37 protein-coding genes are annotated in these 52,905 nt (G+C 63.8%); 15 read left to right on the top strand and 22 right to left on the bottom strand.

From position 1 onward, the window contains the following. Positions 1-296: 296 nt before the first annotated feature. Positions 297-1,610 carry an NAD-dependent dihydropyrimidine dehydrogenase subunit PreA gene (preA, locus tag FJ958_RS27300; protein WP_140747862.1) on the bottom strand — a complete coding sequence of 438 codons (1,314 nt, stop codon included), beginning with the start codon at positions 1,608-1,610 and terminating at the stop codon, positions 297-299. Between the two features lie 2 nt (positions 1,611-1,612). After that, positions 1,613-2,977, bottom strand: coding sequence for an NAD(P)-dependent oxidoreductase (locus FJ958_RS27295; RefSeq protein WP_140747859.1), 1,365 nt, complete (start codon positions 2,975-2,977; stop codon positions 1,613-1,615). A 273-nt stretch (positions 2,978-3,250) separates the two neighbouring features. Here FJ958_RS27295 and FJ958_RS27290 point away from each other — a divergent pair, with 273 nt between their 5' ends. After that, positions 3,251-4,027, top strand: a complete 777-nt coding sequence (locus FJ958_RS27290) for a VOC family protein (protein WP_140747856.1) — start codon at positions 3,251-3,253, stop codon at positions 4,025-4,027. A gap of 75 nt (positions 4,028-4,102) precedes the next feature. On the opposite strand, the gene FJ958_RS27285 is transcribed toward FJ958_RS27290, so the two are convergent. Beyond that, positions 4,103-4,561: a hypothetical protein gene (locus tag FJ958_RS27285; protein ID WP_140747874.1), complete on the bottom strand. Its 459-nt coding sequence runs from the start codon at positions 4,559-4,561 to the stop codon at positions 4,103-4,105. Positions 4,562-4,813: 252 nt separating this feature from the next. Between FJ958_RS27285 and FJ958_RS27280 the strand changes: the two genes are divergently transcribed. Continuing rightward, positions 4,814-5,206 carry a DoxX family protein gene (locus FJ958_RS27280; RefSeq protein WP_140747853.1) on the top strand — a complete coding sequence of 131 codons (393 nt, stop codon included), beginning with the start codon at positions 4,814-4,816 and terminating at the stop codon, positions 5,204-5,206. A gap of 22 nt (positions 5,207-5,228) precedes the next feature. On the opposite strand, the gene FJ958_RS27275 is transcribed toward FJ958_RS27280, so the two are convergent. Next, entirely contained in the window at positions 5,229-7,655 is a 2,427-nt protein-coding gene (locus FJ958_RS27275; protein WP_140747850.1) for an FAD-dependent oxidoreductase, read from the bottom strand. 225 nt (positions 7,656-7,880) lie between these two features. After that, positions 7,881-9,419: a trimethylamine methyltransferase family protein gene (locus FJ958_RS27265; protein ID WP_140747844.1), complete on the bottom strand. Its 1,539-nt coding sequence runs from the start codon at positions 9,417-9,419 to the stop codon at positions 7,881-7,883. Between FJ958_RS27265 and FJ958_RS31715 the strand changes: the two genes are divergently transcribed. Both FJ958_RS31715 and FJ958_RS27260 read left to right on the top strand, forming a co-directional pair. Further along, complete coding sequence (locus FJ958_RS31715) at positions 9,358-9,588, top strand: hypothetical protein (protein WP_181176535.1); 231 nt, start codon at positions 9,358-9,360, stop codon at positions 9,586-9,588. The genes FJ958_RS27265 and FJ958_RS31715 overlap by 62 nt on opposite strands. A 47-nt stretch (positions 9,589-9,635) precedes the next feature. After that, the gene (locus tag FJ958_RS27260; protein WP_140747841.1) at positions 9,636-10,226 is read left to right on the top strand and encodes a transglycosylase SLT domain-containing protein; all 591 of its coding nucleotides are present in this window, start codon (positions 9,636-9,638) and stop codon (positions 10,224-10,226) included. Between the two features lie 112 nt (positions 10,227-10,338). Here the strand turns inward: FJ958_RS27260 and FJ958_RS27255 are convergent, their stop codons facing one another. From FJ958_RS27255 to FJ958_RS27230, 6 genes are all read right to left on the bottom strand, one after another. Further along, positions 10,339-12,684 (bottom strand): ABC transporter ATP-binding protein, encoded by a 2,346-nt coding sequence (locus FJ958_RS27255; protein ID WP_140747838.1) that lies wholly within the window; start codon positions 12,682-12,684, stop codon positions 10,339-10,341. Positions 12,685-12,786: 102 nt separating this feature from the next. Beyond that, positions 12,787-13,944, bottom strand: a complete 1,158-nt coding sequence (locus FJ958_RS27250) for an ABC transporter permease (protein ID WP_140747835.1) — start codon at positions 13,942-13,944, stop codon at positions 12,787-12,789. 12 nt (positions 13,945-13,956) lie between these two features. Continuing rightward, the gene (locus FJ958_RS27245) at positions 13,957-14,991 is read right to left on the bottom strand and encodes an ABC transporter permease (protein ID WP_140747832.1); all 1,035 of its coding nucleotides are present in this window, start codon (positions 14,989-14,991) and stop codon (positions 13,957-13,959) included. Positions 14,992-15,140: 149 nt separating this feature from the next. Next, on the bottom strand, positions 15,141-16,799 hold the full coding sequence (locus FJ958_RS27240; protein WP_140747828.1) for an ABC transporter substrate-binding protein: 1,659 nt from the start codon (positions 16,797-16,799) through the stop codon (positions 15,141-15,143). 252 nt (positions 16,800-17,051) lie between these two features. Beyond that, positions 17,052-23,108 carry a translocation/assembly module TamB domain-containing protein gene (locus FJ958_RS27235; protein ID WP_140747825.1) on the bottom strand — a complete coding sequence of 2,019 codons (6,057 nt, stop codon included), beginning with the start codon at positions 23,106-23,108 and terminating at the stop codon, positions 17,052-17,054. 1 nt (position 23,109) lies between these two features. Then, complete coding sequence (locus tag FJ958_RS27230) at positions 23,110-25,038, bottom strand: autotransporter assembly complex family protein (RefSeq protein WP_140747822.1); 1,929 nt, start codon at positions 25,036-25,038, stop codon at positions 23,110-23,112. 281 nt (positions 25,039-25,319) lie between these two features. Here FJ958_RS27230 and FJ958_RS27225 point away from each other — a divergent pair, with 281 nt between their 5' ends. The 6 genes from FJ958_RS27225 to FJ958_RS27200 all read left to right on the top strand — a co-directional run bounded on the left by FJ958_RS27225 (position 25,320) and on the right by FJ958_RS27200 (position 37,485). After that, on the top strand, positions 25,320-30,800 hold the full coding sequence (locus tag FJ958_RS27225; protein ID WP_140747819.1) for an alpha-2-macroglobulin family protein: 5,481 nt from the start codon (positions 25,320-25,322) through the stop codon (positions 30,798-30,800). Positions 30,801-30,989: 189 nt separating this feature from the next. Beyond that, positions 30,990-33,095, top strand: a complete 2,106-nt coding sequence (gene pbpC / locus FJ958_RS27220; protein WP_140747871.1) for a penicillin-binding protein 1C — start codon at positions 30,990-30,992, stop codon at positions 33,093-33,095. Between the two features lie 358 nt (positions 33,096-33,453). Beyond that, positions 33,454-34,479 carry a sulfate ABC transporter substrate-binding protein gene (locus FJ958_RS27215; RefSeq protein WP_140747816.1) on the top strand — a complete coding sequence of 342 codons (1,026 nt, stop codon included), beginning with the start codon at positions 33,454-33,456 and terminating at the stop codon, positions 34,477-34,479. 166 nt (positions 34,480-34,645) lie between these two features. Further along, complete coding sequence (gene cysT / locus FJ958_RS27210) at positions 34,646-35,497, top strand: sulfate ABC transporter permease subunit CysT (protein WP_140747813.1); 852 nt, start codon at positions 34,646-34,648, stop codon at positions 35,495-35,497. After that, positions 35,490-36,374, top strand: a complete 885-nt coding sequence (gene cysW, locus FJ958_RS27205; RefSeq protein ID WP_140747810.1) for a sulfate ABC transporter permease subunit CysW — start codon at positions 35,490-35,492, stop codon at positions 36,372-36,374. Before cysT ends, cysW begins: the two co-directional genes overlap by 8 nt. Positions 36,375-36,444: 70 nt before the next feature. Continuing rightward, a complete protein-coding gene (locus FJ958_RS27200; protein WP_140747807.1) occupies positions 36,445-37,485 on the top strand; it encodes a sulfate/molybdate ABC transporter ATP-binding protein in 1,041 nt (346 codons plus the stop codon). On the opposite strand, the gene FJ958_RS27195 is transcribed toward FJ958_RS27200, so the two are convergent. Then, positions 37,482-37,964 (bottom strand): GNAT family N-acetyltransferase, encoded by a 483-nt coding sequence (locus FJ958_RS27195; RefSeq protein WP_140747868.1) that lies wholly within the window; start codon positions 37,962-37,964, stop codon positions 37,482-37,484. The genes FJ958_RS27200 and FJ958_RS27195 overlap by 4 nt on opposite strands. Beyond that, complete coding sequence (locus FJ958_RS27190; RefSeq protein WP_140747804.1) at positions 37,964-38,248, bottom strand: DUF1778 domain-containing protein; 285 nt, start codon at positions 38,246-38,248, stop codon at positions 37,964-37,966. Before FJ958_RS27190 ends, FJ958_RS27195 begins: the two co-directional genes overlap by 1 nt. Positions 38,249-38,496: 248 nt before the next feature. Between FJ958_RS27190 and FJ958_RS27185 the strand changes: the two genes are divergently transcribed. The 3 genes from FJ958_RS27185 (at position 38,497) to FJ958_RS27175 (ending at position 41,339) form a co-directional block, all read left to right on the top strand. Continuing rightward, positions 38,497-39,483: a sulfate ABC transporter substrate-binding protein gene (locus FJ958_RS27185; RefSeq protein ID WP_140747801.1), complete on the top strand. Its 987-nt coding sequence runs from the start codon at positions 38,497-38,499 to the stop codon at positions 39,481-39,483. Between the two features lie 254 nt (positions 39,484-39,737). Further along, positions 39,738-40,187: an Rrf2 family transcriptional regulator gene (locus tag FJ958_RS27180; protein ID WP_023768256.1), complete on the top strand. Its 450-nt coding sequence runs from the start codon at positions 39,738-39,740 to the stop codon at positions 40,185-40,187. Between the two features lie 9 nt (positions 40,188-40,196). Beyond that, positions 40,197-41,339 carry a hypothetical protein gene (locus tag FJ958_RS27175; RefSeq protein WP_140747798.1) on the top strand — a complete coding sequence of 381 codons (1,143 nt, stop codon included), beginning with the start codon at positions 40,197-40,199 and terminating at the stop codon, positions 41,337-41,339. Here FJ958_RS27175 and FJ958_RS27170 read toward each other — a convergent pair. The 7 genes from FJ958_RS27170 to FJ958_RS27140 form a co-directional block, all read right to left on the bottom strand. Next, positions 41,334-41,882 (bottom strand): gluconokinase, encoded by a 549-nt coding sequence (locus FJ958_RS27170; RefSeq protein WP_140747795.1) that lies wholly within the window; start codon positions 41,880-41,882, stop codon positions 41,334-41,336. The two genes, FJ958_RS27175 and FJ958_RS27170, sit on opposite strands and share 6 nt — an antisense overlap. Before the next feature lie 2 nt (positions 41,883-41,884). Continuing rightward, complete coding sequence (locus FJ958_RS27165) at positions 41,885-42,871, bottom strand: ABC transporter permease (protein WP_140747792.1); 987 nt, start codon at positions 42,869-42,871, stop codon at positions 41,885-41,887. Continuing rightward, entirely contained in the window at positions 42,868-43,848 is a 981-nt protein-coding gene (locus FJ958_RS27160) for an ABC transporter permease (protein ID WP_140747789.1), read from the bottom strand. Before FJ958_RS27160 ends, FJ958_RS27165 begins: the two co-directional genes overlap by 4 nt. Then, positions 43,845-45,392, bottom strand: coding sequence for a sugar ABC transporter ATP-binding protein (locus FJ958_RS27155; protein ID WP_140747786.1), 1,548 nt, complete (start codon positions 45,390-45,392; stop codon positions 43,845-43,847). The genes FJ958_RS27160 and FJ958_RS27155 overlap by 4 nt, the downstream gene beginning before the upstream one ends. Positions 45,393-45,470: 78 nt before the next feature. Continuing rightward, entirely contained in the window at positions 45,471-46,598 is a 1,128-nt protein-coding gene (locus FJ958_RS27150; protein ID WP_140747783.1) for a sugar ABC transporter substrate-binding protein, read from the bottom strand. 298 nt (positions 46,599-46,896) lie between these two features. Next, the gene (locus FJ958_RS27145; protein ID WP_181176534.1) at positions 46,897-47,931 is read right to left on the bottom strand and encodes a LacI family DNA-binding transcriptional regulator; all 1,035 of its coding nucleotides are present in this window, start codon (positions 47,929-47,931) and stop codon (positions 46,897-46,899) included. A 158-nt stretch (positions 47,932-48,089) separates the two neighbouring features. Then, positions 48,090-49,319 (bottom strand): MFS transporter, encoded by a 1,230-nt coding sequence (locus tag FJ958_RS27140; protein WP_140747780.1) that lies wholly within the window; start codon positions 49,317-49,319, stop codon positions 48,090-48,092. 174 nt (positions 49,320-49,493) lie between these two features. On the opposite strand from FJ958_RS27140, the gene FJ958_RS27135 reads away from it, so the two are divergent. After that, on the top strand, positions 49,494-49,784 hold the full coding sequence (locus FJ958_RS27135; RefSeq protein ID WP_140747777.1) for a DUF3175 domain-containing protein: 291 nt from the start codon (positions 49,494-49,496) through the stop codon (positions 49,782-49,784). A gap of 14 nt (positions 49,785-49,798) precedes the next feature. On the opposite strand, the gene FJ958_RS27130 is transcribed toward FJ958_RS27135, so the two are convergent. Then, complete coding sequence (locus FJ958_RS27130; RefSeq protein ID WP_140747774.1) at positions 49,799-50,575, bottom strand: FadR/GntR family transcriptional regulator; 777 nt, start codon at positions 50,573-50,575, stop codon at positions 49,799-49,801. A gap of 102 nt (positions 50,576-50,677) precedes the next feature. Then, positions 50,678-51,574 (bottom strand): NAD(P)-dependent oxidoreductase, encoded by an 897-nt coding sequence (locus tag FJ958_RS27125; RefSeq protein ID WP_140747771.1) that lies wholly within the window; start codon positions 51,572-51,574, stop codon positions 50,678-50,680. Between the two features lie 118 nt (positions 51,575-51,692). On the opposite strand from FJ958_RS27125, the gene FJ958_RS27120 reads away from it, so the two are divergent. Beyond that, positions 51,693-52,631: an NAD(P)-dependent oxidoreductase gene (locus FJ958_RS27120; protein ID WP_140747769.1), complete on the top strand. Its 939-nt coding sequence runs from the start codon at positions 51,693-51,695 to the stop codon at positions 52,629-52,631. Positions 52,632-52,905 lie beyond the last annotated feature (274 nt).

The following is a 52,905-nucleotide window of genomic DNA, read 5'->3' as shown; positions in this document are numbered from 1 at the left end:
ATCCTCAACGCCATGATCAGGGACCAAAAACCATGGCAACCCGCTTGAAATCCAAGACAGTCGCTCTCCCCGTATAGAGACGGGGAGAGGGGTGCTGTCGCGAGAGCCTTCGCCAATCTCCGACGTTGAGGAAGAGGAGCCGGCGTCGCGGCCAGCCCTTTCTCCCCGTCTCTATACGGGGAGAAATGTCCGGCAGGACAATGAAGGGCGGCGCCAACCCGTGAATTGAAGCATTACGAAAATCGCCCCGTGCAAAAGACGGGGCGGTTGAACTCAACCGGCGTTATGACCAGCCGCTACTCCGCTGCCACCTTGGCCATCGGGTTGTTCGGGTGCGTGGTCCAGTTGGCGTAGATTGGAGACACCGGCTTGCCGGTGCGTTGGTCCATCGCGCCGGCTGCCAGCGGCTCCATGGTGATGCAGTTGTCGACCGGGCAGACATTGACGCACAGATTGCAGCCGACGCATTCGGCCTCGATCACCTCGAAATGCCTGACGCCGTTGACCATGCTGGTGATCGCCTGGTGCGAAGTGTCCTCACAGGCGATGTGGCAGCGGCCGCATTTGATGCAGGCATCCTGGTCGATATGCGCCTTGGCGACATAGTTGAGGTTGAGATATTGCCAGTCGGTGACATTGGGCGTGGCGCGGCCGATAATGTCGTCGAGCGAGCGGTGGCCCTTCTCGTCCATCCAGTTTTCGAGACCGGCGATCATCTCCTGGACGATCTTGAAACCGTAGGTCATCGCCGCCGTGCACACTTGCACATTGCCGGCGCCAAGCGCCATGAATTCGGCCGCATCGCGCCAAGTGGTGATGCCGCCGATGCCGGAGATCGGCAGGCCGCGTGTTTCGGGATCGCGCGCGATTTCGGCCACCATGTTCATGGCGATCGGCTTAACCGCCGGACCGCAATAGCCGCCATGCGAACCCTTGCCGTCGATGGTCGGCATCGGCGCGAAATTGTCGAGGTCGACACCAGTGATCGAATTGATGGTGTTGATCAGCGACACCGCGTCGGTGCCGCCGGCATGTGCCGCCCGCGCCGGCTTGCGGACGTCGGTGATGTTGGGCGTCAGCTTGGTGATGACCGGCATGCGCGTGTACTGTTTGCACCAGCGCACCACCATTTCGATATATTCCGGCACCTGGCCGACGGCGGCACCCATGCCGCGCTCCGACATGCCGTGCGGGCAGCCGAAATTGAGCTCGATACCGTCGGCACCGGTCTCCTCGACCAGAGGCAGGATGGACTTCCAGCTTTCCTCGACGCAAGGCACCATGATCGAAGCGATCAGTGCCCGGTCGGGCCAGTCCATCTTGACCTGCTTCATCTCGCGCAGATTGGTCTGCAAATCGCGGTCGGTGATCAGCTCGATATTGTTGAGGCCGAGCAGACGGCGGTCCGCACCCCAGATCGCGCCGTAGCGCGGGCCGTTGACGTTAACGACGGGCGGGCCTTCCTCGCCGAGCGTCTTCCAGACGACACCGCCCCAGCCGGCCTTGAAGGCGCGAATGACATTATAGGCCTTGTCCGTCGGCGGCGCCGAGGCCAACCAGAACGGATTGGGCGATTTGATGCCGACGAAAGTGTTGCGGATGTCTGCCATGCTCACGCCCTCCCGTTAAAGGTCAGTGCCCGGTGGATGGACTCCGCCGCATCGCGCCCCTGCGCCACGGCCGAGACGGTCAGGTCATCGCCGCCAAAAATACAGTCGCCGCCGGCCCAGACCTTGGCGAGCGAGGTGCGCCCTTCCGCATCGACCTTGATGCGGCCGGCTTCGAGGTCGATCGCAGCACTGCTGCCGTTGAGGGCGGCCGGCACAAAGCTCTGGCCGATGGCCTTGAACACCTGGTCGGCGACGAGCGTCAGCGTCTCGCCGGTGCCGGCAAGCATGTCGCCACGCAGCGCCGTGTATTCGAGTTCGATGGCCGACACCTTGCCGCCCTCGGCAATCACCCGCCTCGGCTGCAGCCAATGGCGGATGGTGACGCCGTTGGCGGCGGCCAGATCCTGTTCGAATTCGGAGGCGTTCATGTGCTCCTGGCCGCGCCGGTAGCAAATGGTCACCTCTTCCGCGCCAAGCAGTTTCGATTGCACGGCGGCGTCGATCGCCGTCATGCCGCCGCCGATGACGACGACACGCCGGCCGACCGGCAAACCGGAGAGGTCGCTGGCCTGGCGAAGTTCCGCAATGAACTCCACCGCATTGGTGACGCCGGCCGCATCCTCGCCATCGGCGCGCAGCGCGTTGACGCCGCCAAGCCCCATACCGAGGAACACAGCATCATAATTGCGGATCAGGTCGGAGAGCTGATAGTCGCGGCCGAGCGCCTTGCCGTTCTGGATGTCGATGCCGCCGATCGAGGTGACGTAGTCGACCTCGGCCTGGGCGAAATTGTCGACGCTCTTATAGGCGGCGATGCCGTATTCGTTGAGGCCGCCGGCCTTCGGGCGCGCTTCCAGGATGGTCACGTCATGGCCATGACGGGCGAGCCGGTGCGCGGCGGCAAGACCGGCCGGGCCGGCGCCGACAACGGCAACCGTCTTTCCTGATGGTTCGGCGCGCTTGTAAAATTGCTTGTTCTCGCCCATCGCGATATCGGTGGCGTAGCGCTGCAGCCGACCGATCTGCACCGGCTTGCCTTCCGCCACTTCGCGAACGCAGACCTCCTCGCACAGCGTCTCTGTCGGGCAAACGCGGGCGCACATGCCGCCAAGAATGTTTTGGTCGAAGATAGTCTTGGCCGACCCGATCGGGTTGCCGGTCGATATCTGGCGGATGAACATCGGGATGTCGATCGAGGTCGGGCATGCATTCATGCATGGCGCGTCGTAGCAGAAATAGCAGCGGTCGGATTCGACCAGCGCCTCGTGGTGATCGAGCGGCGGATGCAGGTCGGAAAAATTGTCCGCATACTGGTCGGGCGAAAGCCGTCCGCCGGCAATGCCTTCCTTGAACTGGCCTTCTGGCATTTTCAGTTCCCCATGTTTTCGTTTTGGGGAAGGCTAGCACGTTTTATTTTTTTATCAATTGGTCAATTTTCTGGATAAGCCGCTGAAAAACTTCGATAATAACATGAATTTTTTACTCATGTTATCGACTGAAATCGGGCTACCCGCGGCATCATGGACGAAACATCTTACTCGACGGCACATCTTTGCGCAAAGTTGTCGGATTTCCGTCTCGAAGATCGTCCTATGATGGATCGAAACACGATCGGTGCATAAAGGTGAGGAGACCGACAAATGCCGAAATCCCCAATGCCCTTCTTCTGGTACGAGCTGATGACCACGGACCTCGACGCCGCCGAGGCATTCTACACCAAGGTTGTCGGCTGGACGGCGCAGCCCTTTGAGAAGGCCCCCGGCATGCCACGCTACATCGTCATGAATGTCGGCGAGCGTGGCGTCGGCGGCCTGATGACGATGCCCGAGGATGCGGCCAAGATGGGCATGCCGCCCGCCTGGCTGGGTTATATCCATACCAGGGATGTCGATGCCGCCACGGCATCGCTGCAGAAAGCCGGCGGCACCGTTCATCGCCAGCCCGACGACATCCCAGGCGTCGGCCGCTTCGCCGTCGTCGCCGATCCGCAAGGCGCGACCTTCATGTTCCTGCAGCCGAACGGCCCGGACCAACCCGTCGTGCCGGCCGCGACGCCTGGCCATATCGGCTGGCATGAGCTCTACACGTCGGATTGGAAGGCCGCATTCGACTTCTATTCCAGCCAGTTCGGCTGGGCCAATGCCGGCGATTTCGATATGGGGCCGATGGGCATCTATCAGACCTTCACGGCCGGCCCCGAATCAGGCGGCGGCATCATGAACAAGCCGGAGCAGATCCCGGTGCCGGTCTGGCAGTTCTATTTCAACGTGCCAGCCATCGACGCGGCGGCCAAACGCGTGACCGACAATGGCGGCAAGGTCCTGATGGGACCGATGGATGTGCCCGGCGGCAGCTGGATCGTGCAGTGCCAGGATCCGCAGGGCGCCCATTTCGCGCTGATGGCGCCGGGACGTTAGGGTAACTGCGACGGCTCGCACGACAGGACGGCCATTCATCACGTCGCCGACGAACGGCGGTCCGGCTGGCGCCAGTTATTCCGGCGCCAGCACGGCGACCTTGAGATCAGCTTTCTTCGCACCGCTGAACTGGAGGGTGGCCTGGCCGGTCGCGAGCTTGAAGCGCACGCTCTTGCGGATACCCGGGCAAGTCTTGACGCCGCTGTAATCGGCCGATCTCACGGCCTTGCCATCCTGGATGACATCGATCCAGGCCTCGCCCGACAGGCTTATCTGGATGCTCCCCTCGGGCGGCACGGCCACACTTGCGACGGCGCCAAACGTGCCCGGCGCCGGCGCATGCTCGGGCCGCATCGCGAAGCCGGCCTTCTCGACCGGCACCAGTGCGAGATCCGCTGCCGCACCGACCGCCAGCGTTGCCCCCGACGGCATTGCTGGCGCCACGGGAAACAGTGCCTGTTCGCGCGTCACCGGCCATTTGAAGGCCTCACACCCCGCGTCCTCGGCCATGACGGCGGTCGTCGCCGCCAGCATGGCTGCAAAACCAAAAACGAGTGTCTTCACGGCGGGACTCCATAGGACCAAATGGCGGATCGGGAGAGATTTGCGCCAACTATAGCGCCACGAAGCAAGATGACCAGTGGAACCAATCGGTCCGCTTCGCCTTCTTTGTCTGCCCAATCATGTCCTCCTCACCGACAATTGATATCGGTGCGAACGTTGTGAATGGTCCGGCTTTCGGGGATGCTTTATGGCCGGGCCGGGAGGGACAAATCGGAGTTCTAGATGAAGCTTTTCGAAGGTCTTGCCAGATACCAGCCGCAGGCGCTCGGCGTGCTGCGCATCATGACCGCGCTGCAGTTCATCGAACATGGCAGCCAGAAGCTGTTCAACTTCCCGGAAAGCGCCCAAGCCCACGCCCTCACCGGACTGACCACCGCTGCCGGCATCCTTGAATTCGCCGGCGGCATCCTGCTGGCGCTTGGCCTGTTCACGCGCCCGGTCGCGTTCCTCCTGGCCGGCGAAATGGCAATCGCCTATTTCTCTGCGCACATGCCGCGCGACTTCTTCCCGGTCAACAACAGCGGCGACGCGGCGATCTCATTCTGCTTCATCTTCCTTTATCTGGTCTTTGCCGGCGCCGGAGCCTTCGCGCTCGACAACCAACACAACGCATGATGCCCCCGTGCGGGGGTGAACCTCACCCCCGCATCCGTTCGAAATTCGCATCGAACAGTGGCGTGGCCTGGATGCGCGCCGCATGCCGCTTGCCCAGCAACTCGATTTCAAACCCGTCGCTCTCGTCGGCGATCTCCTTCGGCACGTAACCGACGGCGACGGATTTTTTGGAATGATGCGCGAAGCCGCCCGACGTCACCCAGCCGCGCACCGCGCCGCCGAACCAGATCGGCTCGTCGCCGATGACATCGGCATCGTCTGTCTCGACGATGAAAGTGCGCAGGCGCAGCTTGCCGCCTTGCTTGCGCTCGGCGAGTGCCGCCGCCTTGCCGATGAAATCAACCTCCTTGCCATAGGCGACGAAACGGTCGAGCCCGGCTTCCAGCGGCCCGTAGATCGGCCTGTATTCGCGTCCCCACGAGCCGTAGTTCTTCTCCAGCCGCAGGGCGTTGAGGGCACGTGAACCGAACAGGCCGATGCCGAGTTCCGCACCCGCCGCCATCAGCGCCTGGAACGCCGCACGCTGATATTCCGGCGCCACCCAGATCTCGTAGCCGAGATCGCCGGTGTAGCTGACGCGGCCAACCAGGCACGGCGCCATGCCGATATCCATTCTCGCCACCGCCATGAACGGAAACGCTGCGTTGGAGACATCCGCTCGGCTGACCTTGGCCAACACATCCCGCGCTTCCGGCCCGGCGATCGCAAGGCCGGTGAGTTTCGCTCCCAGCGCTTCGATGCGCACCGAACCGTCCTTCGGCAGATGCGCCTCGAACCAGCGCATGTGGTATTCCTCGGCAATGCCGGAGCCAGCGAGGAACCAGCCATCGGCTCCGAGATTGGCCAGCGTGAAATCGCCGATCAGTCTGCCGTCCTCCTTCAGCATCGGCGCCAGCGTCATCCGGCCGGGCTTCGGCAGCTTGCAGGCAAGCATCTTGTCGAGCCAGGCCGCCGCCCCTTCGCCCGTCACCTTGTATTTGGCGAAGCTCGAAATCTCCGACAGGCCGACGCCGCTGCGGACCGTCGCGACCTCCCTCGCGACATGGGTGAAGTCGCTCGAACGGCGCCATGAGAACTCGTCTTTGACGCCCTCCGGCGCATACCAGAGCGGCACTTCCAACCCGTAGGCGACGCCCCATTGCGCGCCCCTGGCCGACAATAGGTCGTAGACCGGAGTTGTCTTCAGCGGCCGTCCGGCCGGCAATTCCTCATTGGGAAAGCGGATCGAGAAGCGCCTGGAATAGTTCTCCCGCACCTTGGCGTTGGTGTAGGCCATCGTCGCCCAATCGCCGTAGCGCGCCACATCCATCGCCCAGATATCGGCGCCGGGATCGCCCTCGATCATCCAGTTGGACAGCGCCAGGCCGACGCCACCGCCCTGACTGAAGCCCGCCATCACGCCGCAGGCGACCCAGAAGCCCGGCAGGCCGCGCACCGGCCCGACCAGCGGGTTGCCGTCAGGCGCGAAGGTGAAGGGCCCGTTGATGATCTGCTTGATGCCGGTGTTCTGGAAGGCCGGGAAATGCCGGAAGCCGACCTCCAGCGACGGTGCGATGCGGTCGATGTCCGGCGCCAGCAGTTCATGGCCGAAATTCCATGGCGTCTGGTATTCGGACCATGGCTTGTTGGCCTTCTCATAGGTCCCCATCAGCATGCCGCCGCGTTCCTGGCGCAGATAGAGCTCACCGTCGAAATCGACCGCGTGGATGATCTCGGTGCCGGTCTTGGCGTTCCAGTCGGCAACCTCCGGCATGTCCTCGGTGATCAGGTACATGTGCTCCATGGCCAGAACCGGCAGTTCCAGCCCGACCATGCGCCCGACCTCGCGCGCCCACAGGCCGCCGGCATTGACGACATGCTCGGCCACCACCTCGCCCTTGTTGGTGATGACGCGCCACATCCCGTCGGGCCGCCGCACGATGTCCTCGACCTTGGTAAAGCGCTCGACCTCGGCGCCGAGCTTGCGCGCGGCCTTTGCATAGGCGTGGGTGACGCCCGAGGGGTCGAGATGGCCGTCCTCCTTGTTGCGGACCGCGCCGACGAACTGCTTGGGATCGAGCAGCGGCATCAGTTCGGCCGCCTCTTTCGGCGAGATCACTTCCAGGTCGATGCCAAGATAGCGGCCCTTGGCGACGACACCGCGCAGCCAGTCCAGCCGCGCCTCGGTCGCCGCGAGAAGCACGCCGCCGGTCAGGTGCACGCCGGTCGCCTGGCCGGAGAGTTCCTCGATCTCCTTGTAGAGATTGATGGTGTATTTCTGCAGCTTGGCGACGTTGGGATCGCCATTGATCGTGTGCATGCCGCCCGCCGCGTGCCAGGTCGAGCCGGAGGTCAGCTCGTCGCGTTCCAGTAGCACCACGTCGGTCCAGCCGTGGCGGGCAAGATGGAACAGCACGGAACACCCGACGACACCGCCGCCAATGACCACGACCTTTGCATGCGATTTCATGGATTTTTCTCTGATATCAGTGAGTTGGATGGATGAGCGGATTCGGGATGGGAGGGATCTATTTGGGATTGCTAAAGGTTGGCGCCGCCCCTCATCCGCCTGCCGGCACCTTCTCCCCGTATAGTGACGGGGAGAAGGGAGAAGCTGCGACGTTAGCGCCCCCCTCTCCCCGTTCTTCACGGGGAGAGGGTAAGGGTGAGGGGCAGCGCCGACCTGTGAAAACCATCACGGCTCGCCCTGCCCGATAGCCTCGCGCCGCTTCGCCACATAGGCCTCCAACGCCTCGCGCACGGCGATATCCATCGCCGGCTCGGCATAATCCTCCAGCGCCTTCTTCCACAGCGGCGTCGCGCGCGCGGTCGCATCAAGCCCGCCGGCCTCCTGCCAGGCCTCGTAATTCTGCCAGTTGGACAGCATCGGCTGGTAGAAGGCGGTGGCATAACGCTCCAGCGTATGCGGCTCGCCGAAGAAATGGCCGCCGGTCGGCACTGCCCCCAGCGCCTCGACGGCAAGCTCGGCCTCGTCGACCACGATCGGGCGCAGGAACTCCATCATGTGCTGGATCATCTCGACATCGATGATGAACTTTTCGAAGGACGCCGTCAGCCCGCCCTCCTGCCAGCCTGCTGCATGGTAGACGAGATTGCCGTGGCCGAGCACCGCGCCCCAGAGCGCCATCAGCGTCTCGTAAGCGCCTTGCGCATCGGCGGCGTTGGAGGCCGATCCTGGTGTCGTCCGGTACGGCAGCCCGTAGCGCCGGGCCAGTTGTCCCGATGCAATATTGGCCTTGGTGTTCTCCGGCGTGCCGAAGGCCGGCGCACCCGACTTCATGTCGACATTGGAAGTGAAGGCGCCATACATGACCGGTGCGCCGGGCCGTACCAGCTGCGTCAACACCACGCCGAACAGCGCCTCGGCATTCTGCTGCGCCAGCGCGCCCGCCAGCGTCACCGGGCTCATCGCCCCCATCAGCGTGAAGGGCGTCACCGCCACCGACTGGCCGTACTCGGCCATCGTCATCAACCCCTCGGCCATCATCTCGTCGAAGCGGCGCGGCGAATTGACCGAGATGATGGTGGCGATGCCGGGATCGTCGCGCATCTGGTCCAGCGTCAGCCCGCGCGCGATCGCCATCATCTCGATGCCGTCCAGCGCCCTGCCCCGGCCGATCGCCGAGACATGGAAACTTTTGTCGGTCAGCGTCAGATTGGTGAAATAGGTATCGAGGTGGCGCGAATTGGCCGGCAGTTCGACCGGCGCGCAGACCTGGTTGCCGAGCATGTGGACGCAGTTGAAATGCTGCGCCAGCCGGGTGAGGTCGGCATAATCGCGCAGATTGCCGGCGCGCCGGCCACGCTCCATGTCGTGCACATTGGGCGGCCCGGCAACAAGCGTGAAATTGATGGTGTTGCCGCCAAGATGGACCGTATTTGCTGGGTTGCGCGGTGTTAGGCGGTAGTTGGGCCGCGTCGTCTTCAGCGCCTCGTCGACCATGCCGCGATCGATGCGGACATTGGCCGTTGCATGATCGACCTTGGCGCCGGCCTTCTCGAACAGCGACAGCGCCCGCGGGCTCATGACCTCGATGCCGAAATTCTCCAGGACGTGCATCGACGCCTGGTGGATTGCCTCGATCTGGTCGGCGGACAGCAACGCCATCGGTGGATAGGGATTCCTCACCCGCCGAGGTGGCAGTTGCAGAATGGGCGCTGGCCCCCTGTTGCTGGTGCGCTCGGCGCCGCGCTTGCGTCTAGGCTCGTTCATGCCCGACATCAAAGCCTCGGCAAACCGGGCGAGCTTTCAGAAATACGCCATTTACAGACGTGATTTTAGCCAAGGCGGCATCCATGCAGCATCGTTTTATAAAAAGCGACAACTGACGTCGGAATATCCCTACGGCGTTTTTCACGCGCCCGTGCCGACAAAGCATTAACGGACGCAGCAAGATTCCTTTTATGATTTCGGCCTATTGCTCATCCAATGCGCAGGTCGAGTTTTAGTAAAATTGTAGCGGTTGGTGTGTTGCTGGCACTTTCGGCCTGCGCGACCGCGCCCAGCCATATCAACAATGTGTGCGCCGTCTTCGACCAGAATGATGGCTGGTTCGACAATTGGCAGTCGGCCGCCGAGCGCACCTCGCAGAAATACGGCGTGCCGGTCCCTGTGCTGATGGCGACCGTGCGCAAGGAATCCGGCTTCAAGAGCAACGCAAGGCCGCCGCGCACCAAGCTGCTCGGCTTCATCCCGTGGAAGCACGTCTCGTCAGCCACCGGCTTCTCGCAGGCGCTGGACGGTACCTGGTCGCAATATCAGAACGAAACCGGCAATTGGGCGGCGCGGCGGACCAAGTTCGCCGATGCCGTCGATTTCGTCGGCTGGTACCACTCCAAGACAGCCGATAGCTACGGCGTCGCCCGCAACGACACCTACAACCTCTACCTCGCCTACTATCTCGGCTGGACCGCCTACGGTCGCGGCAACCGTGGCGACGCCGGTGTGCAGAGCTACGCCCGGGCCACCGACAAGATGGCCCGCGACTATGCCGAACAGCTGAGGCAATGCGGCAGCTGACGCGCCGCCAGGAGCAATTCCAGGAAAGTGCGCGGCGGTTTTCCGTCCGCAATTGCGTAAGACAAAGATCTCGAGCGGGTCAACATTCCATCAAACGCTGAACCGCTCTGGCTCAATGCCGCCTTGTCGTATCGTCAGGCTTTGAAACCCCGGTTTCCGAAACCTCGTCGCGGACTTCGTGACGACGGGCTCGCATGACAGCCTCGCTTTCCTCGACGGCCTCTCCGATTTGGTCAGCCTCCAAACTTCCCGTCTTGCCATGCGGCCGGCTGGGCTGGGTGCCGGCAAAGCCGGGGCCGGCACCATGCGGCGCATCATCCGGCACACCCTCCTGGGCGGCATGGTCCTTGTCGAACTTGATCACCGGCTCCATCTTCGCCAGCACGTCGTCGGAGAGCCAGCACAGGCTCATATGGCCGTCGCCGAGGTTTTTGACCGGCGGCACCTTGGTCTCGCACAGATTGTCCGGCACCAGCTTCTTGTAGCCGCAGCGTGTCTGGAAAGGACAGCCGGATGGCGGGTTCATCGCCGAGGGGATGTCGCCTTCGAGCACGATGTGCTTCTTGATCACGCTGGTGTCCGCGATCGGGATCGCCGACAGCAGCGCCTCGGTATAGGGGTGGTAAGGCGGCGCGAAGATCTGGTCGGTCGTGCCCTGCTCGACGATGTAGCCGAGATACATGACGACGACGCGGTCGGCGATGTAGCGCACGACGGACAGGTCGTGGCTGATGAACAGCATCGTCGTCTTGTTCTTGCGCTGGATGTCCATCAGCAGCTCGGTCACGGCCGCCTGCACCGACACGTCGAGCGCCGACACAGGCTCGTCCGCCACCACCACCTTGGCGTCGCCGGCAAAGGCGCGCGCCACGCCGATGCGCTGCTTCTGGCCGCCCGAAAGCTGGCGCGGCTTGCGCGTCTCGAAGGCACGCGGCAGCTTCACCAGGTCGAGCAGTTCCAGCATGCGCTTGCGCCGGTCGGCGACCGTCTTGCCGACCTTGAATTTCTCCAGCGTGCGGATGATCTGTGCTCCGACCGAATGGCTGGGGTTGAGCGTGTCGAACGGGTTCTGGAACACCATCTGGATCGACGACACCGTATCGACGCTGCGGCTCTCGATGCCGGTCGACTGGATTTCCTTGTTGCCGAGCTTGACACTGCCGGAGCTTGCCGTCTCAAGCCCGAGCAGCACCTTGGCCAGCGTCGATTTTCCGCAGCCGGATTCGCCGACAATGGCGACCGTTTCGGATTCACGCGCTGTGAACGAGATCGTCTCGTTGGCCTTCACGACGCGGCCTTCGCTCGAGCCGAACACCTCGCTGCCGCCAACCTTGTAGTATTTCCTGAGGTCCTCGATCTTGAGCACGGGGGCGCCGGGCACGACCTTTTCGTTGACCTTCTTGGCACCGGGCGGCAGCGCTTCCCAGTCGATCTCGTTGAAGCGCACGCAGCGCGAGAAATGGCCTTCATGTCCCGCGACCTCGACCATCGGGATTTCGGCGGCATTGCAGACGCCCTCGACGAAATGGTGGCAGCGCGGGCCGAAATTGCAGCCCTTCGGCCGCTCATGCGGCAGCGGCAACTGGCCGGGGATCGAGATAAGCGGCCGCGAGTTCTTGTCCGCGCCCGGCAGCGGGATCGAGCGGAACAGCCCTTGCGTGTAGGGATGGCGCATCCGGTCGAACACGTCCTTGATCTTGCCGGTCTCGACCGCCTCGCCCGAATACATCACCGTGATGCGGTCGCAGGTCTCGAGGATGAGCCCGAGATTGTGCGATACGAAGATCATCGAGGTGCCGAACTTCTCGCCAAGCCCCTTGACCAGTTCGACGATGCCCGCCTCCACCGTCACGTCGAGCGCCGTGGTCGGCTCGTCGAGGAGGAGCAGCGCCGGCTTCGACAGCAGCGCCATGGCGATGACGATGCGTTGCTGCTGGCCGCCTGACAGCTGGTGCGGATAGGAGCGCATCATGCGCTCAGGGTCGGGAAGTTTGACCGAGCGCACCATTTCGAGCGCGCGCCTATGGGCCTCTTCCTTCGACACCTTGTCGTGGATCAGGGGTACTTCCATCAGCTGCTGGCCGATCTTCATCGCCGGGTTGAGGCTGGCCATCGGCTCCTGGTAGATCATGGCGATCTTGTTGCCGCGGATCGAACGAAGTTCGTCCTCGGAGAGCTCGCCCATGTCCTTGCCCTGGAACTTGATCCTGCCGCCGACGATCCTCCCGATATTGGAGAGATCGCGCATGATGCCGAGCGACACGGTCGACTTGCCGCAGCCGGATTCGCCCACGATGCCCATCGCCTCGCCGGGCATGACCGTGCAGGAAAAGTCCATCACGGCCGGTATCTCGCCCTTGCGGGTGAAGAAGGAGATCGACAGGTTTTCGATCTCGATGATCGGCCCATTGGTCGGCCCATTGGTCGGCTTGGCCGGATTTCGAACTGCCTCGTTCATGGGTCGCTCCAATCCTTGGTTCTTCCGTTTAAGCATGATCCCGAAAACCGGATGCCACTTTCGGGATCATGCTCTGGGCAATTAGGGTCAAGAACCCCGCCATCAATCCTTCATCGATTGCTCACGCAGGGAATCGGCCAGCAAATTCAGCCCCAGCACGAACGACATCAGCGCGATCGTCGGCGGAAGTGCCGGGTGGATGAAGGAGCGCAGCAGCCGGCTGGCATCCTTGATCGCCGTGCCCCAGTCCGGGCTCTCGGGCGCCAGGCCCAGGCCGAAATAGCCCAGCGTACCGAGCAGGATCGTAGTGTAGCCGATGCGCAGGCAGGCGTCGACGATCAGCGGTCCGCGCGCATTGGGCAGGATCTCCCAAAGCATGATGTACCAGGGCGATTCACCGCGCGTCTGCGCCGCCGCCACATAGTCGCGCGTCTTGATGTCCATGGTCAGGCCGCGCACGATGCGGAACACGCCGGGGCTGGAGGCGAACACCACCGCCACGAAGATGTTGAGCTGGTTGGGATCGATATGGACGATCTTCAGTGGATCCCTGTCGAAGACAAGGCCGATATAGATCCAGCCACCAATGATAAGCGTAAGCCCGAGCAGGATGTAGATCCGGTCCGGCCGGTTCTTGAAGCGTGTCCAGAACAGCACGCAGAAGAAGATGATCGGGAACAGGAAGAAGACGCCGGCGAGCGCATAGGGGATCGGGGTGTCCATGATGCCCGGCGTCACCAGCAGGTAGAACAGCAGGATCACCGGGAAGGCCAGCACGAGATTGGCCAGGAACGACAGGATCGAATCGATCTTGCCGCCGTAGTAGCCGGCCGGCAGGCCGAGCGTGATGCCGACCATGAGCGCGAAGCCGGTCGCCGCGGGCGCGATGATCAGCACGATCTGGCTGCCATAGACCATTCGCGAAAAGACGTCGCGCGCCAGCTTGTCGCCGCCGAACAGATAGACGAGCCCCGATTGCGGTTCGATGGCGCCCGGCAGCGTGTCCTTCATGATCGGGATCTGGCCGAGGGGATCGAAAGGCGAGATGGTCGAGGCGAAGATCGCGGTGAACAGCCAGAACAGGCAGATAAAGACGCCCGCCATGCCGACGCCGCTGTCGAACAATTGGCCGTAGAGCGCCAGCTTCTTCTTGTAGAGGAAGCTCGCGCCCATGACGATGGCGAGCGCGACCCAGACCGGCCAGAAGCGCCAGAGCACTTCGAGGATGATGGCGGAGCCGCTGATGTATTGGGTTTGCATGCGCCGTCTCCCCTACTGAACCCGGATGCGCGGATTGAGGAACGCGTAGCCGACGTCGGAAATAAGCTGCGTGATCAGGACGATGAAGACCGAGACCAGCGAGCAGCCGAGCAGAAGATCGATGTCGTTGTTGCCGGCGGCCTCGACCAGCGTGTAGCCGAAGCCCTGGTAGCGGAACATCACCTCGACGATGACAACGCCGGTGAGCAGCCACGGGAACTGCAACATGATGACGGTGAAGGGTGCGATCAGCGCATTGCGCAGCGCGTGCTTGACCACCACGCTGCCGAACGAAAGGCCCTTCAATCGTGCGGTGCGGATATATTGCTGCGTCATCACCTCGACCATCGAGGCGCGCGTCATGCGGGCGATGTAGCCGATGCCGTAGATGGCGAGCGTGATCACCGGGAGCGTGAAGTTATAGAAGGTGATGCCTTGGCTCGCTGACGCTGCCGACCCGTTCAGCCAGCCGAGCCAGGAGGCAAAGATGACGGTGAAGATGACGCCAGACACATATTCAGGCGTCGCCGTCGAGGCGATCGAGGCGACCGACAGCGCACGATCGGTGCGCGACCCCTCCCGCATGCCGGCAAGGATGCCGACCAGCAGCGAGACTGGCACCATCACACCCAGCACGCAGAGCATCAGAATGCCGGTGGCGCCGAGCGCCGGGAACAGCTTGGCCGCCACGGTGGTCTTGAACTTTGTCGAGCAACCGAAATCACCTTCGATCACGCCGGATAATGTCGGCACGGCCGGGTCATTGCAGAAGGAGAAACGCTGCGTGGTCTTTCCGGTCGCCGGATCGGTGATCGGCTGCTTGGGTACGATGCCAAGCCACTGGCCGTAGCGCACGAAGAAGTTCTGGCGGTAGCCATGGTTGACCAGCCAGCTCTCGAGCTGCTCGGCCGATGTGTGCATTTCAGTCTGGCTGATCGCCAGCTTCTTCAGGTTGGGTTCGAGATTGACGAGGAAGAAGACGACCAGCGTCAGGCACAGCATCGTGAGCAGAATCGTACCGATGCGTCTGGCGATGAATGAGAACATTGTGCCCCCCTGCCGGCCGGGTTGGGGTCAGATATGGTCAACCCTGTGTCGAAAACCTTGTGACGTCACGTCGCCGCTGCAGCCAATGCAACGGCGACGATCCTGCGGAAACGAGGGGCGGTCGCCCCTCGCATTCCTCAAGCCGTGGGTCACGCCTGATCGAGCCAGACCTTGCCGAAATCGTGCTCGTAGGTGGGGTGCATCGAGTGGTTCTTAACTTCGGGCTTGATGTTGATGTAGAGCTTACGCCAGTACGGCTGGATGATGATGCCGGAATCCTGCAGCGTCTGCTCGATGTCCTTCATCACCACCTTGCGCTTTTCTGCATCGGCGATGCCAAGCGCCTCGCCCACCTTTTTGTCGAACTCCGGATTGGCATAGGCCGTCTCGTTCCAGGCCTCGCCAGAGCGGTAGGCGATGGCGATGACCTGGATGCCCAGCGGGCGCATGTTCCAGTTGGTTTCCGAGAACGGGTATTTCGTCCAGTCGTTCCAGAAGGTCGAGCTCGGCAGCACGGTGCGCTTCACCTTGATGCCGGCTTCGCGCAGCTGGGCCGCGATCGCGTCGGTGGTGTTCTTGTGGTAGTCCTCGTCGTTGCTGATCAGCTCGTGCTCGAAATCGATCACGCCGGCTTCCGTCAGCATCTGCTTGGCCTTGGCGATATCGCGCTTGATCTCCGGCAGCTTGACATATTCCGGATGGATCGGTGCGACATGGTGGTTTTCAGCCGGCGTGCCGGCATTGCCGTAGCCGAGCTGCAGCACCACGGAATTGTCGACGGCCAGGCACATCGCCTGACGCACCTTCTGGTCGCCATAGGGCTTGGCGTTGACGTTGAAGCGCGACACCACGGTCGCCGCCGTCACCACTTCCGAAACCGGAGCGCCGACGCCTTCGATGATCTTGACGTAGTCGGCGGTCGTCTCGTGGTTGGTCTGCACTTCGCCCGACTCAAAGGCCGAAACCGTCGCGGCCGGATCGGTGCCGTAGTCGATGAACTCGACGCCGTCGAGGAAGACTTCGCCCTGCCACCACTTGCCGGTCTCGCGGCGCTTGTAGACCACCTTCTGGCCGACATCGTAGGACACGAGCTCAAACGGGCCGGTGCCGATCGGGCAGTTCTTGAAGTTGGCGCCCTTCGCATCGAAGGTCTTGTGCACGACGAGTGCCGGATAGTCGGTCAGGTTGGCGATAAGCGCGATGTCGGGCTTGCTGAGCTTCAGCTTGATGGTCATGTCGTCGACCTTGACGATCGATCCTTCGCTCAGCTTCTTGGTCTTCTCGTCGACGAGGCTGCCGAGGCGGCCCGGCATCGAATTGCCTTCCGCGGCCTTGTCGGCCCAGCGGGTGAAATTGTAGATGACGTCGTCGGCGGTGAACTTGTCGCCATTGTTCCACTCGACACCAGGCCGCACATGCAGCGTGTACTCGGTGGCGTCGTCATTGATGTCCCAGCTTGCCAGCAGATACGGCGCGAACGTGTACTGGTGAGTGTACTTCACCAGTGGCTCGAGCGCCTGGCGTTGGGCATTGGCGATCTCCGACCAGTCGGCCGTGCGCGGATCCTTGGGATCCTTGACGGACATGGCGACCTTGATCACGCCGCCCTTTTTGCCCTGCACGTCCTCGGCCTTGGCCGGTGTCGGCGCGGCAAGGCCGAGCAGGCCATAGGCCATGGCGGTCGAAGCGCCGAAGATGCTGGCGAGCGCCAGGAATTCGCGGCGGTCCACCTTGCCCGATTTGGCTTCTTCGGCCATCGCCAGGATGTGGTCCGGAACGCTGTCGCCGTTGCTCTTATAGATTGTCATGATTAACTCCCATTGTTGGCTTTCCGCCGATTAACATTCCGCATCCGGGCCGTGATGTCAAAGACGGCATGGAATGGGAACATGTTAGCGAATGTGCAACTTTGGAAAGAGAGCGGTTCGCGCGATAACGACAGTCTTGGCGCAAAATTGCTAGTGCGCCCAGATTTCGCCAAAATCTCTTCGGGCCATTAAACTGAGACATTTACACAGGTTACGACAGCGCCAGTCCCGGCCATGGTGAGGGCCAGACCCTCAATATTCCTTTTCGTAGAAGATGCCGCCCTTGGCCTCGCCGGCATCCGTCGCCTCGCCCCGCAATTTGACGCCGCGCCCGACATTGAGGTCGATGGCCGCCTTGCCCGATCCCGGCTTGTCGCCCTTCTGGATGGTCACATAGGTGCGGTCGTTCAGGTACTTACCGGCCGAGACCGCCGTGCCGCCCTTGTCGTCGGTGGTGACGTCGAGATCGTCGACGCCGATGGCGCTGCGCAGATTCTCCAGCAACGACGTCGAACCGCCGACACCGGCCAGTTGCCCCGCCGCTTCGGCCAGTTGCGCGATCTGCAGCGGCGACAGGTTCGACATCGAACGGCCGAAGATCAGTTGCGCCAGCACCTCGTCCTCGGGCAGCGCCGGCACCGAAGTGAAGGTGAATTTCGGATTTGTCGCCTCGCCCGACACCACGATGGTGACTGTGGCGCTGGCGGTGGTTGTTGTCGCGGTCAGGTTGAGATAAGGCACCAGCGATCCGGAAAAGCCAACCGTGCCCTCGGTGAAGGTCAGCCGCTTGCCGAGGATCGACAGCCGGCCGCGCTGCAGGGTGAAGGTACCGACCGCTTGCGGCGACGAAGCCGGGCCGGTCAACCTCAGCGAGCCGCCGAGCTCGGCGTCGACACCCCTGCCCTGGATGAAGATCTGATTCGGCGCGTTGACCGTGACGTCCAGTGCGAGGCCGCTGCCGCCGCTCTTACCGCTCGTCGTCGCCGGCCGCAGCGCCTTGTCCTGCGCCCTGACCGCGCCCGGCGCGTTCTTGTGCTTGACATCGAGCGCCGAAAGCGAGCCCGGCAGCTTGTCGGGAACGGTGATGACGGTCTTGCCCAGGTTGACGGTGCCGGCAATCGCCGGCGCCGACGTCAGCGGGCCCTTGATCGTCAGGTCGCCGCCAAGATTGGCGGTCACCACACGCCCGTCCGTATAGCGGCCGTCGGTGAGCTTTATCGACAGGTCGGCCGGGAAGCCTTGCGCCGGATTGATGCCGACCGTGCCGCTGGCCGACAGGCTGCCGCGCGTCGACAGCGTTCCGGTCAGCCGGTTGATCCTGGCGACGCCGCCGCCGATCGAGACATTGGCGGCGATATCATTGACCGCGAGGCCCGAGCGCGCATCGACGAGCCGCGCGCCGGAAGTGTTGACGCTGCCGCCGATGACCGGCGACGTCGTGGGACCGCGCACTTGAACATTGACATTGGCGGTTCCCGTCAGCGACAGGCCTTGCGCGGCAAGCTTCTGGCTGAGGATGCCGAAGGGCACGCCGCCATTGAAGTCGAGCGCCAGCGCCGGCGTGCCCGCCGTCGTCACCGTGCCGCCGCCCTTGAGGCCAAGGCCGGCTCCGTCGCTGACATTGGCGTTGAAGGTCAGCTTGTTGGCGGCAAAGGTGCCGGACGAGGAAACGCTCACCGCGCCGACACCGGCGCCGCGGGTCTGCGACGTCTGCACGCCAGCCGCGTCAATGTTGAAAGCAACCGCCGGGCTCGCCGGCGCACCGGTCACCTTCACCGTGCCCGAAATCGAACCCGCCGCATCGAGGCCGCGCGAAAAACTGTTGGCGAGCGACATCGGCACCTTGGCCAGCGTGGCATTGATGTCGAGCGTCTGCCCGACCTTGCCCGTCACCGTCGCCGTGCCGCCGCCAAGGTTTAGCACCAGCCTGTCCAGCGTCGTGATGCCATTGGCGATGCTGACGGTGGACGCTTGGGCGATGGCGGCCTGGATTCCCTGGACAGTCGCCTGGCCGGAAGCAAGTTCGATGGTCGTCGTGCCGTTGGCGGCTTTCACCCGCCCGGCCGCCTTGGCCGGAATGCCCTTGACCGTGGCGCCGCCGGAGAAGCCGGTCCAGTCGCCGTCGCGCTTCAGATCGACGTCGATGCCGCTGATCACCGTGCCGCCCGATATGACGGTGTCGGCATGGATCTTTCCCGAGATCACCGGCGCCGCGAGATAGTTGGCGATCAGCGCATCGATGGAAACGGTTTTCGCCTGGAGGTCGCCGCGCGTGATCGAGGCGCTGGCCGCCTTGATGGCGAGTTGGGGTGCCGTGCCGTTCTTCGAAAAGGCGATCGTGCCGCGCACGTCGCCTTCGGCCCTTTCCAGCGCCAGCGCGGCCAGTGGCCCGATGTCGGGCAGGTCGAGCGAGATCGTGCCTTCAGGCACGAACTTGTCGTCCAGCGCCAGATCGCCGGAGATCTTGTTCTGACCCAGCGACAGAAGCAGGCCGTTGACGGCGCTCCTGCCGTCCGCGGTCGCGAGCACGGCGCTGCCTTGCAAGGCCTGTCCCGCGACATTGCCGGTCAGCCGCACATTCGCCGCCGGGTTGGCGGCATCCGCCTTGCCGGTGGCGGTCAGCCTCAGCCCGGTGATGTCGCGCGACGCCACCGACAGCTTGTCGCTGTCGACGGTCAGCGACAGGTCGGGGGCGGTGGCCGGCCCCTGTGCATTCAACGCGAAGGCAATGGCGCCCCTGGCATCCTTCGACAGCAGCGAGATGTCGCTCAACGCGCCCTTGATGCCGGCGGCCACCTTGTTGTCGGCTAGGCTTGCCTGTCCCTCGGCGCTCAGCGCGCCAGAGATCAGCTTCAATCCATCGACGTCAATAGCACCATTGGGATCGCGCTTCAGCGTGGCGCTCAACTGCGCGCGTTCGCCGAGCATGCCGCGTGCCGCCGCCGGCAAGGCCGATGATGGGGCATCCGCATTCAGCTTGAGATCGATGGCACCGTCACGCAGCGATACCTGGCCAGCGACCTGGCTGTTGAGCGCCTCGCTTTTGAGAGAGCCGCTGTCGATGGCCACGGCATCGGCTGTCAGGCGCCCGCTGAGCGCGGCAGTAACCTTGCCGGCGATCAGCGGTGCGATCGTGGCATTCTCGAGACCCACCTTGTCCACCGATACCGTGCCGGAAACCGGTCCGGCGCGGTTCTTGAGATCGAACGCATCCGAATGCAGTGCCACCCCAAGCCCGTCCACTTTCGCCGGGCTGGTCGTGACCGAGGGCAGGATCGCGGAAAGGTCCAGCCGGGCATGCGTGCTTTCGCCCGCGATTTTGGCCGACAATGACCGGACCTCGATCTTGACCGGACTCTGCGCGCTTCCAACCGTCAGCGGCAGGCTGGGGCCGGATGAGGTGAGATCGAGCGCGAAATCGCTGGCCCCGTTCGGATTGATGGTGCCGGCGGCCTGGCCGGAAATCTTGTCGCCGGAGAGCGTGCCATGGTCGAGGACGACACCGCCGGCCATCGTGTAGCCACCCGCCGCATCGACGGCGAGCGGCCCGAGCCCGGCCTGGCGCGTCTGGCTGGATTCAACACCGGCGAGTTGCGCGTTGAACCGGACCTCCGGAGCAGCCGGCGTTCCGGTCACTTGCGCGATGCCACTGAGCGTGCCCGCGGCATCGAGGCCGGGCGAAAATTCATTGGCAAGGGCCGCCGGCAGCGCCGAGAATTGTGCCGCGAGATCGAGCGTCTGGCCGGCGCTGCCCGACAGCGTCACCGAGCCGCCGCCGATATCGAGCGCGAGCTTCTCGATGTTGGTCGTACCATTGGCGATGGTCAGCGACGAGGGCTTGGCGATCGCCGTCTTGATGCCGCGAACCGTGGCCTCGCCCGAGGCGATCTCCACACTGGTGGTCCCATCGGCGATCTTCACCCGCCCGGCGGCGGTCGCCGGAATGCCCGCTATGGTGGCGCCGCCGGTGAAATTGGTCCAGTCGCCGTCGCGTTTCAGGTCGACGCCGAGGCCACTGATTTCGGTGGTGCCCGAAGTGACCGTATTGGCCTTGATGGTGCCCGAGATCGCCGGCGCCTCGAGATAGTTGGCAATGAGCGCATTGACGGCGATCGTCTTGGCCGTCACCTCGCCGCGCGCGATCGATGTACTCTTGGCGTCTATGGCCACCGAGGGCGCGCCGCCCTCCTTGGCAAAGACGATGCTGCCGTTGATGTCGCCGGTCACAGCCTGGCCGGCGAGCGCGGCCAGCTGATCGATGGCGGGAGCGGCAAGCGTGAGCGTGCCCAAAGGCATGTATTTGTCGTCGAGCGCCAGGTCGCCCGACACCTTGTTGTCACCCAGCGAGACCAGGAAGCCATTGATCGAACGCTTGCCCTCGCTGGTGACCAGCGCCGCCTTGATGTCGAGCGGCTGATCCTTGACGGCGCCGGTCAGCGAGACGTTGGCGGAAGGGCTCGATATGTCGGCCTTGCCGCTCGCCGTCAGCTTGATCGCCTTCACCGTGCGGCCCGAGGCCGTCAGGCTGTCGCTGTCGGCGGAGACCGTGAAATCGGGCGCCGTCATGGCGCCGCTTGCCGACAGCGCGAAATCGACCCCGCCGGCAACCGGCACGCCGACCGTCGGCGACAACACCGAAACGTTGCCCAATTTGCCCTTGATGTCGGCCTGGATGTCCGTGCCGTGCATGCTGGCGGTGCCGCTGGCGCTAAGCGATCCGGATGTGAGTTCGATCGAATTGGCGGCGAACGCCCCCTGCGGATCGCGGGTCGCGGCGGCCGAGAACTTCACCCGTGCGCCGAGCACCGAGGCGATCTGCGGCGGCAGGGCCGTCGCCGCGGCGTCGGCGTTCATCTTGAGCTGCATCGACAGGTCGGCAAGCGCAACCGTCGCCGTCAGCGAGGCGTTGAGCGCATCGGAGCGCAGCGTTCCCTGGTCGATGATGATGGCGTCCTTGCTGACGGAGCCAGCCAGATCGACGTCGACCTTGCCGGTGACCAGCGGCGCCAGCGTCGCGACGTCGGTTTTCAGGCCGCCAGCCTCCAGCTTGACCGCAACCGGCCCGGCGCGATTCTGGATGTCGAAACCGTCGGAGTGGATTTGCGCCGCCAGATCGTCGAGCCGCGTACCGCCGGCGACGATCGAAACGAAGGAGGCGCCGATATCGATAATCGGGGCCTTGCCGTCGCCAAAGGCGCGGGCGGTGGCGTTCTTGATCGCCAGTGTGATCGGTTGCGCCTTGCTGCCGACGCTGACCACGACGGGCGGGCCCTTGGCGGCGAGTTGGACAGAGAGATCGCTGGCGCCGGAGGGATCGACGATGCCGGCGGCAGTGCCGTGGATCGCATCGCTGTCGATATTGGCCCGGTCGACGCTGATACCGCCGGCTGAGGTGGCGGTCCCCGCGACATCGAAGCTGGTCTTGCCGGCAAACAGTGGTTTCAAATTCTCCGGCAGGAAGCGGGCGAAGTCGCCGTCACCCTTGGCCTCGACATGGCTGCCCTTGTCGGTCGACTGATGGCGGCCCGTCAGCTGGGTGACGATCTCGCCATCAACGGTGAACGTGGCTATGCCGTTCCAGTTGGCGAGCGGCCCGGTGCCTGAGACGACTATGTCGACTGGCGGCGTATCGGGCAGCTTGAGCAGATTGGCGATGATGCCGCCGGCCGGCTCCGAAGCCTTGAGGTCGAGGTCAAGCCTGTTGTCTGCCGGCGCGAAGTGGATCTTGGCGTCGACATTGCCTTGCTTGCCGTCATGGCGGGTAACATTGAGCACCGTCTCGACCGCCAGCGGCGCGGCTTCGGCCTTGACCGATCCCTTCGCCGCAAGCTCGGCGATGCCGCTGCCGGCCAGCTCCTGGCCAAGCGCGATTTCGGGCAAGTCGATCTGCTTGATATCAATGGAAACAGGCAGCGTCGTCGTGCCGCTCTGCGCGGGCGGTTGTTGGGTGCTGGCCGCCGGCAGCCGTGCCAATTCGATGCGGTCGGCCGCGATGCGGTCGGCGCTGAAGTTTTTCGACAGCAGCGCCAGCGGCGACCAATCGACCGCCACTTTGCGCGCCACCAACCAGGCACCCTCGCGGTCCTCCAGCACGACATGGTCGACGCTGAGCGCGCCCGACCATATGCCGTCGATGCCGCTGACGGTGACCTTGCGGTCGTCGCTCGAGGCCAGGCGCGAAATGATGCCTGCGAGATTGTCGCGTCCGCGTTCGGTCTTGGTCAGCACGACCAGCGCACCGATCGCGCCCGCGACCACGATCAGCAGCGTGTAGAGGACAATGCGAAGGATGCGCCAGACCGTCTTCATCTCAAAACGCCTGCCCGATGCCGGCATAGATGCCGAAATGCGGATCGCTGGGGTCGCGGTTGAGCGGCACGGCGGCGTCGATGCGCAGCGGCCCGAACGGCGTCACATAGCGCAGGCCGATGCCGGCGCCGACCTTGACGTCCGAGAAGTTGGGAACCGACCTGGTCGACACCGTGCCGGCATCGACGAACGGCACGATGCCGACCGTGTCGGTGACGGCGATGCGCATCTCAACCGAGGTCTCGAAGAAGGACAGGCCGCCGATCGGCTGGCCGGTGAAATCCTTGGGACCGATGCCCTGATAGGCATAGCCGCGCACCGAGCCGCCGCCGCCGGAATAGAAGCGCCGGTCGGCCGGGACATTCTCAAGCCCGGTGCCGACGATCGAGCCGACGGTGACGCGTTCGGCCAGGACGAATTTCGAGGCCGTGTCCAGCGACTGATAGGCCGACCCCTCGCCTTTAAGCTTGAGGAAGGCAGCGCCGCTCAGAATGTCGTAGCTGGGCTCGGCATAGGCCAGCACCCTGAAGCCCTTGGTTGGGTTCAGGCGGCTGTCCCTGTTATCATAGACATACTGCAGGGGAACGCTGGCGATCAGGTAAGTGTGTTTGCCGAAGGCATCGCGGATGCGTGAATAGTCGAGCGCCACCTCGGCCGAAACGGTCTGCTTCTTGTCGAGTTCATAGGACAGGCCGGTGCTGCCCTTGACCGAGAAATGATCATACGCGTCCGGGTGCTCGAAGACCGTCTTCACGCTGGCAAAGAACTTCGAGGCCGGTCCGATCACGCCGGGCTTCTCGAACATGACGCGGGCATTGTAATTCAGGTCCGACAGATTGTTGTTGCCGATGCCGCTGATGGCGCCGTCGATGCGCAGCTTCTCGGCGTGACCAAACAGGTTGCGGTGTCCCCAATAGCCTTCCAGGCCGAGGCCCTCGGTGTTCGAAAACGTGCCGCCAAGCCCGAAATAGCGCGGCTTGCGCTCGCTGACCTGGACGCCGATTGGAATGTTGCCGTTGGCGTCCAGTTTGTCGGCCTCCTTGAACGTCACGCTGTTGAAGACTTCGAGCGCCAGCAGCCTGTCGCGCGCATCGCTGATCTCCTGCGGGGAGTATTGCCTGCCGCGCTTCAGCCCGGTCATGTATTCGGTGAAGTCGCGGTCGACCTTCTCGGTGCCTTCCACCGTGGTCGCGCCATAGCCGGCGACCGGGCCGGCGGCGACCGTCAGCGTCACGTCGAGCGTCGAGGTGGCGTGGTCGGCGACGATCTGGCGGTCCGTCACCTTGGCCAGCGGCCTGCCCTGCTCTTTCAGCGTGCGCACGACCAACGCTTCGGCCTTGAGCACCGCGCCGGAGCCGGCGTCGCCGCCTGATATCAGGCCATAGTCGGCGCCCATCAGCCCAGCCGCGTCGCCCTCCAGCCGGATGTTGCCGAGGGTGAATTTGGGACCGGCCGAGATATTGATCGCCACCGGAATGGGCTGCGGACCCCTGAATTCGGCGTCCGGCGGCAACGCGTCGAGCGGCTTGCCATCGATGGTGACGGTGACAACGCCTTCGTAACGGGCATCGGCATAAAGGGCCGCTACCAGCTGTTCGCGGTCGCTGCGCGCCTTGGCCATCAGCCCGAGCGAGCCCGAAACGGGCCGGCCCTCGTCGCCTTTCAGCGCTGACGCATTTTCGAGCTTCTTGACGAGGTCCTTGTCGGCATCGGGCGCGGTGAGGGTCACCGCGTAGCGCAGCGGATCGACGATGTCGGCGTCTTCGTCGCTGGAGGACCCCCACAGCTTGATGCCGAAAAGCTCGAACGCGGCCGCTGGTCTCGATCCGGCGACCAGCGCGGCCGAGCACATCATGGCCAAAAGCAGGGCGCGCGGAAGCACGCGCCCTGGCGCGGTACCCCCTGACATCTGCTTTTCATACGCCGGCATTAAGACAACCTAATTCACAAAACTAAAATTGGAATGAAGTTCTGAAGCGCTCGTAAAGGGGCCACAATCCAATTGTCTGAAATAGGACGGGCTTGGAATTCACACCTTTTGCGGCTCCGCAAGAAAGCGTGATCCCCTGTCCTATGGAGGTTATTGTCCGCATACCGGCGATCGGCCGGAAAATAAACCGTTGGCAGGCGGAAACCTGCCGCGCCCGCGCGTTGACAAGCCCGACTGAAGCTTGAACATGCCCGGACGTCTGCAATTGTCTGGAGGGTGTTATGGCAATGCGCGCGGCTCGTGGTCTGTCGATTCTCATCCTTCTCCTTTTTGCCTTGGGCACTGTCGCGCAAGCGGCCGAGGCGCGAAAAATCGCAACAACGGACAATTCCGACTATTTCGGTTTCGACCTCCGATCCGACCAGAACGTCACGCTCGACCAGTGCAAGACGACCTGCCTCGGCGATCCGGCCTGCCGTGCCTTCACCTACAACACCAAGGCCAAATGGTGCTTCCTCAAATCCGACTACAACCAGCTGAAGCCTTTCAATGGCGCGGTTGCGGGCAAGATCGTCAACATCGACGGCGATCCCGATATCGGCGCGCCGCCGGAGCTCTCCTTCTTCCCCAACTGGATGGCCGACCAGGCCCAGCAATACCGCAACAAGCTGCTCGGCCCCGCCTTTGACAAGCCGACCGAAGGCATGGCGGCACTGACCAATGCCGCCGAGCAGGCCGTGCTGACCGGCGACCGTCGCTCCGCCATGCAGAAATACGAGGCCGCGGTCTCGGTGATGCCCGACGACGGCCAGCTCTGGCTCAACCTGGCGCGCGAAACGCTGGCCGTGCAGCCCGCCGCCAACACATCCGAAGCCTCCACTTTGCCGACAAACGGCACGTCGGCGGCCTTCAACGCCTACAAGCTGCTGCGCACCACCCGGACGCGCGCCGATGTACTGGCGCTGCTCGGCGCCGGTCTTGACAAGCGCGATCTCTACCGGCCGGCTTTGCAGGCCTATGAGGCCAGCCTTGCGCTGGTGAGTTCGCCTTCCGTCCAGGCTGACTATGCCGATCTCAAGGCCCGCAAGGGCTTTCGTGTGATCGACCATAGCGTCGACGCCGATACCAGTGCGCCGCGTATCTGCGCGCAATTTTCCGAGGATCTGGTCAAGACCGGCGTCGACTACGCGCAATTCGTGACCGTCGACAATGCGCCGCCCAAGGGCGTCGAGGCCAAGAACAAACAGATCTGCGTCGAAGGTCTCGAACACGGCCAGCATTACGACGTCACCTTCCGCGCCGGTCTGCCGGCGGCGATCGGCGAAGTGACCGCCGCTCCCACGGTGCTGTCGATCTATGTACAGGACCGCGCGCCGTCCGCCCGCTTCACCGGCGACAGCTTCGTGCTGCCGGCAGGCGCGCGCCGCGGCATTCCGGTCGTCACCGTCAACATGAACGCCGCGGAAATGAAGCTCTACCGCATCGGCGACCGTTCGCTGGCGCAGCTTCTGTCGGGCTACCAGTTCCTGCACCAGCTCGACGGCTATGACATCTCCAACATTTCCGAGCAGATGGGCGCGCCGGTCTGGCATGGCCAGCTCGATATCGTCAACGACCTCAACAAGGAGGTCACCACCTCGTTCCCGGTCGACGAAGCCCTGCCGCAGCGCAAGCCCGGCGTCTATGTGCTGACCGCGCGGGCCATCAACGACAAGAGCGACAGCTACAATTCGATGGCCACGCAGTGGTTCGTCGTCTCCGACATCGGCCTGTCGACCTATACCGGCCAGGACGGGCTCAATGTCTTTGCCCGTTCGCTGGGCTCGGCCAAGCCGATTGCCGGCGCAGAACTGACGATGGTTGCCAGGAACAACGAGGTTCTCGGCACCGCGACGTCCGATGCCGACGGTCACGCGGTGTTCAATCCCGGCTTGACGCGCGGCGACGGCGGCATGGTGCCGGCCGTGCTGATGGCCAAGCAGGGCGACAATGATTTCGTCTTCCTCGACATGTCCAAGGCAGGCTTCGACCTGTCCGACCGTGGCGTCACCGGGCGCGCGGCACCCGGCGCGCTGGATGTCTATGCCTGGACCGAACGCGGCATCTACCGCGCCGGCGAGGATGTTCATGTCGCCGCCCTTGCCCGTGACGGCGCCGCCAATGCGGTCGAGAACCTGCCGCTGACCTTCATCTTCTCGCGCCCCGATGGCGTCGAGGACCGCCGCATCGTCAGCGACGGCGCCTCGGCCGGCGGTCGCGCCGTCGACCTGCCGTTGGAACCCAACGCGATGCGCGGCACCTGGTCGGTGTCGATCCACACCGATCCCAAGCAGCCGGCGGTGGCCAGCCAGATGTTCCTGGTCGAGGATTTCGTGCCGGATCGCATCGAATTCGACATGAAGGCGGACAAGCAGGAAATCGCGCGAGGCGAAACCGCCAACATCAACATTGACGGCCGCTTCCTCTATAGCGCGCCGGCGGCGGGCCTGGCACTGGAAGGCGAGTTGACGCTGTCGACGTCGCGCGACTGGGACCGCTTCCCCAACTTCTCCTTCGGCCTCGCCGACGAGCAGTCGGCCGAACCCACGGTCACGCCGCTCACCAATCTGCCGGTGGTTGGCGATGACGGCAAGGCGACCTTCCCGATCTCCGTCGATCAACTGCCGTCGACCACGAAGCTGGTCGACGGCAAGGTGACGGTGCGCATGCGCGAAACCGGAGGGCGCGCCATCGAGCGCTCGCTCAATATCGGCATCCGTCCGCAGGGCCACATGATCGGCATCCGCCCGGATTTCGCCGACAATGAAGTGCCGCAGGGCGGCACGGCCAAGTTCAGCCTGATCGCCGTCGATCCGGACGGCAAGCGCGAGGCGCTGAAAGGCGCGCAGTGGACGCTGGTCAAGGTCGAGCGCAATTACCAGTGGTACCGTTCCAACAATTCGTGGAGCTACGAGCCGGTCACCTTCACCAAGTCGATCGCCAACGGCCAGATCGACCTCGGCGCCGATGGCGACGCCACCGTCTCCTTACCGGTCGACTGGGGCCAGTACCGGCTCGAGCTCGAAACCTTGGACCCCGAGGGGCCGGCGACCAGCTATGAGTTCGACGCCGGCTGGTATGTCGCCTCGACCACGACCGAAACGCCTGACGGCCTGGAGATCGCTCTCGACAAGGAAAACTATGCCGCGGGCGAAGTGGCCAGGCTGAAGGTCTCGCCGCATTTTGCCGGCGAGCTTCTGATCAATATCGGTTCCGACAAGCTGTTGAAGACCATCACGGCGACCGTGCCCGCTGGCGGCAGCACCGTCGACATCCCGGTTGGCGACGACTGGGGTGCCGGCGCCTATGTCACGGCTACCCTGTTCCGGCCGGGCGACGCGCAGGAAACGCGCATGCCGGCCCGCGCCATTGGCGTGAAATGGCTGAAGGTCGACCCGGGCGCCAAGAAGCTGGCCGTCACGCTGACGCCGCCGGACAAGACCATGCCGCGCCGGCAGCTGTCGATCCCGGTTTCCGTGGCCGGCGTAAAGCCGGGCGGCAACGCCTATGTCATGGTCGCCGCCGTCGATGTCGGCATCCTCAACCTGACCAACTACAAGGCGCCGGACCCTGAGAACTGGTTCTTCGGCCAGCGCATGCTGGGCATGGAGATCCGCGACATCTATGGCCGCCTTATCGACGGCTCATTGGGCACCACTGGCAAGCTGCGGACCGGCGGTGACGGCGCCAACATGAAGACGCAAGGGAGCCCGCCCACGGAAAAGCTGGTCGCCTTCTTCTCCGGCCCGGTCCAGCTCGATGCCGACGGCAAGGCGCGGATCGACTTCGACATCCCGCAGTTCAACGGCACCGTGCGCGTCATGGCTGTCGCCTGGAACAAGGATGCAGTCGGTCATGCCCAGTCGGATGTGATCGTCCGCGATCCCATCGTGATCACCGCCGGCCTGCCGCGCTTCCTGGCACCCGGGGACAACGCCGTCATGCGGCTCGACGTGGCTGACACCGACGGCCCTGCCGGCGACTACGCGCTGTCGATCGACACCACGGGCGACCTTTCGATGGGTGACAAGCCGGTTTCCCAGAAGCTGACGCTCGCCCAGGGCAAGCGCCAGACGCTGACCGTGCCGTTGATCGCAAGGACGGCGGGCAATGCCTCGCTCACCATCAAGCTGGCGCACGCCGACGGCACCAAGGTCGAGCAGACGCTCTATGTGCCGGTGCGCCCGGCGCAATTGCCGGTCACCACGCGCCTTGTCGTCGACCTCAAGGGCAATGGCGGTGCGCTGCGCGTTGACAAGGAACTGCTCGCGGCAAGCCTGCTTGACGGCGCTTCGGTCAGCGTCGGTGTTTCGCAAGCAGCAGCCTTCCACGTGCCCTCGCTCTTGATGACGCTCGACCGCTATCCCTATGGCTGCGCCGAGCAGACGACCAGCCGCGCCATGCCGCTCCTTTACGTCAACGAAATGGCATCCGGCATCGGCATGGAAAGCGATCCCGATCTGCATGGCCGCGTCCAGGATGCCATCTACAAGGTCCTGAGCTATCAATCCTCGAGCGGCAGCTTCGGACTGTGGGGTCCGGGATCAGGCGACCTGTGGCTCGACGGCTATGTCAGCGAGTTCCTGACCCGGGCGCGTGAGCAGAAATACGACGTGCCTGCCCAGGCCATGAACCAGGCGCTGAACAACCTGCAGAACTCGCTCGGCTACGACCAGAGCGTACAGGACCGCGGCAGCGAGATCGCCTACGCCCTCTATGTTCTGGCCCGTAACAAGAAGGCCTCGATCGGCGACCTGCGTTACTATGCCGATACCCAGCTGGAAGCCTTCTCGAGCCCGATGGCCGTCGCCCAGCTGGCGGCGAGCCTGGCGCTCTACGGCGACGCACAGCGCTCGGAGGCGACGTTCAAGACCGCGCTGCGGCTCGCCAAGTCGAGCACCGACTACGACTGGTACCGCTCCGACTATGGCTCGGCGCTGCGTGACGGCGCTGCGATGCTGGCGCTGGCGGCGGAATCGAAGCCGGTGTCGACGATCGTACCAGAGCTGGTCAAGCTGGTGACCAGGGAACGCGCCGAAGCCCGCTGGACCAGCACCCAGGACGATTCCTGGATGCTGCTGGCGGCTCGGGCGCTGAAGGAGGGGAACGATTCGATCACGCTGACCGTCAATGGCGCGCCACATTCCGGCGGCTATTCCAACCAGGTCAACGGCGCCGACCTCGTCGACAGCCCGCTCGAAATCGCCAACACCGGCAAAGCCCCGCTGCAGGCCGTCGTCACCACCGTGGCGTCGCCGGTCCAGCCCTTGCCGGCCGGCGGCGAAGGCTTCACCATCGCGCGCACCTACTACAAGCTCGACGGCACCGAAGCCAATGTGACGGAGGCGACCCAGAACGAGCGCTATGTCGTCGTGCTCAAGGTCAACGAGCAGAACAGCTGGCCCTCGCGCCTGCTGGTCACGGACCTTCTGCCGGCCGGCTTCGAGATCGACAATCCCGGCCTGGTCTCCAGCGCGCAATTGACGAACTTCTCCTGGCTGGCACAGACCGACGCCGCGCATCTCGAATTCCGCGACGACCGTTTCGTCGCGGCATTCAACCCGGCCGACGGCGACCACGACCACAATCTGACGCTCGCCTATGTCGTGCGTGCCGTGACGCCGGGCACCTACGCCCATCCCGCGGCAACGGTGGAGGACATGTACCGGCCGCAATATTCGGCGCGCACCGCCACCGGCATGATGGAGATCAAGGCGCCGTAAGGGGCCGATGAAAATGGCGATGGTGCTGCCCCTCATCCGCCTACCGGCACCTTCTCCCCGTATAGTGACGGGGAGAAGGGGGCTGCCGCGGTCGCCGGCACCTGCTCTGCAACGTCGAAAATTGGCGAAAGCCTCGGCGCAGGCCTCTTTCTCCCCGTCCCTATACGGGGAGAAATGCCCGGCAGGGCAATGAGGGGCGGCGCCATGCTCTCCAGAAAATTTCTGCGTCGGGCAGCCATAACCGCAGCGTCTTGCGCCGGCTTCCTGGCACTTTCCTTGGCAGCCCTTTGGGAGCTCGACCGCGCCTTCCCGCCCCCGCTTCCTGAAAAACTCGCCGTCTCCACCGAGGTCCAGGACCGCGATGGCCAGTTGCTGCGCGCCTTCGCCACGCCGGACGGTTACTGGCGGCTCGGAACCAGCCTCGATCAGGTCGACAAGCAGTTCGTCGACATGCTGGTCACCTATGAGGACAAGCGTTTCTGGGATCATGAGGGCGTCGACGTGCTGGCGCTTGGCCGCGCCGCCGGCCAGCTCGTCACCAGCGGCCACATCGTTTCCGGGGGCTCGACCCTGTCCATGCAGCTTGCCCGTCTGATCGAGCCGCGCGAAAGCCGCAGCCTCGGCTCCAAGATCAAGCAGATGCTGCGCGCCATCCAGATCGAGCGGCGGCTCTCCAAGCGCGAGATCCTCGAACGCTATCTCACCCTGGCGCCCTATGGCGGCAACCTCGAAGGCGTGCGCGCCGCCTCGCTCGCCTATTTCGGCAAGGAGCCGAAGCGGCTCACCGTCTCTGAAGCCGCGCTGCTCGTCGCCCTGCCCCAATTACCGGAAAAGCGCCGGCCGGACCGCAACCTAGAGATCGCCCATGCCGCCCGCGACCGTGTGCTGAGTCGCATGGTCTCTTCGGGCCTGATCGGCGAGCGCGAGGCGAGACGCGCAGCACTCGACGATGTGTCGGGCCTGCGCCGCACCTTGCCGGCGCTGGCGGCACATGCCTCCTTTGCGATGCTGCCCAAGGCGGTGCCCGGACAGCCGCTCAAGCTGACGATCCGCAAAAGCGTCCAGCAGGGTCTCGAACAGGTGGCGCGCGACGCCGCCGCCAAGCTTGGGCCGCGTCTCTCCGTCGCCATGGTGCTGGCCGATTCCCGCACCGGCGACATTCTGGGCGAAGTCGGCTCGGCCAACTTCTTCGACGCCAGCCGTTCCGGCTGGATCGACATGACCAAGGTGGTACGTTCGCCCGGCTCGACGCTGAAACCGTTCATCTACGGCCTCGCCTTCGAACAGGGGCTGGTGGCGCAGGAAACGCTGATCGAGGACAGCCCCGTCGATTTCGGCGGCTACAGGCCGAAGAATTTCGACATGGGCTACCAGGGCGATGTCTCGATCCGCCAGGCGCTGCAATTGTCGCTCAACGTGCCGGCGATCCGCGTCCTCGACGCGGTCGGTCCGGCGCGGCTGACGGCGCGTTTTCGCCAGGCGGGCGTAAATCCGATCCTGCCGGTCAACGAGGCGCCGGGCCTCGCCATCGGCCTCGGCGGCGTCGGCGTCACGCTGCGCGATCTCGTCCAGCTCTATACGGGGCTCGCCAATGGCGGCAAGACGCACTCGCTGCGTGACGGCACCGAGCCGGCCAATGCCGAAAGCTCGACCGCCACCATTCTGAACGACCAGGCCAACTGGCAGATCATCGACATATTGTCAGGCGTCAAGCCGCCGGAAGGCGCCTCGCAGCGCGGCATCGCCTACAAGACCGGCACCTCCTACGGCTACCGCGACGCCTGGTCGGTCGGCTTCGATGGCCGCTATGTGCTGGGTGTCTGGGTCGGTCGTCCCGATGCTGGCGCCGTGCCAGGCCTCTCGGGCTACGTCTCGGCCGCGCCGATCTTGTTCGAGGGCTTTGTCCGATCGGGTCTCGCCACCGTCCCATTGCCCGGCAAGCCGCCCGGCTCCTTCACCCCCAGGCGCGAGGACCTGCCGGTGACGCTCGCCCGCTTCGGCGCCGGTGCGGACGGCCTGGTACAGGCGGCGCCGACCGAGCCCGCGCCGACCATCATCTTTCCGCCCAACGGCGCCCGTGTCGATCTCGGCACCAACTCGGCCGATGCCACGCCGCTGGTGCTCAAGCTGCAAGGCGGCCGCGCGCCGTTCCGCTGGCTGGCCAACGGCAAGCCGCTCACCGGCATCGACCGCCGCCGCACGGCGACCTGGCTGCCGGACGGTGCCGGCTATTCGACGCTGACCGTGATCGACGCCGTGGGACGGGCGGCCAGCGTGAAAGTGTTTGTCCAGTGAAAGCGTTCCTTGAATAGAATGCTCTATGCGATTCAGCGCCTTGGCTTTTGCGCGCTGACGAGCGAAACCGCGCACCATCCGCTCGAACGAACCGTTCGCGAGCCAGCGCTTCGATTTCCCGGTAACCGCCGACCAACCGGCCCGCACCAACCCTAAACGGCCTTGCCCCGGACCTGCCCATCTCTAGATAGGGGCGATGGCGGACGCCGGCTTTGCGCAGGGCGGCAGCGAGGAAAATATTTCCCGACGTCGCCAAAGGTCGTCAAAGATTTTCTTCAGAAGGACAACAAAGGCAACAATAATTGCATCTAAATTCTACCAATTCCGTAGACTTGGCATGGGTTCAACGGAGGCAGAAATGACCAAACCTCATTTCATGAAACTGCTCGGCGCGCTGATCGCCACATCTGTCCAGTTCGGCACGCTCGGTTTCGCGTTTGCCGACACCACCATTCTCAACGTGTCCTACGATCCGACACGCGAGTTGTACAAAGCCTATGACGAGGCCTTCACGGCGCACTGGAAGGCCGAGACCGGCGAGACGGTGACCATCCAGCAGTCGCATGGCGGATCGGGCGCTCAGGCCCGTGCCGTGATCGATGGCCTCGACGCCGATGTGGTGACGCTGGCGCTCGAAGGCGACATAAACGCCATCGTCTCGAAGACACGGAAGATCAATCCAGACTGGCGTACGAAATTCGAAAACAATTCAGCGCCTTACACTTCGACCATCATCTTCCTGGTCCGCAAGGGCAATCCCAAGGGCATTCATGACTGGAGCGACCTCGTCAAGGACGGCGTCCAGGTGATCACGCCGAACCCCAAGACCTCCGGCGGCGCGCGCTGGAATTATCTGGCCGCCTGGGCCTACGCCAAAGCCAATGATGGCGGCGACGAAGCCAAGACCAAGGAATTCGTCGGCAAGCTCTACGCCAACGCCCCGGTGCTCGATACGGGCGCGCGCGGCTCGACGGTGACCTTCGCGCGGAAAGGGCTCGGCGATGTGCTGATCGCCTGGGAAAACGAGGCCTATCTGGCACTCGACGAGTTCGGCGCCAACAATTTCGACATCGTCTATCCGCCGACCTCGATCCTTGCCGAGCCGCCGGTTGCGGTGGTTGACGCCAATGTCGATGCCAAGGGCACGCGCAAGGTCGCCGAAGCCTATCTGGGCTGGCTCTACTCCAAGGAAGCGCAGACCATCATCGCCAAGAACCACTATCGTCCCGCCAAGCCCGATCTGGTGCCAGCCGAGGATCTCGCCAAGCTGCCGCCTATCAAGCTGGTGACCATCGACGACCCGCAGTTCGGCGGCTGGAAGAAGGCACAGCCTTACCATTTCGGCGACGGTGGTATATTCGACCAGATCTATAAGCCAAAATAAGGCCGCGATGGCGAGAGGGGAAGTCCGGCAGGCTCGCCTCTCTCAAGCGGTGAAAGTCTGGTCCGCAATCCGCCCGGTCCGCAATCCGCCCGGTCCGCAATCTGCCCGGTCCGCAATCTGCCCGGTCCGCAATCTGGTTGACTAAAAAGGGACGATCCAGAATTCCATGGCCACAGCACCCGCCCAGACGGGGTGGCGGTTCAAGCAGCCGAGCGTCATTCCGGGTTTCGGATTGACGCTCGGCTTCTCGCTTGCCTACCTCACCCTCATCATCCTCATTCCGCTATCCGGGCTGATCTGGCGCTCGGCCGCCCTTGGCTGGACCGAGTTCTGGGCGATCGCCACCGATCGCCGCACGATCAACGCGCTGGAAATCAGTTTCGGCACCGCCTTCGTCGCGGCTGCCGTCAATGTCGTCTTCGGCACGCTCGTCGCCTGGGTCCTGGTGCGCTACCGCTTTCCCGGCCGGCGCGTCGTCGATGCCATGGTCGACCTGCCCTTCGCGCTGCCGACGGCGGTCGCCGGCATCGCGCTGACCACCCTCTACGCGCCGAACGGCTGGGTCGGCCATCTGCTGGCGCCGCTTGGCATCAAGGTCGCCTACACACCATCAGGCATCATCATCGCGCTGGTCTTCATCGGCCTGCCCTTCGTCGTGCGCACCGTGCAGCCGATCATGGAGGAAATCGACGAGGAGGTAGAGGAAGCCGCCGCCACGCTTGGCGCCAACCGGTTCCAGATCATCATCCGTGTGCTGTTTCCAGGCCTGGCACCGGCCATCGTCACCGGCTTCGCGCTGGCCTTTGCCCGCGGCGTCGGCGAGTACGGCTCGGTCATCTTCATCGCCGGCAACTTGCCTTACAAATCCGAGATCGCGCCGCTGCTGATCGTCATCCGGCTCGAGGAGTACAACTACCCCGCGGCGACCGCGACCGCGGCGATCATGCTCGCGCTGTCCTTCATCATGCTTCTGGTCGTCAACCTGGTCCAGACATGGAGCCGCAAGCGCTATGGCTGATCCCGAGATCAAATCCTACGAGCCGCATCACGAGAGCAGGTCGGCGGCGGTGACCGAAAGCCGCCCGGCGCAGGCCGTGCTGATGGCCATCGCTTTCGCCTTCCTCGGCATCTTCCTACTCTTGCCGTTGGTCATCGTCTTCAAGGAAGCCTTCGCCAAGGGCATCGGTGCCTATACCGAAGCGCTCGGCAATGCCGACACGCGCTCAGCGATCCGGCTGACGCTGCTGGTGGCGGCGATCTCGGTGCCGCTCAACATCGTCTTCGGCATTTCCGCCGCCTGGGCGATCGCCAAGTTCGAGTTCAAGGGCAAGGCTTTCCTGACCACGCTGATCGACCTGCCCTTCTCGGTCTCGCCCGTTATCTCGGGCCTCGTCTATGTGCTGCTGTTCGGCGCCCAGGGGTTGCTTGGCGAGTGGCTGAAGGCACATGGCATCCAGATCTTGTTCGCCGTGCCCGGTATCGTGTTGGCCACCGTGTTCGTCACCTTCCCCTTCGTCGCCCGCGAACTGATCCCGTTGATGCAGGAACAGGGCAATGGCGACGAGGAGGCGGCCCTCTCGCTCGGCGCCAATGGCTGGCAGACCTTCTGGTATGTGACGCTGCCCAACGTCAAATGGGGGCTGCTCTACGGCGTGCTTTTGTGCAACGCCCGCGCAATGGGCGAATTCGGTGCGGTTTCGGTGGTGTCGGGCCATATCAGGGGCCTGACCAACACCATGCCGCTGCATGTCGAAATCCTCTACAACGAGTACAATGCCGTCGGCGCCTTCGCCGTCGCCTCGTTGCTTGCCGGGCTGGCGCTCGTCACGCTGGTGTTGAAAACATTGCTCGAGATGCGTTACGGCGCCGAACTCGCCGCGACGCGCGGACACTGACAAACGCATGCCGCCCAAAGCGGCTACCGGTTTGGGATAAAGGCATGCATCCACTACAAAGGGACTGTTGATGGAAGTTCGCGTTGCCAATGTGCGCAAGGAGTTCGAGCGTTTTCCGGCGCTCCACGAAGTGTCGCTCGACATCAAGTCCGGCGAGCTGATCGCGTTGCTTGGGCCATCGGGGTCTGGCAAGACGACCTTGCTGCGGCTCATCGCCGGGCTGGAGCGGCCGACGCGCGGAAAGATCTTCTTCGGCGACGAGGACGCCTCGCAGAAATCGATCCAGGATCGCAATGTCGGCTTCGTCTTCCAGCATTACGCGCTGTTTCGCCATATGACGGTGGCCGATAATATCGGTTTCGGCCTCAAGGTCCGGCACGGACCGACGCGCCCGCCGGCGGCGGAAATCCGCCGCCGTGCCTCCGAGCTTCTCGATCTCGTCCAGCTTTCAGGGTTGGAGAAACGCTATCCGGCGCAGCTCTCCGGCGGCCAGCGCCAGCGTGTCGCGTTGGCGCGCGCCATGGCGATCGAACCCAAGGTGCTGCTGCTCGACGAGCCGTTCGGCGCACTCGATGCGCAGGTGCGCCGCGAACTCCGCCGCTGGCTGCGCGAAATCCACGACCGCACCGGCCACACCACGGTCTTCGTCACCCATGACCAGGAAGAGGCGCTGGAGCTTGCCGATCGCGTCGTGGTGATGAGCCAGGGCCGCATCGAGCAGGTCGGCACCGCCGACGACATCTACGACACCCCAAACTCTCCCTTCGTCTACGGCTTCATCGGCGAATCGAGCTCGCTTCCGGTCAAGGTCGAGAATGGCGAGATCTGGCTCGCCGACCGTCCGATCGGGCTGTCGGCGCCGCATGCCCCTTCGGGCGATGCGACGCTGTACTTCCGCCCGCACGATGTCGAACTGCTGGACGGCTGCAGCGGCTGCATCGCCGGCACGGTGGCCGCTAGCCGCCGCGTCGCCGGCACGCGGCGGGTAGAGCTCGAGATCGGGGGCGAACGCCAGCGGGTGGAGATAGAGTTGCCCGTCGACCACCCGGCGGCGCAGAAAAGCCGGGTTGCTTTCAGGCCTGGACGCTGGAAGCTGTTTCCGGCGAGCTAGCTCGACGTGCCTTTCAAGGAAAGCACCAAGGTCATTGGATTTCTAGGGGAAGCCGCAAAGCCATGATATTCGTAGAAGGCTTTTGCCTCGTCCGATAGCGCATGAACGAAAATGCCACGAATCCCCAGGATCGCCGCGGCTTGACCGGCTCGCAGAACAGCATCTTGCAAGAGCGCCACACCTAGGCCTTTTCCTTGCCAACTGGCGTCGACGGCGAGACGTCCGAGTACGACCATTGGAATGGGATCTGGCATGTTGCGGCGAACGGCGCCCGGTGCTTCCGCCAGATCGAGCGCGCCCGAAGAGAGACAATAATAGCCAACGACGCGCGCTCCTTCCGCCACCACGTAAGTCCGTGATGCACCACTGATCTGATTGGCCCGCGCCCTGCGTCGAAGCCATTGATCGAGGCTTTCCGTCCCGCTCTGGAAAAGTTCAATGTCGTGGTGTTCGATCAGCGGCGTGGGCGCCGACAGCATCACCCCTGCCATGGCCTGCTTGCGTTCATAAGGCGTGCAAACCCTTCGCCGCTTGGCGGTTCGTCCAGGATGTCGAGATAGTGCTGGTAACTCTCCGCATCCACCTTGATCAATGTTTGATCGAGCAGCGTGTCCTCGGCGGCACGATAGGCGGCATCGATCATGAAGTCCGAGCGGGTTTTCCCACGTATTTTGGCGGCGCGGTCAATCACCACGCGTATATCCTCTCGGATGCGAAGATTGACAGGCTTGGCATGGGTCTCAGCTGTGCTTTTGGTCATGATGGCTCCTGCTCTCTACCGTAGCATGCCGCATACACAATGTGTATCTATTTCGTTGCTGAGCCGGTCTGGGAGGATCGGTTTCCGAAGCCCATTAAGCAAACGCCGTTTGAATGGAATCCTACGAACAGGTTATTTCAGAGAAGGTTTTTCCAAGCGCAGCCAATCTGTCTCGAGACCATGCCTCGCCCTACACTGTGCGACACGGCTATCTTCAAGCCATACACGCATTGCATCCGGAGTCTGTTTTCATGAAGCGATTTTTCCTCGGCATCGCAGCTTTTGCTGGTCTCGTCCTCGCATCCTCCCAAGCCTGGTCGGCCGACAAGCTGCTCAATGCTTCCTACGACGTCGGCCGCGAACTGTTCGTCCAGATCAACAAGGCCTTCATCGAGAAACATCCCAGCGTGACTATCGACCAGTCGCATGCCGGCACCTCGGCGCAGGCGCGCGCCATCGCCGAAGGCCTTGGCGCCGATGTCGTCACCTTCAACCAGGTCACCGACGTCGACTTCCTGGTCAAGAAGGGGCTCGTCTCCGCCGACTGGCAGAAGCATTTTCCCGACAACGCCTCGCCTTTCTATTCGCTGCCCTCTTTCCTGGTGCGCGCCGGCAATCCCAAACACATCAAGGACTGGAACGATCTGGTGCGCGACGACGTGCAGGTGATCTTCCCAAACCCGAAAACCTCGGGCAATGCGCGCTACACCTATCTGGCGGCGACCGCCTACGCCAAGGAAGCCTTCAAGGGCGACGACGCCAAGGTGAAGGAGTTCATCACCAAGCTGTTCAACAACGTGGCGATCTTCGATACTGGCGGGCGCGCCGCGACCACCACCTTCGTGCAGCGCGAGATCGGCGACGTGCTGATCACGTTCGAGTCCGAAACGCGCGGCATCCGCAAGGAATATGGCAACGACAAGTTCGAGCAGGTCACGCCCTCGGTCAGCCTTTTGGCGGAGTTCCCGGTGGCGATCGTCGACAAGGTCGCCGACGAGCACGGCACGCGTGATCTGGCCAAGACCTATCTCGACTTCCTTTACACGCCAGAGGGTCAGGATATAGCCGCCGAAAATGGCCTGAGGGCCCGCGACTCCGCCGTCGCCGCCAAATACAAGGCCGATTTCCCCGATGTTCGGCTGCTGACGGTGGAAGATGTCTTCGGCGGCTGGGACAAGATCCAGAAAGAGCATTTCGCCGCCGGCGGCCTGCTCGACCAGGCCTATGGCAGCCGCTGAGAGCCGCGGCACCGAGACGCGATGAGAGAGCCGGCGCTTTGCCGGCTTTTTCGTTTATGTGCCGGCAACCGGTTCCGGCCGGGACTCTGCCGGGGCAGTGCAAAACGTTACAAAGAATCAACGCGTTTGCGCCTAACGTGCCATCCGGCGGCTTGTTGTCGCGAAACGGCAGCGCGCGGGAAAAGCGTCATCATTTACACACAAACAGCCGCCAGATGCGGGGTGGTTGGGGTTTTTAGCGGGTTGACTTGGGCATGCTGACGAAAAAAGGCAAATACGGCCTCAAGGCCCTCGTGCATCTTTCCAGCCTTCCGGTTGGCCAATTGGCCTTCGTCAACGACATTGCCGTCGCCAACAACATCCCGAAGAAATTCCTCGACGCCATCCTGGGCGAATTGCGCAATGCCGGCTTCGTCCAAAGCCGCAAGGGCAAGGAAGGCGGCTATCGCCTCGCCCGCCCCGCCTCCGAGATCAAGATCGGCCACGTCGTACGCGTGCTCGACGGGCCGCTGGCGCCGATCCCTTGCGCCAGCCGCACGCAATATCAGCGCTGCGAGGACTGCGACGAGGCCACCTGCCAAGTCCGGCACATGATGCTGGAAGTGCGCCAGGCAATCGCCGAGGTGCTGGACAATCGCAGCCTCGCCGCCATGCGCGATGCCGACAATGATGATTTTCCGGTCGAGTTGACATCCCAGATCTAGAGCCGGTGGATGAGGCTGCCGAGGTTCACGAAATCCCGAAAAGCCGCCCGCAAGCAGCCATCGGCTGCCGGCTTTCGCACCGAAATCATCGCCGACATCTTTGTCCCGGAATATGCCGAGCATGTGCGCTTCTTCAGCCGCAAGCTGGTTCATCCCGGCAGGCTGCGCCGCTTTTCCAACCGGGATTTTCGCGAAAGCCTGCTTGCCGTCTTCTATCTGGCGGTCGCGGCGATGCTGCCGGTGCGCTGGTGGGCGCCGATCTGCGACCGGGCGTCCCGGCTTCGCCTGAAGCGCCATATGCGCAAGGACTTTTCCGGTTATGCCGGCGCCGTGCGCGCCGTGCTTGGCGACGGCATCGACGCGCGCAAGCTGTTCGAGGCCTTGCTCGCCGCGCACCATCGCCGCCGCTTGCAGCTTGCCGCGCATCTGGCTGCCAGACGCTGGTCACCTGTGATCCGGTTGGAAGGGCTCGACGGACTGCAGGCCGCCCTGCGGCGCGGCCACGGCGCCATCCTCTGGTGTGATCAGTTCACCGCCCAGACCATCATCGGCAAGCGCGCCTTGCATGAGGCCGGCATCGAAGCGCATCAGGTGAGCGTCAACACGCATGGCGTGTCGGAAACGCCTTTCGGCATGCGCTTTCTCAACCCGGCGATGGTCCGTGTCGAAAACCGGTTCCTGAAAAGCCGGATCGTCTTCGATCGCGACGACGCCTATCAGGTCACGATCCGCATCCAGAAGATCCTGAGGCAGAACGGCGTTGTGCTGATGACCAACACCATCCATGCCGGCTCGACCTTTACCGAGGCCGCCATGGGCGAGAGCGGCTGGACGCACCTGGCCTCGGCACCGGCGAATTTCGCCGCCAGAAGCAAGACGGCGCTGTTTGCCATGTCGACTTTCGAGGCGGTTCCCTTCCGCGACTACCGCGCCGCGATCAGCCCCGAACTGCTGCCGGCGACATCGGCGACAGACCCAGCCAGGGACGGAGCGAAGAACCTTGCCTTGCAGGCGCATTACATCCTGCTGAAGCGCGACTGTCTGCTGCAGGCCCTGAAACATTGCCCCGAGCAGATGATGTCCTGGTCCGGGCGCCGGCGGCTGACAGAGGCGGCTCCAAGTGTCGGCATCGGCGCCGAAGAAGCCTCATGACCGGCGTATCGAACGGACCGCGTCGGTGACGAGTTCGTCAACCGGGCGCGTCGCGTCGAGCGTCAATGCGCCTTCTTCCGCTCCAGGCGGTTCGAGGATGGCGAACTGGCTGTCGACGAGGCTCGCCGGCATGAAATGCCCCTTGCGGTTGCCGACGCGCCGCTTGGCCGTGGCGGCATCGATCTCCAGATAGAGGAAGACGATGTCAGGGCAAAAGCGGCGCAGGCGTGCGCGATAACTCCGCTTCAGCGCCGAGCAGGCGGCGACCACGCCTTGCCCCTTGCCAACCGACGCCGCGATGCGCTCGCCGATCGCATCGAGCCAGCCTTCGCGCAGCTGGTCGGTGAGCGGCTCGCCACGTGCCATGCGGGCGACATTCTCAGGCGGGTGCAGTCTGTCGCCTTCGATGAAGGCCGCACCCAGCGCCGCGGCCAGCGTGGCGCCGACGGCCGACTTGCCGCAGCCGGCGACGCCCATCACCACGATGGCCGGAGGCGCCGAGCCGGGAGCGCCCGCCGGCGCCTGCGCTGCCCTTTCGTTCACTGTCAGCGGCTTGCCGGCGCGCGGCCATAAAGCAAGAGCATGGCCACGATGACGACGCCATAGATGATCTGCCGTCCCGCTTCCGGCATCTGCATGACCGACAGGATGGATTGCAGCAGCGTGATCAGGATGACGCCGGCGACGGTGCCGAGATAGGAGCCGCGCCCGCCCAGGATCGAGGTGCCGCCCAGCACGACGGCGGCGATCGAAGGCAGCAGGTAGGCGTCGCCCATCGATTGTGCCGCCTTGGACGCGTAGCCGGCCAGGAGCACGCCACCGAAGGCGGAGAGCCCGCCGGAGACGGCAAAGGCGATCATCACCACGCGCCGCGTATCGACGCCGGAGAGATAGGCCGCGCGCTCGCGGTTTCCGATGCCATAGACCGTGCGGCCGAAGCCGGTGCGGGTCAGCACGAACACCATCGCCGCACCGATCAGCGCCCAGATGATGACCGCGTTGGGGACGCCGGGAATGGTAAAGCCTGTCGCAAGATATCGCATGGCGCCCGTGGCCGAATCCTGTGGCGAGAACCCCCCCGTGTAGACGACCATCAGCCCTTGCGCGACGGCGTTTGTGGCGAGCGTGATGATCATCGAGGGGATGCGCAGATAGGCGACGCCGATGCCATTGACGATGCCGATCAGCACGCCGCAGAAGATGCCGAACGGGATGGCCAGCGCCACGCCGGCCGGACCGTAGGCCGCGGCCGCGCAAGCCATCATCGCTCCCGCCGCAACCGACCATGGCACCGACAGGTCGATCTGGCCAAGCAGGATGACCAGCATCATGCCGGTCGCGATGACGCCGAGAAATGCGGCCACCTTGAGCTGCTGCAAAAGATACTCAGGCGACAGGAAGCTGCGCGAATAGAGGCTGCCGAGGAGCAGCAGCACCACGATGCAGGCAAAGGCCGTCAGCACCGCCGGATCGGCGCGACGAATGAATTTCGGCATGCGGCCGGCAATGCCGCCAAGCGTCGTTTCGCTCACAGGAACCACTCCAGCCGGTTGCGGACCCGAAACAGGGCGAAGGCGCCGAGGCTGACGGCGACCAGCAGGATAATGCCCTGGAACAAGGGCTGCCAGAGCGGATCGAAATCAAACACGAACAACAGGTCGCCGATGGTGCGGAAGGCAAGCGCGCCGAAAATCGCCCCTATGGCACTGCCCTTGCCGCCGAACAACGAGACGCCGCCCAGCACCACGGCGGCGATCGAGAACAACGTGTAGGCGTTGCCGCTGGCATAAGCCGCCTCGCCCGTATAGGTGAAGAAGGTCAGGAACAGCCCACCGATCGAGGCCAGCAGCCCGGCCAGCGCGTAGGCGGCGAACTTGCCGCGACGGATCGGCACGCCGGACATATAGGCCGCCGTCTCCGACGACCCCGCCGCATAGGCCGCGCGGCCAAGCACCGAGCGACTGAACGGCACCCAGATCACCAGCACGACGGCGAGCAGCACGACAAGGCTCGCCGGCACCACGCCGAACACGCGGCCGGTCAGCGCATCGGCCAGGTCCTCATTGACCGAACCGCCCGGAAACGGCCGCAGCAGAAGGCCTATGCCGTAATAGACCGCGCCTGTGGCGATGGTGGCGACGATCGGCTGCAGCCGTCCGTAGATGACGACGGCGCCGTTGATGGCGCCGCACAGAAGGCCGACCGCCAGCACGGCAAGCACGCCAAGCGCCGTCTGGATCGGAGTGCCCACCACAAGCCAGGAGGCCAGGCAGTTGGTGAGGAGGAAAATCATGCCGACGGACAGGTCGATGCCGGCGGTGATCACCACCAGTGTCTGCGCCATGGCGACGAAGGCAAGCAGCACGCCCTTGTTCGCCGCCGTCTGCACCACATTGGCGGTGAAGCCGGCTGGATGGTTCGAGGTGTAGATGACGAACATGACGATGAAGATGCCGAGCGCGAGCAACGTTCCGCGCTGCTCGGCCAGCCAATAGCGCCAGTCCTTCACGCGTCCGCTCCCAGGCCCACCGGGCTCTCCTCGCCATGGATGTTGAGCGCGCTTGCTATCAGCGCCCGCTCGGTGATCTCGGCGCCGACCAGTTCGCGCTTGATCGCCCCATCGTAAAGCACCAGCACCCGGTCGCAGCAGCCGATCAGCTCGTCATAGTCGGTCGAATAGAACAGGATCGCCGCCCCGGCATCCGCCAGCTTGCGCATCAGCTGATAGATCTCCTGTTTGGTGCCGACATCGATGCCGCGCGTCGGATCGTTGAGCAGGATGATGCGCGGCTGGCGCATCAGCCATTTGGCGATGACCACCTTCTGCTGGTTGCCGCCCGACAGCGCGCCGACCGGAATGTCGAGACCGGCGGTTTTGATCGCCAGAAGGCCAACCATATCGTCGATCAGCCGCTGTTCGGCGGCGCGGTCGATGATGCCGCCCTTCGACAGCCGGTCGAGCGAGGCGAAAGACAGGTTCTCGCGCACCGTCATCGGCAGCATCAGGCCTTCGGTCTTGCGGTCTTCAGGGATGAGCGCCATGCCGATGCCGTCCTGCCTCGCGGCTGCGGGACTGCTGATCGCCACGGGCTTGCCGTCGACCAGGATTTGGCCGGAAAGACCACGCAGCACGCCAAATAAGGCGAGCAGCAATTCGCGCTGGCCCTGGCCGTCGAGCCCGCCAAGCCCGACCACCTCTCCCGCCCTGACGCGCAGCGAAATATTGTCCAGCCGGTCCGTCCAACTGAGCTTGCGCGCCTCAAGCCTAGGGGCGACGCTGGCCGGAGCCGCCGGCAGCTTGGGCGGGAAGATGTGGCTGTATTCGCGGCCGATCATCAGCTCGACCACCTCATTGTCGCTCTTCGAGCCGGCCTTGTAGCTGGCGACGTTACGGCCATTGCGGAACACCGTGCACTGGTCGGCGAGTTCGGCGATCTCGTTCATGCGATGCGAGATATAGAGCAGCGCCAGCCCTTCCGAACGCAGCCGCTTCAGGACACCGAATATCTTCGAGACATCCCCGGCTGTCAGCGCCGAGGTCGCTTCGTCAAGGATCAGGATGCGCGGCTTCCTGGCCAGCGCCTTGGCGATCTCGACCATCTGCCGGCGTGACAGCGGCAGGTCCTTGACCAACGCCTGCGGATGGATGTCGGCCGCGCCCGCCCGCGCCAGCGCGACTTCCGCAATGCGGCGCTGGGCCTTGCGGTCGATCATGCCGAAGCGCTTGGGCGGGTCGGAGATGACGATATTGTCGGCGACGCTGAGCTCAGGGATGAGCGAGAGCTCCTGGAAGATGCAGACGATGCCGGCCTGGTTTGCCGCCGCCGGCGAGGCGAAGGTCACCTCACGTCCATCCAACAGCATGCGGCCCTCGTCGGGGGCCACGACGCCGGCCACGACCTTGATCAGCGTCGACTTGCCGGCACCGTTTTCACCGAGGATGGCATGGATGCTGCCGATGGAAACCGACAGATCAGCCTTCTCCAGCGCCCGTACGCCACCATAGCGTTTGGATACGTCTTCCACGCGCAAGAGCGGAACCGCGCTGTCCATCAGCCCTCCCAGGCTATTTCCGATTGACGCATGCGGCCGATGCCGCGGGTTTGCCCCCCGCGCCACCGGCCTGTCCGACTACTTGTTCTCCTTGGTCTGGCCCATGATTTCCTGGGCTGTGAAATTGATGCCGCAGGTGGGGAAGGAATTGCCGACGAAGAAATTGTCGGACTGGTCGGGGAAGAAATCCTGGCCGGCCTTGAAGTTGGGATCCTCGACGATCGCCAACGGCAGCTTGACCGACTGGGGCACGACATTGCCTTCAAGGGCAGCTATCGCCGTTTTGATGGCGACGGCGACCTGGGCTGGTCCAGTTCCGGCTGACGAGCATTTGAGCCCATCCGCCGCATGCGCGGCGCAGAACTTGCGGAAGCCGTTCTCCGTTTCGCCGCCGAATGGCACGAATGGATGCTTGGCGTCCATCATCGCCTGTACGATGCCGGTGTCGCCGCCCTGGCCGGTGATGCCGTCGAACGGACCGTTGGTGGCGATCGCGTCGGCGGTCGCCTTCTGAGCCACACTGTCGTCCCATTTGCCGACGACCTCTGTGACGGCCCATTTCTTGCCGGAACCGTCCAGCACCTCGTGGATGCCGGCATGACGGTCCGTGTCCACGGAAGTGCCGGCCACGCCGCGCACTTCGAGCACCTTGCCGCCATTGGGAACATGCGAGACCAGCCACTTGCCCCACAATTGGCCAAGGCCCTTCTGGTCGACATTGACGTTGATGGCCTCCTTGGTGTCGAGGATGTTGTCAAAGGCGACGAGCACGACCCCCGCTTCCTTGGCGCGCTTGATGACTGGCCCGAAGGCCGTCGGATTCTGCGCGTTGACGACGATCGCGTCAAAGCCGGAATCGATGAAGTTGTTGATCGCGGATATCTGCGCCGGAACATCCTCGCCGGTCGACACAACCTTGAATTCCTTCAGCTTCTTGGCGACGTCCGGCTGTGCGGCATAGGCTTTGGCGGTCTGTACCATCTGGATACGCCAGGTGTTGGCGATATAGCCGTTTGCAAGTGCAATCCGGTATGGGCCGGGCTTCTTGGGGAACTTGAAGAATTGCGTATCGGTTGCCCATGGGGCGAAGCAGTCCGGCTCGGCTGCTGGTCCCTTGACGATTTCTGGGCCTGCGGCCATCGCCGCCGAGCTCAACATGACGAATGCAGTGGCGGCAACGATGCCACCGACGAGTGACTTGATCATTGATATTCCTCCCAGTTGCAGTTCTGATTTGTTTGTTTGGCTGCGATACGATGACGCGTTCCCAAGCACCTCCTGCCCCGGCCCGCTCGCATGTCAGGTGGCCGGCGCCGACCTGATCGCCCCTGTGGGCCCTGCCGCTCTTTTGAGCGGCAACGAAACTATCATATTATCAATAATAAACAAGGATCATCTGTCGCTTATATATAATAAACAGCACACTCGACTTCAGGCCGCCGACGAATGGTAGCGCTACCAAGAAGGGCTGTAAAGTGTTATATCAGCAGGTTCTAAAATGTTTTCAGCGTGCCGTGCTCTCGCGCCGTTGCAGTTCGAAGCCGAGGTCGACGATCCGCTCCCGCGGCCTGTCACCGGCGATCGCCGTCAGCGCCATGGCGACCGCGCGCCTGCCGATTTCATAACGATGTGTGCGGACGCTGGTGATCGAAGGAAAGGCCACCTGCATCATGTCAAGATCATTGAAGCCGACGATGCCGATTGTGTTCGGCACTCCGATCGCGGCGCGGTGGCATTCGAACAGCACCCCGAGTGCGATGTCGTCATTGTTGCAGAAGACGCCGTCGAGCGTCGGCATCTTGGCCAGGGCATCGCGAAACAGGTCGCGGCCAAGCGATACGCTGGACGGCACCGGCGTGGTCGTTACCAGACGCGGATTGAACAGGCCGGCCTTCTCCATCGCCGCGCGGTAGCCGGCCAGACGCCGCTGCGAGCGCGGATCCATGCGCGCGCCGATGAAGCCGATGCGGCGATACCCCACTTCGATCAGATGTTCGGTCGCCCTCCTGCCGCCATCGAGATGCGAGAAACCAACCATCATGTCGATCGGATCGGGCCCGGTCTCCATGACCTGCACCACCGGGCAACCGGCATTCTCCAGGAGCTTTCGCGAGCTCGGCGTCTGGTCGATGCCGGCCACGATCAGCGCCGCGGGCCGCTGGGAGCCGAACACCTGCAGCAGCCGCTCTTCCTCCAGCCCCGAATAATGCGTGTTGCCGAGCTGTATCCGGAACGGGCTGTCCGACAGGCTGTCATAGATGCCGCGCACCACCTCGGCGAAGACATTGTTGGTAAGCGACGGCACCAGCACGCCGAACACCTCGGCACGCGCCGAGGCCAGGGCCCGCGCATTGGGATCCGGCACATAGCCGAGTTCGTCGACAGCGGCCTGGATCTGGCGGCGTAAATCTTGGCTGACCCGTTCCGGCTCGCGCAGTGCGCGCGACACGGTGATGGCGCCGACGCCGGCCTTGCGCGCGACGTCCGCTATGGTTGGGCGGCCGCCTCCGCGGCGCGAGCGCGGCTTGATCAAGGCCATGGCCCGTGCGCATGGCCGCCGAAGCGCGGCTGCAATACGATCATTCCAGCTGTCGTCATCTCACCGGCCTGCTGCCGCGCCCCTCGGCCTCTGGCGTCGCGCAGTGACTGGCCATTGTCAAGCCGAGGGTGATCGAGGGCCACGCCCCGTCCCTTGCCTCAGACTGCTGCGGCGGTCCTGTGCTTTGCCTTCCAGAGCACCAGCACCATGGCCAGTATGTTGAGCAGGTTCCAGGCGATGCCGTTCAGGAATGCGGCGGCGTAGGAGCCGGTCAGGTCGTAAATCCAGCCCGACATCCAACCGCCGATCGCCATGCCGAAGATGGTTGCCATCATGACGATGCCGATGCGCTGGCCGGCTTCCCTGGCGGGCATGTACTCGCGCACGATGATTGCGTAGCAAGGCACGATGCCGCCCTGCGACAGGCCGAAGACCAGCGACACGACATAGAGCGAGGCGAGCCCGTCGAACGGGATGTAGAAGAACAGCGACAGGCACTGCAGCACCGAGCCTATGAGCAGCGTCTTCACGCCGCCGATCCGGTCGGCGACAAAGCCCGAGGCAAGCCGGCTGACGACGCCCGCCGCCATCATGATCGACAGCATGTCGGCGCCGTGCGCCACGCCGTAGCCGAGATCCATGCAATAGGCGACGATATGCACCTGCGGCATCGACATCGCCACGCAGCAGCCCAGGCCGGCGACGACCAGCAGCACCTGCAGCGTCGCGGGCGACAAGGAGATCGGCTGCACCAGCCGGCTTCCTGGCGAACCGGCGGCCGCCGCCTCCGGAGCGCCGCGCCGCAGCATCAGCACCAGCGGCACCATGGTCACCAGGCAGACGATACCGATCGCCGCATAGGTGAAACGCCAGCCTTCCGCCTTCATCAGCGTGGGCATGATGGTCGGCCAGATCGTCCCGGCAAGATAGTTGCCGGCCGCGGCCGCGGTCACCGCGACACCGCGCCGACGGTTGAACCAGTGCGAGATGTCGGCAATCAGCGGGCCGAAGATCGCCGACGTACCGACACCGATCAGCAACCCCTGGGCAAGGGTGAATTGCAGGATCGATGTCGACAGCGCCGCGAGCAGGAAGCCGGCGGCGAGCGCGACAGACGAGAGCAGTGCCGGCATCCAGTAGCCCATGCGGTCGATGGCCCGACCGACCAGCACGTTGCCGGCGGCGAAGCCGACCATGGTCGCGGTGTAGGGCATGGATGCCGCGGCGCGGTCGATGCCGAACTCGGCCTGCACGGCGGGCAGCACCACGACAACGGCCCACATGCCGACGCCGCCGATCGTCGCCAGCAGCATCGAGATGGCGAGCCGCATCCAGGCATAGGAGCTGTCGATACCGGGGGGCGGCCGGCTCAAGTCGGTTCGGGTCAAGGCGTTTCCTGTCGGCGATCTCGAAATCGGCTGCCGTTACCGCCACTATCGGCGCATTCTGGGCCTACAGCAGCGCCACGGCGGGCAAATCGGTGGCTCCAGAGCAGGCGGGACGCGGGAACCGACGCCAGTCCATGGAGTTTTGCGACCAGCAACCTGCAAAGGAGCCCCGTCATGACCGCAACCAAGAAGAAATGGTCGGCCGAAGTGACCGAGCACAGCGACGCGATGGATATCGAGGATCATATCTTCGAATCCGACGATGCCAAGAAAATCGCCACATCGCTCAAGCGCTCGGCCGAACACAGTCATCGCCGCAAGGCCGAACCATTCCAGTCCGCCATGTCGATGCTGAATTTCTACATCAACCGCGCCGGCAAGAACCTGCCCGCCGCACGCAGACAAGTGCTCGAGCGCGCCAAGGACGAACTGCGCGTGGCCTTCGGCCGCGAAAAAGAGGATTAGCAGTCAGCTCGGGCTTAGCGTGATTTGATCACGTGGTCGGTGTTGGCGAGCAGTTTCCGCACCGCGGCGCGCGCCGCGTCCGGCCGCTGCAGGCGGATGTTCTTCTCGATCGCCTCATGCAGTTTCTGCGCGTAGTTCAGGTCGTCCACCGCCCGCGTCGTATAGGTGAAGAGATGGTCGAAGGCGGATTCGATCAGCACGCCGAGCGGCACCAAAAGGTCGTTGCCGGAGGCCCGCAGAATGGCGAGGTGGAATCGCGTGTCGGCACGCGTGCGCTCCTGCAGGCTGGCCGCCTCCCCCATCTCGCGGCAGGCCTGGCTGATCTCGACCATCTGCTCGTCGGTCCGCCGCATGGCGGCGAATGCCGTCGCTTCCGGCTCGATGATGTGGCGGAACTCCTGTACCGTCTTGAGGAAGACTTCCCGATCCGGCGAGGTCGCGTACCAGGCGAGCACGTCGCGATCGAGCAGGTTCCAGCGCTCCTTGGGCTCGACCCAACTGCCGATCTTGGGGCGTGAGGCAAGCAGGCTTTTGGCCATCAGCATCTTGATCGCCTCGCGCACCGCCGAGCGGCTGACGTTGAAAGTCTCCGACCACTTCGCTTCATTGGGCAGGATGGTGCCGGGCGGATAGTCGCCGCGCACGATCCTCAGGCCAATTTCGCTCGCCAGCGACGTGTGCACGCTGGCGCCAGGAATACGCGGCGCGTCGGGCCGGCGAACACCGGAGGACCGTTCGGCGGCTGTCGCCCTTTTTGGCGATTTTTCCTTGTTCGGCTTTGCGTCCCGCATACACTTCAGAAAGGCCGGTTTGCGAAAGCTGTCAAGCACCCCCGGGCGGTTGGGCCGCAAAGCCCGCCGCTATGCACAGCCCAGCCCGGTTTGCTCGCTCGCTCAGGCCGTTTTGACATACTTGCGCCAGCTGTGCTCCGGGCGGAAGCCGAGCATGTCGCGGGCCTTGCGGTTCGACAGCAGCGTCTCGTATTCGCCTAACTCGCCCTTGACCGGCACGCCGGGATAAAAGCGCTCCAGCAGCTCCGCCGTCGGCAGGTCCGACGAGGTGTCGTCATTGGCGGCGTTGAACACCTGGTAGCCGAGCCCATCCTTCTCGATGGCGCGCAGCGTGATCTGGCCAAGGTCGCGCGCATCGACATAGCTCCAGGCAATGCGCTTGCGGAAACCCGGATCGGCGAACCATTTCGGGAACAACTGGTATTCATGCGGTTCGATGACATTGCCGATGCGCAAGGCATAGATGTCGATGCCGCTGCGCAGCGCGAAGGCACGCGCCGTCTTCTCGTTGACGACCTTGGACAGCGCGTAGCTGTCCATCGGGTCGACGTCATACTCCTCGTCGAGCGGGAAATGCGTGGGGTTGCGCGGCTCGTTGGCGAAAACGAGCCCGTAGGTCGTCTCTGAAGAGGCGATGATGACCTTGCGGATGCCAAGTTTCACCGCGGCTTCGATGACGTTATAGGTGCCCATCGCGTTGATGCGGAACACCTCATTGTCGGGCGTGATCATGATGCGCGGGATGGCGGCGAAGTGCACCACCGCGTCGACCGGCTGGGGACGCAGCGACGGATCGAATTCATGCAGGCCCATATAGCTCGACAGCGCGTTGAATACCTGCCCGCTGTCGGTGATGTCGGTGATCAGCGTGCGGACCTTGGGATTGTCGAGCGGCCTGGTGTCGATGTTGAGCACCTGGCAACCCTGCTCGACAAGATATTGCACGACATGGCGCCCAGCCTTGCCGCTGCCGCCGGTGAACATGATGCGCTTCGTCATTCTGGTCTCCTCGCAGGCTCTGGAATTCCCGTCTATTGTCAGACAATATTGCATTTCGCAACCACTCAAGGCTAAAACGACAGCGCAATTATCGATAATCCCCGACAGGACGGATGACATGAACACCACCGCCGCGCGCGAAAAGATCGGCTTCATCGGCCTTGGCCTGATGGGACACGGCATCGCCAAGAACATCGTCGACAAGGGCTATCCCCTGACATTCCTTGGCCGCAAGAACCGCAAGCCGGCGGAAGACCTTCTGGGCCGGGGTGCCCAGGAAGCGACGTCGTCGCGCGACGTCGCGGCGGCATCCGATATCGTCTTCATCTGCGTCACCGGTTCGCGCGAAGTGGAAGCCATCATCCGCGGCCCCGGCGGCCTCAAGGAAGGCTTGAAGAAAGGCTCGATCGTCATTGATTGCTCGACCTCGGACCCGGTCTCCACCGTGGCCCTTGCGGCCGAACTCAAGGCGCTTGGTATCGACTATGTCGACGCGCCGTTGAGCCGCACGCCGAAGGAAGCCTGGGAAGGCACTCTCGACGCCATGGTCGGCGCGCCCGACGCCGTCTTTGCCAGGGTGAAGCCGGTGATCGAAACCTGGGCTGGCCGCATCGTCCATATCGGCGACACCGGCGATGGCCACCGCATGAAGCTGCTCAACAATTTCATCTCGCTCGGCTACGCCGCCATCTATTCCGAGGCCTTGGCGCTGGCTGAAAAGGTCGGCATCTCGCCACCGCGCTTCGACAGCGTCATCCGCAACGGCCGCATGGACTGCCCCTTCTACCAGACCTTCATGCGCTGGACGCTGGAGGGCGACCGCGACGCCCATAAATTCACCATCGCCAACGCCTTCAAGGACCTGACCTATCTGGAGTCCATGGCGGGCGCGGCCGGCATCGCCAACCCGCTCGGCAACGCCACCAAGAATTCCTTCGCCGGCGCTCACGCCACCGGCCCGACCGAGCAGTTCGTGCCGATGCTGGCGACCCATATCGGCAAGATCAACGGCGTCGACCTGATGCCGACGAAGGATGGCAAGAAACAGACGATTTGAGGCGGGCCTGGCAGGCTGTTTTCCATCAATGTTGGCGCCGCCCCTCATCGCCCTGCCGGGCACTTCTCCCCGTATAGTGACGGGGAGAAGGACACCCGCTGCCGATGATTTCGCAAATCACAAACTTTGCAGGAAATGAGCCACGTTGCGGACAGCCCCCTCTCCCCGTCGCTATACGGGGAGAGCGACTGTCTTGTATTTCAAGCGGGTTGCCATGGTTTTTGGTCCCTGATCATGGCGTTGAGGATTGTGAGCAGTTTTCGCATTGTAGCGG

This window comes from Mesorhizobium sp. B2-3-5 (genome assembly GCF_006442395.1).
Classification (GTDB): Bacteria; Pseudomonadota; Alphaproteobacteria; order Rhizobiales; family Rhizobiaceae; genus Mesorhizobium.
The sequence above is the reverse complement of the archived record's forward strand: the minus strand, read 5'-3'. Positions and strand labels throughout refer to the sequence as shown.

Excerpts from the sequence above, each read along its gene's own strand:
- preA (WP_140747862.1), bottom strand. The coding sequence starts at position 1,610 with ATGGCAGACATCCGCAACACTTTCGTCGGCATCAAATCGCCCAATCCG.
- FJ958_RS27295 (WP_140747859.1), bottom strand. The coding sequence starts at position 2,977 with ATGCCAGAAGGCCAGTTCAAGGAAGGCATTGCCGGCGGACGGCTTTCG.
- FJ958_RS27290 (WP_140747856.1), top strand. The coding sequence starts at position 3,251 with ATGCCGAAATCCCCAATGCCCTTCTTCTGGTACGAGCTGATGACCACG.
- FJ958_RS27285 (WP_140747874.1), bottom strand. The coding sequence starts at position 4,561 with ATGCTGGCGGCGACGACCGCCGTCATGGCCGAGGACGCGGGGTGTGAG.
- FJ958_RS27280 (WP_140747853.1), top strand. The coding sequence starts at position 4,814 with ATGAAGCTTTTCGAAGGTCTTGCCAGATACCAGCCGCAGGCGCTCGGC.
- FJ958_RS27275 (WP_140747850.1), bottom strand. The coding sequence starts at position 7,655 with ATGAAATCGCATGCAAAGGTCGTGGTCATTGGCGGCGGTGTCGTCGGG.
- FJ958_RS31715 (WP_181176535.1), top strand. The coding sequence starts at position 9,358 with ATGGGCGCTGGCCCCCTGTTGCTGGTGCGCTCGGCGCCGCGCTTGCGT.
- FJ958_RS27265 (WP_140747844.1), bottom strand. The coding sequence starts at position 9,419 with ATGAACGAGCCTAGACGCAAGCGCGGCGCCGAGCGCACCAGCAACAGG.
- FJ958_RS27260 (WP_140747841.1), top strand. The coding sequence starts at position 9,636 with ATGCGCAGGTCGAGTTTTAGTAAAATTGTAGCGGTTGGTGTGTTGCTG.
- FJ958_RS27255 (WP_140747838.1), bottom strand. The coding sequence starts at position 12,684 with ATGAACGAGGCAGTTCGAAATCCGGCCAAGCCGACCAATGGGCCGACC.
- FJ958_RS27250 (WP_140747835.1), bottom strand. The coding sequence starts at position 13,944 with ATGCAAACCCAATACATCAGCGGCTCCGCCATCATCCTCGAAGTGCTC.
- FJ958_RS27245 (WP_140747832.1), bottom strand. The coding sequence starts at position 14,991 with ATGTTCTCATTCATCGCCAGACGCATCGGTACGATTCTGCTCACGATG.
- FJ958_RS27240 (WP_140747828.1), bottom strand. The coding sequence starts at position 16,799 with ATGACAATCTATAAGAGCAACGGCGACAGCGTTCCGGACCACATCCTG.
- FJ958_RS27235 (WP_140747825.1), bottom strand. The coding sequence starts at position 23,108 with ATGAAGACGGTCTGGCGCATCCTTCGCATTGTCCTCTACACGCTGCTG.
- FJ958_RS27230 (WP_140747822.1), bottom strand. The coding sequence starts at position 25,038 with ATGCCGGCGTATGAAAAGCAGATGTCAGGGGGTACCGCGCCAGGGCGC.
- FJ958_RS27225 (WP_140747819.1), top strand. The coding sequence starts at position 25,320 with ATGGCAATGCGCGCGGCTCGTGGTCTGTCGATTCTCATCCTTCTCCTT.
- pbpC (WP_140747871.1), top strand. The coding sequence starts at position 30,990 with ATGAGGGGCGGCGCCATGCTCTCCAGAAAATTTCTGCGTCGGGCAGCC.
- FJ958_RS27215 (WP_140747816.1), top strand. The coding sequence starts at position 33,454 with ATGACCAAACCTCATTTCATGAAACTGCTCGGCGCGCTGATCGCCACA.
- cysT (WP_140747813.1), top strand. The coding sequence starts at position 34,646 with ATGGCCACAGCACCCGCCCAGACGGGGTGGCGGTTCAAGCAGCCGAGC.
- cysW (WP_140747810.1), top strand. The coding sequence starts at position 35,490 with ATGGCTGATCCCGAGATCAAATCCTACGAGCCGCATCACGAGAGCAGG.
- FJ958_RS27200 (WP_140747807.1), top strand. The coding sequence starts at position 36,445 with ATGGAAGTTCGCGTTGCCAATGTGCGCAAGGAGTTCGAGCGTTTTCCG.
- FJ958_RS27195 (WP_140747868.1), bottom strand. The coding sequence starts at position 37,964 with ATGCTGTCGGCGCCCACGCCGCTGATCGAACACCACGACATTGAACTT.
- FJ958_RS27185 (WP_140747801.1), top strand. The coding sequence starts at position 38,497 with ATGAAGCGATTTTTCCTCGGCATCGCAGCTTTTGCTGGTCTCGTCCTC.
- FJ958_RS27180 (WP_023768256.1), top strand. The coding sequence starts at position 39,738 with ATGCTGACGAAAAAAGGCAAATACGGCCTCAAGGCCCTCGTGCATCTT.
- FJ958_RS27175 (WP_140747798.1), top strand. The coding sequence starts at position 40,197 with ATGAGGCTGCCGAGGTTCACGAAATCCCGAAAAGCCGCCCGCAAGCAG.
- FJ958_RS27155 (WP_140747786.1), bottom strand. The coding sequence starts at position 45,392 with ATGGACAGCGCGGTTCCGCTCTTGCGCGTGGAAGACGTATCCAAACGC.
- FJ958_RS27150 (WP_140747783.1), bottom strand. The coding sequence starts at position 46,598 with ATGATCAAGTCACTCGTCGGTGGCATCGTTGCCGCCACTGCATTCGTC.
- FJ958_RS27145 (WP_181176534.1), bottom strand. The coding sequence starts at position 47,931 with ATGGCCTTGATCAAGCCGCGCTCGCGCCGCGGAGGCGGCCGCCCAACC.
- FJ958_RS27135 (WP_140747777.1), top strand. The coding sequence starts at position 49,494 with ATGACCGCAACCAAGAAGAAATGGTCGGCCGAAGTGACCGAGCACAGC.
- FJ958_RS27130 (WP_140747774.1), bottom strand. The coding sequence starts at position 50,575 with ATGCGGGACGCAAAGCCGAACAAGGAAAAATCGCCAAAAAGGGCGACA.
- FJ958_RS27125 (WP_140747771.1), bottom strand. The coding sequence starts at position 51,574 with ATGACGAAGCGCATCATGTTCACCGGCGGCAGCGGCAAGGCTGGGCGC.
- FJ958_RS27120 (WP_140747769.1), top strand. The coding sequence starts at position 51,693 with ATGAACACCACCGCCGCGCGCGAAAAGATCGGCTTCATCGGCCTTGGC.